Raw genomic sequence first — 57,671 nt, forward strand, 5'->3', positions numbered from 1 at the left:
CTACCTTAATCAATACTACTGAACACTAAAAACGTGAACACTGATCACTTTTTTACTCTTTCCTCATTTTGTTTCACAAAAGCATCCCACCCAGTATAACTTTTTTCACCAATTACTTTCCCCGAATTGAAAAAATGACAAACCGCAGCGGCCAATCCATCAGTTGAATCTAGGTTTTTAGGTAGTTCTTTCAGCCCTAAAAGTTGCTGTAGCATTTTGGCAACCTGCTCTTTTGTAGCATTTCCGTTTCCGGTAATCGCCATTTTTATTTTCTTGGGTTCGTATTCTGTAATTGGTATGTCTCGAGAAAGTCCAGCCGCCATGGCCACACCTTGCGCGCGGCCTAACTTCAGCATCGATTGCACGTTCTTGCCAAAGAAAGGAGCTTCAATTGCAATTTCATCCGGATGGTGTGTATCGATTAATTCAATGGTTCGTTCAAAAATGATTTTTAGTTTTTGATAATGATTGTCGTATTTGGACAATTGCAACTCATTTAATTGCAAAAATTCCATTTTTTTATTGACAATTTTTATCAATCCAAAACCCATAATTGTGGTTCCAGGATCAATTCCTAATATGATGCGTTCGTTTGACAAAAGATTTGTTTAAAGTTTAAAGTTCGAAGTTCAAAGTTTTCGTTTCTTTGTAACAATGATTTCAATTCCACACAAAACTAAACAATTACTCGTAGTTCTAATCAAACTTTTGATCGTTGGCGGTGCGTTTTATTTTATTTACAATCAACTTGCCAATAATGATAAATTAGATTGGCAAAAATTCATTGTTCTTTTCCAAAAAAATCAATCCATTGGTGGGATCGCCTTTATTTTGCTATTGAGTGTTTTAAATCGGTTTTTTGAAATATTGAAATGGCAAAACCTAGTAGCATTTATCCATAAAATATCTTTGGGCGAAGCAACTAAACAGGTTCTTGGCGCATTAACGGCCGGACTTTTTACACCAAATGGAATAGGCGAATATGCTGGAAAAGCATTGTTTTTCGAAAAATCAAATACAAAAAAAGTAATTTTCTTAAACCTGATTTGCAACGGAATACAAATGATACTGACCGTTATTTTTGGTTTTATTGGGCTGCTTGTTTTTAATGCGCAATACCATGTGATTACGACAAAAACGGCAGTGCTGCTTCTTGCAGTGCTACTACTGCTTTTCCTAGTTTTATTTTTAGTCAAAAAAATTACAATTAAAGGGTATTCTATCGAAAAACTGATTCATAAGATTAATGAAATCCCGAAACCCATTCATCAAAAAAACATCTTTTTGGGTATTTGTCGTTATTTGGTTTTCTCGCATCAGTACTTCTTTTTATTTTTGGCTTTTGATGTTGATTTGCCATACCTCACGATGATTGCTACGATTTCATCTGTTTATTTTCTGGCGTCTTCGCTGCCTACTTTTCAATTTTTGGACTTTGCCGTTAAAGGAAGTGTTGCTGTTTATTTCTTCGGGATTTTAGGCGTCAACGAATGGATTGTAATATTTATTTCTACTTTGATGTGGTTTCTCAATGTGGTATTACCAGTTGTAATTGGTAGTTATTTTGTCTTGAATTTTAAAACCCTCTCCCCTCCCGAAGCTTCGGGACTTTCCAAAGGAGAGGAAGACGAAACTATATAAAATAATTATGATTCCAATTGTTTTATTCCTTATAATCCTCATCTATTGCTTGGCGATACTAGTCCTGATTTATGGTTTTACCAAGGTGAATACAACCGAAAATAACGGCTTAACGCCAAAAACAAAATTCTCCATTATCATTCCATTTCGGGATGAAAATGAAAACTTGCCGCTTCTATTAGACAGTTTTTCGAGTTTGAATTATCCAATAGATTTATTCAAAGTGATTCTAGTTGATGACGATTCTAAGGAAAAGTTTAAAATACAACGGTTAAAGTTTAAGGTTTCAATCGTAGCTAATAATCGGGTTTCAAATTCACCTAAAAAAGATGCCATTGTAACCGCAATGCAAATTATAAATACGGACTGGATAATTACCACCGATGCCGATTGTGTAGTTAATAAAAACTGGTTATTGACCTTGGATAATTACATTCAGCTTCATGATGTTGCCATGATTGCCGGAGCGGTAACGTATACTTGTGGCAATTCATTTTTACATCATTTCCAGCAATTGGATATAGCAAGTTTACAAGGCGCTACCATTGGGAGTTTTGGTATTAATAAAGGATTTATGTGCAATGGCGCTAACTTTACGTATACCAAATCCTTTTTCCAGGAATTGAATGGCTTTCATGGAAACGATACAATTGCCAGTGGCGATGATGTTTTCCTTTTGCAAAAAGCGATTGCTAAATTCCCTGAAAAAGTAAGTTATCTAAAATCTATAAATAACATTGTCATTACAAAACCATTAGATAATTGGAAATCATTATGCTATCAGCGCGTTCGATGGGCCTCAAAAACAAGTTCGTATCAGAGTGCTTTCGGGAAAGGATTGGGACTGCTCGTATTTGCAGGGAATTTGTGTTGGGTTTTGAGTATTGGGCTTTGTTTCTTTGATGTAGTACCTACTCCGATTGTCTTTATGATAATCGCATCAAAGTTTACTGTAGACACCATTTTGATTTATAAAACCAATCGTTTTTTAACCAATAACAAAATCCGGTATTTGATTTTGAGCACTTTGTTCTATCCTTTTTTTAGTACGAGCGTGGCTCTGTATTCTTTGTTTGGAAAATACGAATGGAAGGGGAGAAGATTCTGATTTGCACTACAACCATAGCCCAGATGGTAACGGCATCCTTTTTCTTTTTTCTTTAAAAAGAAAAAGATACAGTGAACAGCTGGAAATAGCTCCTCATTAAACTTCGCTAAGAACAATAAAACTACTCTACTTTTAAAATTACCGGCAGTATAAATTGCGTTTTCACGGGGATTCCACGTTTGATGGCTGGATTAATTTTGGGAAAATTAACTAAACGGACTTTAAGAATACTATCGATTTTAGTTTTGTCATAGGCAACCGAATCTTTAGGAAATTGAGGCTCGAATTGCATTGTAGCATTAGGAAAAATAGTCACCTTTACCTCTATCGTGTCCAGTTCAGGATAAAGAACCGAAAGAGTATCAACACTTAACTTTTCTTGAATCAGCTGCGTTAAAACTTCGAAAAAACACTGTTGACGTTGCTTTTTATCTTCTATTTTTTCACAATCTACTACCGATGGGTATTCATCGACTTCTTTCCAGTTAATGGATTTCAGTTCCTTTTGTAACAATTCCTTTTCCGAAGGGATTTGCTTGTCAAAGTATTGACAGGAATTAAAAATGAGAAATACGAAAAAGAGATAATACTGCTTCAAGGTTTTGTTTTTGAATGGAACTAATAGGATCTAAAATTACACTTATTTTTTTTGAGATGCTTTCAAAACTAAATAATCTTCATAGGCTTCTGCAAACCATTTCTTTTTGTTTGTAGCAGCAATTTCTTTTTGATCTGGATACAATGCCGCCAATCGATCTGAAAAAATAGCGATTTGTATGGTATAGGTATAGAATTCCTGTTTTGTCAACAGTAGCGATGGATTTGATTTTTTATCAAAAAATTCAAAAAAAAGCGCATCAAACTCTTTCAAAGAATAATTTAATACTTTTACTCTATTTTCATTGTAAATAATTTCTTTTACAGACATATCCTTGTCCGTAACTTTTATTTCTTGGGCATGTATAGTCCAATACGAACAAGTAAAAAAGACGATAATCGATAATGCTATATTAAATTGGAACTGTTTCATGAGTTAAATACAATGCTGATTTTGTATTTTCAAAATTACTAAAAATAAATGTATGGATGTACTGCTTTTTGCTCTTGGTTTTATTTGTATAATTTTAGGGGTTTTGGGTAGTTTTTTACCCGTTTTACCTGGACCAACATTAAGTTGGGTTGGATTACTGCTCTTGTACTTTACAGTTGCTGTACCAGCCAATTATTGGGTTTTAGGAACTACATTGTTAATTACAATAATTATTTCCGTTTTAGATTTTGTAATCCCAGCCAAAGGCACTAAAAAATTTGGCGGTAGCTCTTATGGGGTATGGGGAACTACTATTGGATTAATCGTTGGAATTCTTGCTCCAGTCCCCTTTGGATTCCTTATTGGACCTTTTATTGGTGCTTTAATAGGTGAGCTTATATTTGATCTCAATGATCACAAACGCGCTTTGAAAGCAGCCGTAGGTTCATTCATAGGCTTTCTAGCATCAAGCTTTATAAAATTTGTCCTTTGCGTACTGTATTTGGGATTGTTTTTGTGGATTGTTTGGCAACACAAATCCGAGCTATTTTAAAGGAGTTTTTGATTCTTTGCTCAGCAAACGAACCTACTTTAAAATCAAAAAAGCTATCCACCAAGGTGGAAAGCTTTTCATTGGTCTAACTACTAAACCCGCTACGAGTTACAAATTCGTAGCAAACAACACAACTAACGTTAAAAACCTTAATGGGGCAAAAAAGCCTTTCTGTTACGAAAGGCTTTCCCCAATATTGCGGTCTGGACGGGACTCGAACCCGCGACCCCATGCGTGACAGGCATGTATTCTAACCAACTGAACTACCAAACCTCTGCGTTATTGCGGTGGCAAAGATACAATAGATTTCCGTTTACACAAGCGTTTTTTTAAAAAATATTTGATAAAATTTAGATCTCTTAGCCAAAGTTTTGTTTTTCAACTAAGTATGTCATTAAAATTTTTTCAAAATTTTCACCAACGCTTACTGGAATGTACTTTATTCGGTTTTGCGAGCAGGTTAACGCTAACTTTTTAAAGTAACTTTCCACCTGTTTTTCATATTCTTCTTTGACTGTATCGGCAAAAACAGCTACCTCTTCTCCTGTTTCTACATCAATAAACTTCCTTGGAGCATTATCAAAATCAAAATTCAACTCTGTTTTGTTATCGACAACGTGAAATAAAACTACTTTATGCTTGTTGTGCTTTAAGTGCTGCAAAGCATTAAACAAGGCTTCTTCTGATCCATCAGCACTAGACTGAAACATATCTGTAAACAAGATAATCATGGAACGTCGGTGAATTTTTTCAGCAATTTGATGCAAAAAGGTAACCGTATCAGTACTTTTTTTAGCAACTGGCTTTGTCAACAATCCTTCTAGCGCATTCAAAATCATCCTATGATGGCGATCACTACCTTTTTCAGGCGCATAGTACTCATAAGTATCTGAATACACACTTAATCCAATAGCATCCCGCTGTTTCTTCAACAAATTCATTAAAACTGCTGAGGCCAAAACTGAAAAACCAATTTTATTCTCAAAAAACTGCTGGTTCTCTTTCAATTTAGGATAATGCATCGATGACGAATTATCGATAATAATATGGCAGCGAAGGTTGGTTTCTTCCTCGAATCGTTTGGCGTACAAACGATCGGTCTTGGCATATAATTTCCAATCAATATGCTTGGTACTTTCGCCTACATTGTAGACTTTGTGCTCTGCAAACTCTGCCGAAAAGCCATGAAACGGACTTTTATGCATTCCTGAAATAAAACCTTCTACGACCTGATTGGCCAGCAACTCTAGGTGCTGAAAACTGGAAATTTTCTCTATTTGCGATTCTATCTTCATATCTCAAATGTATTTAAAAAGAATGAAAAATTTAATACTTTAAGGATTGAAAGATTGAAATAATTAATGGAGCAGCTGAATTAAATTTAGCTAAAACAAAAAAAGGCTTGACTTGCGCCAAACCTTTTAATTAAATCTCAGTAGATTTTATATCAATCCTACTCTATTTTACAACAAAGCATCTAAACTATCAGCATACGTTTGCTTTGGAGCAACTCCTACTTGTTTTCCTACTACTTCACCATTATGAAAAACCAAAACTGTTGGGATATTTCTAACACCGTATTTAGCAGCAAATTCTTGGTTTGCGTCAACATCAACTTTTCCTATAACAACTTTTCCTTCGTACTCGTTGCTTAATTCATCAATGATTGGACCTACCATTCTACAAGGTCCGCACCATGCTGCCCAAAAATCAACCATCACCGGTTTATCTGATTTCAAAACTACTTCTTCAAAAGTAGCATCCGTTATTGCTAATGCCATAATATTTTATTTAAAGTTTATGGTTTGACTATTTTGATGTTTCAAACCCAACTACAAATTTAGAAATTAAAAACAAATCAAACACTATTCGTAAATTAGTTTTGACTATTAATCTATTATCAATCCCTATTTGCTTTATAAATTAATGCTTTTTCTGGAGCAATTTCCTGCTGTTCGCTATATCTTTTCCTTTTTAAAGAAAAAAGGAAAAGGATGCCGCTACCATCAGGGCTAAAAATCTGTGTTCTCCAATCTTATTTTTTTTTAAAATAAAAAAGGGATGCTTTCACAAACATCCCTTCACGTATAAAAAGCTATATTACAAGCTATATTTTAGTCCAAGTGTTAAACCTAGACCACTAATACCAACATAAGAACTTATATCATCAGAAGCTTTCGTACTATCAAAACCGGCCGAGTTAGTAGCTTTGTTATTTGAAGTACTATTAATTTGATCTACATAATTAACGTGGTTTACAGAATAAGATGCATCGGGACGAAACGATGTAGGCGTATTTAAATTATCTACTCCATTTTCTGTATAAACTTCTGTTTCTTTAGACTTTCCATGTACTGTGAAATTACGGTATTCTAATTCTCCATATACTGAAATATTTTTTCCTAGCTTATAAGAAGTACCTACAACTGCCATAAAACCTACAGTTGGGTTTGGCAATACTTTTTCTTTAGAGTATGTATTTACATTTCCACTAGGAGTAGTATACGTTCTGTTTGTTTCAATGGTTAAATTTCCAGAAACCGGCACAATTACCCCCACTTTTGTATACGGTTCAAAACCTTTAGACTCCCCTAAAAATAGAACAATTGCTGGAGCCAAATCAAATGCGGTAATTGTTCCCTGTGCTTTCCCGGAAGCGAAAACAGGACCAGGAGCCACTAACCTATTAACGGTTTCAACCATAGTTTTACTGTTGCTTTTAAAATGATTAAATCCCATCTCAAAACCCAACCTTGAAGAAACACGGTAACCTCCTGTTACACCTACTCTAAATCCTTCACCAAAGGATCCGTGATTTGTTTCTCTTGAAAGTAAAGTTGTTCCGTTAGAAGCATAAACATCCGTGTTAGGCAACTGACCTGAAACCACTGGAAATTCTGTTGCAGCCGTTTGCATAAAATACGATCCTCCCAATTTAAAATACCAACTTTCTTTTTTCTCTGTTTGTCCAATCATCGCGATTGAAAAAACCATAAATCCCACTACAAATAACATCTTTTTCATAACATCTTTTTTTAACATTTTTGCAAAAATAGGTCATTTAGACTAAAGATTATTCATTAAATCACTTTGGAAATATGTTAAAACTAATGATTATTTAATAATCAATAAGTTGCAAAATCCAAAAAGCTATATTCATTTAGAAGGAAAAAATTTCGCTATCATTTACAATAGAAAAAAGAGACGAAAAAGAACTTATTTAATTCAATTTAAAATTTACTTGCATTTTTTCGAGCTCCATTAGTAATTCATTCGAAATTTTAATTTTTAATTTTCTACTCGGCATTGTTAGCTTTGTAATTACTTTTATTTCTTCAACCTCCTCTACTTTTGCTAATACTGTTGTCTCTAAAATCTCGTTACCTTCCATTTCAGTATCGTCATTTACTTCTACAAAGGCTTCTTCGTCATTATCTATATTTGTTGCTGCATTTTCAACAATCCGCTTGATTTTTTCTAATTCCATGATTTCAAATGAAACCGTATTATCTCCTTTATTGTCTTGAAAAAGATGACTCAATTTATGAATAAAATCCGCCTCTAAATCGGCAATATTCAAAAGCACAACTAGTTTTCTAGCAAAAGTTTCCAGTACATCCTGTAATTGTTTGACCTCAACAAATTGCAACCTTGGCTCTCCTTTTTTACCTGTATCGCGATCTGTCCAACCTTCTTTTACCAACACTTTCATATAAGTAAAATTATTTTGAATAAAAAAATGACGAAACTTCAAATACTCTTCTCCAAAAATTCGAAACTCATAACTTTCATCATACCCTTCGAGTGTAAACATGCCCCACCCCTTGCCATTCTTAGCTATTCGATGCTGCACATTATTGATAATTCCTCCAAAAGTCAAATTTTTACTCAAGTAAAGATCCATATTTCTCAACGCTTCTAACTTAGCGTTACAAAAATATTTCATCTCAAATTTATAATCGTCTAGCGGATGTCCCGAGATGTAAATCCCAACAACCTCTTTTTCTTTTGCTAATTTCTCCATCGTACTCCAATCCTCACACGGTGGCACGATAGGCTCGGCAATTTGCACGTCACTAGCATCTCCAAATAAACTTACTTGTGCAGAATTCTCATTTTCTTGAAATTTCACACCATACCGAATCGCTTTTTCGTAGAACGTAATTCCATCACCATCATCATGAAAATATTGTGCCCGTGTCGTCCCTAAAAAAGAATCAAATCCTCCTGCCAAAGCCAGATTTTCAATCGCTTTTTTGTTGGCAGCACGCAAATCTATTCGCTTTGCTAAATCAAAAATCGATTTGTACTTTCCATCTTTTCTGTTTTCAACAATCGTTGCAACTGCCCCAGAACCCACTCCTTTTATAGCACCCATTCCAAAACGAACGGCGTAATTATCATTTACAGTGAATTTGTAAAACGATTCATTCACATCTGGCCCTAAAACTTGTAATCCCATACGCTTGCATTCTTCCATAAAAAAGGAAACCTGCTTGATATCACTCATATTATTAGAGAGTACCGCAGCCATATACTCTGCAGGATAATTTGCTTTTAAGTAAGCCGTTTGATAAGCAATCCAAGCATAACAGGTAGAGTGTGATTTATTAAAGGCATATTCCGCAAAAGCTTCCCAGTCTTTCCAGATCTTCTCTAACTTATCTTCGGCATGTCCTTTGGCGGCAGCCTGACTGATAAATTTCGGTTTCATTTTATCTAAAACATCCTTTTGCTTTTTTCCCATCGCTTTACGCAAAACGTCGGCATCACCCTTAGAGAAATCTGCCAGTTTTTGGGACAAAAGCATTACTTGCTCCTGATAAACCGTTATTCCGTAGGTATCTTTTAGTAATTCTTCGCAGGCATCAAGATCATAAATAATCTCTTCTTCACCGTTTTTTCGCTTGACGAAACTCGGTATATATGCAATAGGTCCCGGACGATACAAGGCATTCATGGCAATCAAGTCGGGAAAAACCGTTGGTTTCAATTCCTTCATGTATTTTTGCATTCCTGCGCTCTCGTATTGAAAAATCCCTACGGTTTCTCCACGTTGAAAAAGCTCATACGTCTTAACATCATCAATAGGAAATGTATCTGGATCGAGATCAATATTACTTCTATATTTTACTAATTTGACCGTATCTTTTATCAAAGTCAATGTTTTCAAACCCAAGAAATCCATCTTCAATAAACCAGCACTTTCCACGACCGAGTTATCAAATTGAGTTACATACAAATCCGAATCTTTGGCTGTAGCCACTGGAACAAAATTTGTAATATCACTTGGAGTAATGATAACTCCACAAGCGTGAATACCAGTATTCCTTAGGTTTCCTTCTAAAACTTTAGCTTGCTGAATGGTTTCTCCACCCAAATCATCTTCATTAGCAAGACCTATTAATTCTTTTATTTTATCGTATTCCTCTGGACGAACCGCTTTTTTTATAATGTCTTCTTTTTCATTTAAAAAACGAGCCAAATTCCACTTAGAAGGCATCATGCCCGGAATTAATTTGGCAATTTTATCAGCTTCGAATAATGGTAAATCAAGTACACGAGCCGTATCACGAATTGCCGATTTGGTTGCCATTTTACCATAGGTAATAATTTGCGCCACTTGTTTCGAACCGTATTTTCGAATCACATAATCCATTACGCTACTGCGTCCTTCGTCATCAAAATCGATATCAATATCGGGTAGTGACACACGATCGGGATTCAGGAAACGCTCAAAAAGCAGGTTGTACATTAGCGGATCTATATTCGTAATTTTCAAACAATACGCCACCACCGATCCCGCCGCAGAACCACGACCTGGACCTACCGAAACGCCCATACTTCTGGCTTCGGCAATTAAATCCTGTACAATCAAGAAATATCCAGGATAACCAGAATTAGAAATGGTCAATAATTCAAAATCCAATCGTTCCTGAATTTCTTCAGTAATTACGGGATAACGCTTTTTAGCACCCTCAAAAGTAAGGTGCCTCAAATACGCATTTTCACCACGTACTCCGCCATCAGCTGCGTCTTCAGGATTATTAAATTCAAATGGAATTTCAAATTTTGGAAGCAATACTTCTCGTGCCAAATCGAAAATTTCAATCTTATCAACAATCTCCGAAATATTCGAAATCGCCTCAGGCAAATTGGCAAAAAGCTGTTTCATTTCGTCTCCCGACTTGAAATAGTATTCCTGATTGGGCAGTCCGTAACGATAGCCGCGGCCACGACCAATAGGAGTAGTTTGCTTTTCGCCATCACGCACACACAGTAAAATATCGTGAGCATTCGAATTTTCTTTGTCTACATAAAAGGTATTGTTTGTCGCAATAATTTTAACATCATGTTTCCTTGCCAATGAAATCAAAGACGCATTCACCCTATTTTCATCTTCTTGATTGTGACGCATAACCTCAATATAGAAATCGTCTTTGAACTCGTTTTTCCACCAGATCAAGGCTTCTTCAGCTTGGTTTTCACCAATGTTGAGGATCTTATTTGGAATTTCGCCATACAAGTTTCCAGACAAAACAATAATATCTTCTTTGAATTCCTGAATTACTTTTCGATCAATTCTAGGAACATAATAAAATCCTTCCGTATACGCAATCGAAGACATTTTAGCCAAATTATGATACCCTTTTTTGGTCTTCGCCAAAAGTACTATTTGGTATCCGTTGTCCTTAACCGATTTGTTTTTATGGTCTTCACATACAAAAAATTCGCAACCTACAATTGGTTTCATCGGAACTTCGGTAGGTTCTTCACCATTTTCAACAGCCGCTTTATTTTTGGCTTCAGCCGCCTTATTATGATATAAAATATCGCGGACAAAATGAAAAGCACCCATTAAATTGGCATGATCCGTCATAGCAACCGCAGGCATTTTTTGCTGTGCTGCCGCTTTTACCAATGCCGCAATACTAATGGTAGACTGCAATACCGAAAACTGCGTGTGATTGTGCAAATGCACGAAAGGCGTATCAATAAGCCCCTTTTTATTCTCAGAAAGTTCTGCTCTAGAAACAGCTGGCGCTTGTTTTTCTCCAAACTGTTGACGAATTTTATCTGAAGCTTCCTTAAGATTAATATGTTTTAATCCAATGAGTTTAATCTCACTTGGATTCTTATTTTGAAAATCTTTAAAATAACTAGCTGGAACATCGAGTTCTTCCTTGGTAAAAATTTCGCGACGTATTAACTCCAAGAAACAACGCGTAGTTGCCTCGACATCGGCAGTCGCATTGTGCGCTTCACCGAAAGGTTTATTGAAAAGATACGAGTGCAGTTCCGTTAACGTAGGCAGTTTAAATTTACCACCACGGCCTCCTGGCAATTTCAATAAGGAAGCGGTAACTTCAGTACATGTATCTAGAATAGGCATCGAGCTCATTTGGCTTTCTACTCCCATTCTGTAAAACTCACAACCCATAATATTGATATCAAAACCTAAATTCTGACCCACAATAAATTTAGCTTTGCCTAATGCGATATTGAATTTTTCTAAAACTTCCGCCAACGAAATTCCATCGGCCTCAGCCAATTCTGTAGAAATACCGTGAATGCGTTCCGCGTCGTACGGAATATTAAAACCCTCGGGCTTCACCAAATAATCTTGATGCTCGATGACTTTTCCCATATCGTCGTGCAACTGCCATGCGATTTGAATACATCGTGGCCAGTTATCTGTGTCAGAAATGGGTGCGCCCCAACGCTTTGGTAATCCTGTAGTTTCAGTATCGAATATTAAGTACATATCTGGATTTGAAGTGTTTGAGATTTTAAAAAATCGCAAAAAATGAATTTCAAATTTAGTTTTTTTTGAGTAGAACTGAACCTAAGTTATCAACAAAAAATAAATTTATTTTACAAAAATATTCTCCTACTAAAACTACAATCACTTTGAACAAATCATCTCAATCGTACTTTGTTATAAAGATAAGATGACCACATATTAATTTTTGGATGTCGTAGTATTTCATCGAAAAAAATACCGAAATACAATTAAAAAAAAGTTGACTTATTACTTATGTCAAGTTTAAATACAGTTTAAACAAAAGTCAAAAAGTGAATTTAAAATTAAAAAAAATCCCATTTAATTAAATATTCACAATCATAACGGCTTTTAAGACCTGAATACTAACTATTTCTTAATTATCAAAAAATAAAAAAACTGTCGATACATTTTATAAAAATAAAAAACGCAGTACTAAAAAAGAAGTCTAAAAGACAAAATTTAATTAATAAATATCCGGATGAGATTTTGGGCATCGTAAAAAATGAAATACTCAAAAATGTAGATTTAATACTTTTTTTAGATTTGCTTTATTAGTTATAATCACAGTCAGTTTGACTAAGAAATATTAAAAACAGTACAAATGAGTTCTACATTATTTGATAAAGTATGGGATGCACACGTGGTGCGTAAAATTGAAGATGGACCTGATGTGTTTTTTATTGACCGCCATTTCATTCATGAAGTGACTAGCCCGGTGGCTTTTTTAGGTTTAAAAGAAAGAGGAATTTCAGTTTTATATCCGGAGCGCACTTTTGCAACTGCGGATCACAACACACCCACAATAAATCAACATTTGCCGGTTCAAGATGCTTTATCAGCGAATCAATTAAAAGCACTTGAAGATAATGCTGCTGAATATGGTATCTCACACTGGGGTTTAGGACATGCACAAAATGGAATTGTACACGTGGTAGGACCTGAAAACGGAATCACCTTGCCGGGAGCTACCATAGTTTGTGGCGATTCGCATACCTCAACTCACGGTGCTTTTGGTGCTATCGCCTTTGGCATCGGGACTTCTGAGGTCGAAATGGTTTTAGCAACCCAATGCATCATGCAATCCAAACCAAAAAAAATGCGTATTAACGTAAATGGTAAATTGAGCAGAGGTGTTGGGCCAAAAGATGTGGCGCTTTATATAATCTCTCAATTAACAACTTCAGGCGGTACCGGATATTTTGTCGAATATGCAGGAGATGTTTTCGAAGACATGTCTATGGAAGGTCGCATGACGGTTTGCAACTTGAGTATCGAAATGGGGGCTCGTGGCGGTATGATTGCTCCAGACCAAAAAACTTTTGATTTCTTAGAAGGACGTTTGTATGCGCCGAAAGGTGAAGCTTGGAACAAGGCAGTTGCATATTGGAAAACATTAAAAACCGATATGGACGCTGTTTTTGATTCAGAAGTAACTATAAATGCTGCAGACATTGAACCTATGATAACGTATGGTACAAATCCCGGGATGGGAATTGGCATTTCTGCAACTATTCCGACCGCTAGTCAAAAACAAGGTGGAGCCGAAACGTATAAAAAATCTTTAGCGTACATGGGTTTTGAAGAAAACGATGTGATGATTGGCAAACCTATTGATTTTGTTTTCTTAGGAAGTTGCACCAATGGTAGAATTGAAGATTTTAGAGCTTTTACAGAAATTGTAAAAGGAAGACAAAAAGCAGACAATGTAACCGCTTGGCTAGTACCTGGATCTCATGTTGTGGAAGCACAAATTAAAGAAGAAGGATTATTAGACATCCTTACCAAATCTGGATTTGTATTGCGCCAACCCGGTTGTTCCGCTTGTTTAGCTATGAATGACGATAAAGTTCCTGCAGGAAAATATGCAGTAAGTACTTCCAACCGAAATTTTGAAGGACGTCAAGGTCCTGGTTCCAGAACCTTACTTGCTAGTCCAATTATGGCAGCAGCAGCAGCGGTCACAGGAGTTTTAACAGATCCAAGAGAGTTGTTCTAATTGAATGTCAATTTCAATGGCAATAACAATATCAAACGAGAATTAAAAATAAAAAGGTTTTAGTTTTTTAAAAGTCAATTTTTCAAAAGGAAAGTCTGAAATCTAAAATAATCAATCACAATGGCATACGATAAATTTAATATTCTTACGAGTAGTGCAGTACCACTACCAATAGAAAATGTGGATACCGATCAAATTATCCCAGCTCGCTTCCTGAAAGCAACAGAACGCAAGGGTTTTGGCGACAACCTTTTTAGAGACTGGCGATACAATTCAGATGATACGCCAAAAGCAGATTTTGTCTTGAATGACACCACTTACTCTGGTAAGATTCTAGTGGGTGGAAAAAACTTTGGCTCTGGTTCCTCGCGTGAGCACGCCGCTTGGGCAGTTTATGATTACGGTTTTCGTGCCGTAATTTCTAGCTTTTTTGCAGATATTTTTAAAGGAAACTGTTTAAATATTGGCATTTTACCGGTGCAAGTAAGCCCTGAATTTGCTGAAACTATTTTCAAAGCTATCGAAGCGGATCCCAAAACAGAATTGGAGATTAATTTACCTGAACAAACGATTACTTTATTAGCAACTGGCACTAAGGAGTCTTTTGATATTAATGGTTACAAAAAAAATAATATGTTGAATGGTTTTGATGATATTGACTATTTGCAAAACATAAAAAAGGAAATTGTTGCATTTGCCAATGCCTATCCTTACTAAAAACATACAAGTATAATTTATCAATATTACGCTTGATACAGTTGTAAAGCTAGATTGCTGCTTTTAAATTTTTAGAAAATAAAAAAGCAAAGCTTCTAATTACGAGAATCACAGCCGCTTTTAGCAGTACATATATAATGGAAAAAAGAAAAATTGAAATAATGGACACCACACTTCGCGATGGAGAACAAACATCAGGAGTGTCATTTTCTGCTGCAGAAAAATTAACCATTGCGCAATTATTACTGGAAGAATTACAAGTTGATAGAATCGAAATTGCCTCAGCGCGTGTGAGTGAAGGTGAATTTCAAGGTGTAAAAGGGATAATGACTTGGGCCAAAGAAAAAGGATACGCCCACCAAATCGAAGTATTGACTTTTGTTGATAATGGACTCTCTATCGAATGGATGAAAAATACGGGCGCAATTATTCAAAATTTATTAACCAAAGGATCTTTGAATCATTTAACTCATCAGTTAAAAAAAACGCCCGAACAACATTTTACTGAAATAGCACATACTATTGCTTTGTCGACAGCAAACAATATAGAGACCAATGTTTATTTAGAAGATTGGAGTAACGGAATGCGCAATTCTCCTGAATACGTGTTTGAATATTTAGACTTTCTAACCCAACAACCCGTCAAAAGAATCTTACTACCAGATACTTTGGGCGTTTTAATTCCCTCAGAAACTTTTGAATTTATTTCTAAAATTATAACTCGATATCCAAATTCACATTTTGATTTTCATGCACACAACGACTACGATCTAAGTATTGCTAATGTTATGGAAGCAGTAAAAGCAGGTATTCATGGGCTCCACGTGACCGTAAACGGAATGGGAGAGCGAGCAGGAAACGCACCTCTAGAAAGTACAGTTGCCGTAATTAATGATTTTTTACCACATGTAGCAATTAACGTCAAAGAATCTTCTTTGTATTCTGTAAGTAAGTTAGTCGAGACGTTTACGGGTTACCGAATTCCAGCAAATAAGCCAATTGTAGGTGACAATGTATTTACGCAAACAGCTGGAATTCATGCCGATGGAGATAATAAAAATAACTTGTATTTTAATGATTTACTTCCGGAACGTTTTGGCAGAAGGCGAAAATACGCATTGGGAAAAACATCAGGTAAGGCCAATATTGAAAAAAATTTACAAGAACTAGGCTTGCAACTTAATCCCGAAGATCTTAAACTTGTCACACAACGAATTATTGAATTAGGTGATAAAAAAGAGACGGTTACTAAGGAAGATTTACCCTATATCATTTCAGATGTTTTAGACAGCCAGTCCTACCAAGAAAGAATCGTAGTAGAATCGTATATCTTATCGCATGCCAAAGGACTGCGTCCATCAACTACTTTGTCTTTAAAAATTGATGGAGAAATTATTGAAGAACACGCGCAAGGTGACGGACAATTTGATGCATTTATGAATGCTTTGGCAAAAATATATAAGAGTAAAAATTTAGAACTACCAAGACTGATTGATTATGCTGTCCGGATTCCGCCAGGAAGTAGTTCTGATGCCTTATGTGAAACCATCATAACTTGGACCAACGGAGGAAAAGAGTTTAAAACGCGAGGATTAGATTCTGACCAAACAGTAGCCGCAATAATTGCAACACAAAAAATGCTGAATGTAATCCCCTCCAATCCCCAATCTTCGGAACTCACCGAAAGGGAGGGAGCCAAACCGAAATTGGAGCTTGAAAATTTGAAATAAAATTAAAGAAACACAACACAAACGACAAACCCAATCCTTCAAAACCCGGTCTACGCATCCTTCGGAGGGGGCTGAAGAGAGGAAAACACAATTAATATGAAATTAAAAATAGCACTTTTAGCTGGAGACGGAATAGGACCCGAAGTAATCAATGAAGCCGTGAAAGTTTCTGACGCCATTGCTAAAAAATTCAACCACGAAATCACTTGGACACCGGCACTTACTGGAGCTTGCGCCATAGATGCAGTAGGCGTTCCTTATCCTGATGCAACCCACGAAATCTGCTTAGCTGCTGATGCTGTTTTGTTTGGCGCTGTGGGACATCCCAAATACGATAATGACCCCACTGCTCCGGTACGGCCTGAACAAGGATTGTTATTGATGCGTAAAAAGTTGGGCTTGTTTGCTAATGTACGTCCCACTTTTACATTCCCGTCTTTAATTGACCATTCTCCTTTGAAAAGAGAACGCATCGAAGGAACGGATTTAATTTTTTTACGAGAACTGACAGGCGGAATATACTTTGGAGAAAAAGGAAGAAAAGACAATGGTGAAACAGCTTTTGACACCTGTACTTACACCAGATCTGAAGTGAAACGTTTAGCTAAAAAAGGATTCGAGCTAGCGATGACTCGTACTAAAAAACTATGCTGTGTTGATAAAGCTAACGTTCTAGAAACCTCGCGCCTGTGGCGAGAAACAGTACAAGCAATGGAAAAAGAGTATCCAGAAGTTACAGTAAGTTATGAATTTGTTGATGCCGTTGCAATGCGATTAGTGCAATGGCCCAATTCTTATGATGTTTTAATAACGGAGAATTTATTTGGCGATATTTTAACCGATGAAGCGTCGGTTATTTCAGGTTCCATGGGATTAATGCCTTCTGCATCTGTTGGAGAACATACTTCATTGTACGAACCTATCCATGGTTCGTATCCACAAGCAACTGGTTTGAATATTGCAAATCCATTAGCGACAGTATTATCCGCAGCGATGATGTTTGAAGATGCTTTTGGATTAAAAGACGAAGCAAATGCCATTCGATCAGTAGTTAACAAATCCTTAGAACAAGGAATTTTAACTGAAGATTTATCTGCTAAGGATTCAAAGGCTTATAAAACTAGTGAGGTAGGAGATTGGTTGGTTGCTAATCTATAAAAAATGTAGGTGGTAGAGACGCACTGCAGTGCATCTCTACCGTATCCAAACAAAAAAGGTGTCAATTTTCATTGACACCTTTTTTTATAGCTAGAAAAAAATATTAATATCCTCCTCTGTTTCCACCACCACGGTTATCTCCACCACGGCTGTTTCCACCACCATAACCACCGCGTGAATCTCCACCACGACTGTTATTGTTAAAACTTCTTCTTTCACCTTCTGGTTTAGGCTCAGATTTGTTTACTACTATTGCACGTCCTTGAACAGTAGCTCCGTTCAATTCGTCAATTGCTTTTTGAGCTTCGTCATCGTTTGGCATCTCAACAAAACCAAAACCTTTACTTCTTCCTGTAAATTTATCTGAGATAATTTTAACTGAATCTACTGCTCCGTAAGCCTCGAAAGACTCTCTTAAATCTGCTTCCTCAATACTGAATGGAAGGCTTCCAACAAAAATATTCATATGTACTTATTTAAATAATAGAACAAATGTACTGCTATTTTTCTCTAATCTACTACATATTAGCTTATTTATGTTTTATTTCACTTTTAAAAAAAATAGGAGCTGCAATAGTGAAACTATGTAATGATTAGTATTTATAAGAAAACAGCCCCAAAATTAGGGAATTAAAGATTTTTCTACTGGAATTTTATAAAAAACACCTTGTTGAAAATTGACAGTTGCATTCGCCTGAGAACTGCTATCGGTGTTTTCAGCACTAAATTTAAAGGTCCCAGTAACAGTCTTGTTGATTGCATCATATTCGGTGATTATAATTTGGCCTTGACCAACACCAAAACCAGTTGTATACGTAGTTAGACCAGTAGCCGGATTAGTAATGGTACAAACTGCTTTACTTGCCTCACTTGTTCCAAGAAAATAAGTTTGAGGCTCAGCAGAAGCAGTTTTCAAGGATATCGTTTCGTTTACAATAAGGGATTCTATTAGCAAGGATCCATCTGAAGCAATAGTAGCTTTTGATCGCACGCCTCTCCAAAACACATTGTCTTTTAGACCCTGAAAAGAAGGATTGTTGAAACGAACGTCGTCCTCACAGGAAAGCAAGCCAAAAAAAACAAGGGTTATCAAAAAATATTTTTTCATAATAATTCACTTTTGTGAGGAACAAAAATAGGACATTAGACCTAAAATAAAAGACTATTGCTACAAAAAACAAAACTATTGCTTTGCTTAATACCCTAAAATTCATTAAAATAGTACAGCAGTTAGCATTTATCGATAAAAAATGTATCTTTGCACCCTTAATTAATCGAGGTCGAGTACCTCAAAATTTAATCACAAGATTATGTCAGTAAAAATTAGATTACAAAGACACGGTAAAAAACAAAAACCTTTTTACTGGGTTGTAGCAGCAGATGCTCGCTCAAAAAGAGATGGTAAATACCTAGAGAAAATCGGTACTTACAATCCAAACACAAACCCAGCAACTATCGAGTTAAACCTTGAAAGTGCAGTAAAATGGTTGCACAATGGTGCACAACCAACTGATACTGCTAAAGCTATTCTTTCTTACAAAGGAGCTTTATTGAAACACCACCTTGATGGAGGTATTCGTAAAGGTGCTTTGACACAAGAACAAGCTGATGCAAAATTAGCTGCTTGGTTAGAAGCTAAAGCTGGAAAAGTTGATGCTAAGAAAGAAGGTTTGACTAAAGCACAAGTTGCTGAAAAAGCTAAAGCTTTCAAAGCAGAGCAAGAAGTTAATGCTAAACGTTTAGCTGCTGCCGCACAAGCTGAGGCTGATGCTATCGCTGCTGCAACTCCTGCTGTTGAAGAGGAAGTTGCTGAAGTTGAAGCTGAAGAAGCTCCTGCTGCAGAAGAAAATAACGAAACAACTGAAGCATAATTTTAGAAGGCGACAATGCGTAAAGAAGATTGTTTCTACTTAGGTAAAATCGCTAAAAAATTTAGTTTCAAAGGGGAAGTTCTTGCCTATTTAGACACGGACGAACCTGAGTTATACGAAAACTTGGAATCAGTGTTTGTTGAATGCAACAAACACTTGGTTCCATTTTTTATTGAAAGCAGTTCGCTGCACAAAAGCGATTTCCTTCGAATTCGTTTTGAAGATATGAATACCGAAGAAGATGCCGATGCAGTAATTGGCAACGACTTATATCTTCCCTTAAATATGTTGCCAAAACTTACCGGCAATAAATTCTATTTCCACGAAGTAATTGGTTTTGAAGTTGAAGACAAACGTCTAGGCGTTGTTGGAAAAATAGAATCTATAAATGACACTACAGCTCAGCCTCTATTTGAAGTTTTAAACGGTGATGTAGAAATTCTTATTCCTATGATTGACCATTTCTTGGTTAAAATTGATCGTGAAAACAAAAAAGTAATCATGGATTTACCAGAAGGGTTAATTGAAATGTACCTTTAGTTTATTTTTTGAACCATTAAGAAATTAAGGTTCATTACGTTTTTTCTTAATTCCCTTAATTTCTTAATGGTTTAATTTTTTTGTCTTCATGTCTAAATTCCAATTTAAACAATTTTCTGTTGAACAAGATCGCTGCGCCATGAAAATTGGTACTGATGGCGTTTTGTTGGGTGCCTGGACGCCAATTGTTAACAATCCATTTAGCATTTTAGATATTGGAACTGGAACAGGTATAATTGGACTGATGTTGGCACAACGAAGCAACGCAGAACAAATTGACGCTTTAGAAATTGACGAAGACGCCTATGAGCAAGCTGTAGATAATTTTGAAAATTCTCCTTGGAGCGATCGGTTATTTTGTTATCATGCTGGCTTAGACGAATTTATAGAAGAGCCTGAAGACGAATACGATTTAATTGTTTCCAATCCTCCATTTTATACTGAAGATTACAAAACTGATAACGAACAGCGTGATTTAGCCCGTTTTGCTGATGCAATGCCTTTTGAAGAATTGATTGAGGCCGCCGATTTATTACTATCTGAAAACGGAATATTCGCCGTAATCATTCCATTTAAAGAAGAAGGTCGTTTTTTGGCGATAGCCAAAGAATATGAGCTATACCCTTTTAAAATTACGCACGTAAAAGGAACACCAACCACTGAAATCAAACGTAGTTTATTGGCTTTTAGCCGAAGTGAAACTCCTAATTTTCCAGTTGACAAATTAATTATCGAGACTGCTAGGCATAGTTACACTCCAGAATACATTGCCTTGACTAGGGATTTTTATTTGAAGATGTAAAACTTCTTTTAAACAAAACCTAAATTTTCGTAGTTGTCCGTTTAATTTAAACTTTAGTCGTACATTAGAAATTAATTTTACAAAACAACCAATTTTTAAAAAATATAACAATTGTTAATGCTTTTGTTATATTTCTTTATGTAAATTTGTGCTCTATAAAATTCATAAAACCATGAAACCAGACTTATTCCAATCTCCAGATTATTATAACTTAGATGATTTACTGAACGAAGAACACAAACTAGTGCGTGACTCTGCACGTGCTTGGGTAAAACGTGAAGTATCTCCTATTATAGAAGAATACGCTCAAAAGGCAGAATTCCCAAAACAAATCATAAAAGGTCTGGGAGAAATTGGTGGTTTTGGTCCTTATATACCGGAAGAGTATGGCGGTGCTGGTTTAGATCAAATCTCATACGGCTTAATCATGCAGGAAATTGAGCGCGGAGATTCTGGTGTTCGTTCTACATCATCTGTTCAATCATCGTTAGTAATGTATCCTATTTGGAAATACGGAAACGAAGAGCAACGCGTAAAATATTTACCAAAGTTGGCTACTGGTGAATACATGGGCTGTTTTGGATTAACGGAACCTAATTACGGTTCTGATCCAGGAAGTATGATTACAAACTTTAAAGATATGGGAGACCATTATTTATTGAATGGTGCCAAAATGTGGATTTCGAATGCACCTTTTGCTGATATCGCTATTGTTTGGGCTAAAAATGAGGAAGGACGAATTCACGGTTTAATCGTAGAACGCGGCATGGAAGGTTTTACTACTCCTGAAACTCATAATAAATGGTCGCTTCGTGCATCATCAACAGGAGAATTAATTTTTGACAACGTAAAGGTTCCAAAAGAAAACTTATTGCCTAATAAATCTGGTTTAGGCGCACCACTAGGTTGCCTTGACTCGGCTCGTTACGGTATTGCTTGGGGTGCTATTGGTGCTGCTATGGATTGCTATGATACCGCTTTGCGTTACGCTAAAGAAAGAATTCAGTTTGACAAACCAATTGCAGGAACACAATTACAACAAAAGAAATTGGCCGAAATGATTACCGAAATCACCAAAGCACAATTACTAACTTGGAGACTTGGTGTTCTACGAAATGAAGGACGCGCCACAACCGCTCAAATCTCTATGGCTAAAAGAAACAATGTAGATATGGCAATTCATATTGCTCGTGAAGCCAGACAAATGTTAGGCGGAATGGGAATTACAGGTGAATATTCTATCATGAGACATATGATGAACTTAGAATCTGTAATTACGTATGAAGGCACGCACGATATTCATTTATTGATTACAGGAATGGATATTACCGGAATTCCTGCATTTAAATAATATCGGATATATTTAATCGTTTTTGTTTTTTTTAAAAACCATAATTATAGAAAAATCGTAACTTAACATACGAGAGTTTATATTCTTTTAATACTAAACAGTTATAAAAGAATTAGTAAAATTGATTACAAAAGCTTCTTGGAAACAAGGAGCTTTTTTATATTTGTTAAAAAATACCACCTATGAATATTGACACAATCAACAATAGTATTCAGCCCCAAAAAGAACTATTGTTACAACATTCTTTGTACAACAAAGTTAAATCCATCGAGGATTTACATTGTTTTCTTGAAAATCACGTATACGCCGTTTGGGATTTTATGTCTTTATTGAAAGCCTTACAATCTAAATTAACGTGTACGACAACTCCGTGGTTCGCCACAACCAATCCACAAACTAGATATTTGATCAATGAGATTGTGGTTGCCGAAGAGTCTGATTTGACAATCGATGGCCAACGTTCTAGTCATTATGAAATGTACATCGAAGCGATGAAAGCGTGCGGAGCTAGCACGACGGGAATCGAACATTTTTTATCAGAAGTAAATTCGCTGAAAAATATTTTTGTAGCGATCAAAAAAAGCAATTTACATCCTAATATTAAAGCCTTTTTAGATTTTACTTTCCGAGTTATTGAGGAGGGAAAATCACATGAAATTGCTGCAGCGTTCACTTTTGGACGAGAAGATTTGATTCCGAGTATGTTTACTGCTATTTTGAAAAACTTTCAGGCTAATTTCCCTGATACCGATTTAAGCAAATTGATATACTATTTTGAAAGACATATCGAATTAGATGCTGATGACCACGGACCTATGGCCATGAAAATGATAACGGAACTTTGCGGAACTGATGCTCAAAAATGGTCTGATGTTGAAGAAGTATCGAAAATGGCCTTAGAAAAAAGAATTGGATTATGGGACGCCATAGAAGAGTCCCTTATTCTGAAAGTAGAACTGGCGTAAAACCAATAGTTTCTTATATACGTAACTATTATTTGGAAACGAATTGCCATTAATTTCAAAATAATGAAAAAGAATTTTCAAGTACTAGTTGCGTTATTTTCGTTGTATTTGTTTTCAAGTTGTAGTGTAGAAAATGATGTTTCACAACCGATACCAACTTCGACGCCAATACAAAATAAGACCTATACTTATCTCGCTCTAGGAGACAGCTATACCATTGGAGAAAGTGTTTGCGAAACCTGTCGTTTTCCAGCGCAACTATCAAAAAAACTAGGGGATTTACATCCAAAAAATACATATTCCCATCAAATCATTGCGCGAACAGGCTGGACTACAACTAACTTGCTTTCGGCTATTGCCACTCAAAATCCCTCTTCCAATTACGATTTAGTCACTTTACTTATTGGTGTAAACAACCAATATCAAAACAAGCCTTTTTCTTTATATGAAAAAGAATTCCCTGAACTTGTTAATAAAGCTATTGCTTTTGCAAAAGGTGATAAATCCAACGTAATTGTGGTCTCAATACCAGATTATGCTTTTACTCCTTTTGGGCAAGCATCAAGTAATCCAGCTGCTATTTCATCACAGATAGACCGCTACAATGAGTATGCGAAAAATTATTGTGAAGCTAATTCTATTTCTTTTATTTTCATCACTGATAGTACTAGACAGGGTTTGACTAATAAAAGTTTAGTAGCTTCAGATGGTTTACATCCTTCTGAGCTTGCCTACTCATTATTTGTAGAACGAATGTTCCCAACAGCGACTACTGCAATTCACAATTAAAAACATTAGAATTACGAAACCTCAAAGATACCCTAGCATTAAGGGCTATTTTGTTTATCTTTAGTTTTAAAATTAAAAAAATGGCTTCGCAAGAACGATTAACAAGAGCTTTTATCGAAGCGCAGAGAATTCCTTTTAACGATCAATCAAAGTTTATTCTCTTTAGTGATTGCCATCGCAGTGACAACAGCTTTGCCGATGACTTTGCCAGCAATCGAAATGTTTATTTTCATGCAATGACCCAGTATTACAATGATGGATTTACCTATTTTGAGCTCGGGGATGGTGATGAACTTTGGGAAAACATCTTTTTCAAAACTATTTTTGAAGCACACAAAAGCGTTTATTTATTACTTAAAAAATTTCATGATTCTAAAAGATATTACAAAATTTGGGGCAACCATGAAATGACTTTTAAAGATAACGCGCATGCACAAAAAACACTCTCTACTTATACCAATACGCAAAACGACAAAGAAGAACCTTTATTTACTGGTATTAAATGTCATGAAGCACTCGTTTTAGTTCATGAAGATACCAATCAAGAATTGTTTTTGACACACGGCCATCAGGCTGATTTCATGAATTACATCGGTTGGAAAATCAATCGGTTTATGGTACGAATATTATGGAAACCATTGCAAATATGGGGGATTTCAGATCCAACAAGTCCTGCTAAAAATTACATGGAGCGCATAAAAATTGAACTCCGCATCAAAAAATGGATTGAAAATAACGGTCGTAAAATAACAATAGTTGGACACACGCATCGTCCCAGTTTCTCCTATCCCAGCCTAAATTCGACACCCTATTTCAATGACGGAAGTTGCGTACATCCCAGAAGTATTACGGGTATAGAAATTGTAGCAGGAACGATCACCCTAATAAAATGGTTTATTGATACCAAAGAAGATGGCATTTTGCAAGTTGTTAGAGAAGTATTGGAAGGTCCAACACTGTTAAAAAACTATGTTTAAATCATAAAAATCGGATTGTTGTAAATAGCAATGAATGAAAATTTACTTCTTAAAAAAAGGAATCTTTACTTGGATTTCCAAATAAAACCATCCAGTAAATAATGAGTGAATTGAGGCACTGTGAGTAAGGGAACCAAAATAAATTGCCAGCTGGAAAAATCATAACTAGAAACGGCAAACTGATCGTTCCAAACCAGGATTTCCCAAAAATATTCTTCGAAAAACGCAATTAAAAGTACAAAAGCTACAAACAGCATTACGCCTCTTGAACCGCGTAAATAACCCAAAAAACGGTATGGATTGGTAGTGTTTTTTTGAATGTCGTTAAGATAAATCAAAGCCATATACGGAATACCGTGAGAAACCACATTGAGTAATGTAAAAACCAAATCATTATTAAAATACACTATTCCGAAATACCATGATAAAAAAGTTCCTGAAATAATGGCATTTTTTGGAATATTAAAATACTGATCCTTTACATATGTATACACCGTAGAAACTAAATAACTTACAAGAATTAGTGCGTAAACCCAACCTAAAATACTTAAAATTCCTTGATGTTCGAGTTTTACAAAATCGTGTGGCGTAAACCAGCTGAAGGCTCTAGGTGTTGAAAAAAACCAATACAACATAGGATATCCTGTAGCGGTATAAATAACTAAAGCATCGTAAAAAGTACTCCACTTAGTTTTCACTTCTTTGCGTGAATACAAGCGCATGAACCCATATTGTTGCCTTATAAAATGAAAAACAGCTACATACGCTAAGACTGACCAAAAGATAAGGCTACCAAAACTAAAGAGAATCATACCAATTACAAAACATAAAATCGGTAAAAAAATCAATAACGACTGTCTTTTTTGAAATGCCTCTGGAACAAAATACGTTTTAAACAAGGTAGCATACACATGAGCCACATCTATAAAAACAATCAGAAACAACCATGTGTAAAAAGAAAAATGCTCCTCCACATACTGTAACTTATCTTGAAATAAAAAAACGACAGCGACCACAAAAAAGGCAGGTGCTAGAATAAAAACCATGTCTGTTTTGGGCTTATCAATCCACGGTTGCTCCATCAAGAATTGTGTTTACAATGTTAATACCTTGATGAAATGCTTCTTCAAAAATTGAAATGCCCGCCAAATCAGAATGAGCAAAGAAAATCAGATTATCAATGCTAGCTGATGCTTCTTTTTTGGCTTGACCAAAAATAAAACCCGGAACAGGACTAATCATTCCGTGTCCCAATCGATGAATGTAAATGTCCTCTATAAAACTTTCAATGGTGGGATGCGCCATTTTTAAATCATCAAGAACTATTTGTTTCCAATAGTTCTCTTTTTGGGAGTACAACAGTCTACGGTTTTTCTTAATTTCAAGAGTTGAAAAACTGTAATAATAAGTAATCACTTTTTTGGATTGGATTTGCTGTAGCGTTTGGTGTTGATCGTAGATGTACCCCAACCCTTTTGAACCATAAATTACATTGTCCCAACACAAAGGAAAACTACCATTATCTGGAAGTTCTGAAACTACGAGAGTTGCCAAAAACCAAGGTGCGTAGTGAAAATCTTTGGTGATTTTTTTTCGATCCTTAAAAAAGTATTGATTGACAAACTGAGGTGTAGCCATAATAACCTTATCGGCAATTATCTCCAGTGAAGTTTGATTTTGCGCATCATATGTGGCTGCAATTACTTTCTTATTTTCAATTTTTATATCAAATACAATGTGGTTGGTAAGTGTTTTAGAATGAGTATGTTTTTTTAAATGTGATGCTAAACGGGCATTGCCTTCTGGCCAAGTAAGAACGGTATCATTTCCTTCTGGAGCCGTGTCTTGCTTCCGAGCTGCAAAGTAGTGAATACCAGCCCATGCCGAAACTTCTTTGATACCCAAACCAAAATCATCTCTACAGCAATAATCAATGTAATTCAAGAGTGGTTGCGCTGTATACCCTTCTTGCGTGCACCATTGCATCATTGTCATTTTGTCTAAAGCTCGTATGGATGGCTCCTGAGAAGATTTGGCTAACGGAATATCAAAATAATACACTCCATCTTTATCTTTACCCGTTCTAAAAGAGCTCATCTTCAAGAAAAAATCTTGAATTTGTGCATCCTCATCTGGTGTGTTTCCAGTTTTTGGCACCAACCCTTCCTGCCAATTGTTTCTATAAAATAATCTTTCATCTGGTGCAAATGTGAGTTGTTGCACATCAAATATTGGAAAACCCTCATGGTCATATCCTTGAATGATGGCTTCCTCTTCAAGAAAATCAAGCAATTCTTGATCGGCTTTATTAGGCAATGGTAAGTAATGTGCTCCTAGCGGATATTTGGAATACTTATTTTCTCCACTTGATGAATTTCCGCCCAAATGGTTTTCTAATTCCACGACTAAAAAATCATGAATTCCTTTTTTTGAAAATTGCCTAGCAGCACTTAGCCCTGCTATTCCGCCTCCCACAATTAAAAAAGGAATATGAATTTGCTTGGTTGGTTTTGGAAAGTTTTTGGTACGCAATCGGTGCCCCAAGATATGATTGGTGCCAGAAAAACGAATAAGAACCTGAATTGCCTTTTCCTGACAAGCTTGTAAAAACGGCACGGCAAGTAAAGCTAATCCAACAGTTTTTACAAAAAAGCGTCTCGAGATATTATAATTTTCCCCACTCTTCATCAAAATAGCGCACTAAAATTTGGTTATCTAATCGGTTGATTTCAATGTCTTTTGAAATCATATCTTTGGCGAAATAATTGAATTTATCAAACTGATAATTATAAAAACGCAACCCTTCTACTTGCCTGTTTACGGTGTTAAAATTAGTCATGAAACCATTCATAGCAATGGAAAATCCCCATTCTCCAAAAGAAGGAACATAGGCGTGATACGCATCCACCTGAGGAAAAACTTCCATCATGGTTTTGTTGATACACCAAAACGATTTGGGAGCAAAATAAGGAGAAGTAGTTTGCACCACCACCACGGCATCAGAAGTTAAAATTTGTTTGAGGGTGCTGTAGAAACTCCAAGAATACAACTTTCCTAAACTGTAATTTGAAGGATCTGGAAAGTCCACCACTACCACATCATATTGTTTTTTGGCATTCTTAGCCCATACAAAAGCATCTTTGTTGAGCACTTCTACTTTGGAATTATTCAAGGAATTTGCATTGAATTTAGTCAAAACAGAATTGGTTTGAAACATCTTGGTCATGCCTTCATCAAGATCTACAAGAGTAACATGCTTTACATCTTTATATTTCAAAATTTCTCGAACTGCTAATCCGTCTCCACCGCCTAAAACCAGAACGTTATCTACTTTTTTGGCCATAGACATAGCAGGATGCACCAGCGCTTCATGATATCGGTATTCATCTGTTGAGCTGAATTGCAAATTATTATTCAAGTACAAGCGGTAATCGCTCTTGTTATGAGTAAGCACAATGCGTTGGTAGGGTGTTGCATTAGAGTAAATAATGTTTTCACCGTACAGTTTTCCTTCAGAATACGACAAAATAGAATTTGAAAACAAGTACACTACAAACAAGATTAAGAAAGCTCCAATGGCTTTGGTTCTTAATAGATATACGCTCTTCAATTCAGCTTTTAAAAGAAAGCACAAGGCAATAGCGATACTCACGTTTATCATCCCAAAAAACAAGGAAGTTCCCATGATTCCAAGTTTAGGAACCAATACTAACGGAAATAATATGGATGCCAATAATGCTCCTATATAATCAAAAGTAAACACATTAGAAACTAAGTCTCTAAACTGTACTTTGTCTTTTAAAATGTTCATTAACAATGGAATTTCAAGTCCTACAAGACAGCCCGTTACGAACACTAAAAGGTATAAAATAAATTGAAAAGAATATACGCTTTCAAACAACAAGAACAACACAACAGAACTTAAACCACCTATAAGCCCTACCAAGATTTCAATTTCAACAAAAGTGTTGAGCATGTTCTTTGTTAGGAATTTAGAAAAATATGAACCCACTCCCATGGAGAAAAGATAAACCCCTATGATAAACGAAAACTGTTTTACCGAATCGCCTAATAAATAACTGGCCAGAGTTCCTGCAACCAATTCATATACCAAACCGCAAGTTGCAATTGTAAAAACAGCAAAAAGAAGGAGGTATTCGAATTTTAAAAATTTTTTACCCATGTATTGCGGCACTAATAATCATTGAAAAACCAATAATAAGTGCACCAAAGACAATAGCTACAGCGGTATTATTTTTTTCTGTAATTTGTTTCCAAGTATTCTCGGGAGTTAGTTTTTCAATAATAAAGTAGGCTATCAGTAAAATGATAATTCCTAAAAGTGAAAAAACAATCGAGTTTAAAATAGGTTTTGAAGCGATAAAATCCATATTTGATAGTTTAAAATTAATTTATTTATGATAAAAACGGTTTACTGCACCGCGAGAATTTGAAGAGGAAGGTCTATAATTTTCGGTAGATTCGCAATCACACAACTGACTTCCAGTGGCATTGTAATAAACAAACAAAGCGTAAAAAAGAGCTCCTATCACAAGTGAAAGAGCATTACTGCGCATAAAATCTAAAATCTTATCCATACTTAAGAATTAAAAAAAGACTCGTTAGTTTCTCCCCATCTTTTAGCTTCGAAATTTTTCTCTACATAATATAAGACAAGTACAAAAACAACCATAATTATTAAAATGAGCCAAATATTTCTAGATGAAGGCTCACTCCATACCACTTTTACATTCATAAAATCACTGGTAACATCCTCAGGAGCTTTCATTGGGATGATGTTTAAATGATAGGTGCCCGCTGGGACACCACATAAATTGAACTCCTCTGAGTTTGAACCTTCGGACCATGACTCCCCATCTGTGTAGCCTGAATAATGCTCAATATCTTTACTCGCATAGACTTCTTCGCCTGTTTTTTCGTTGATAAGCGCTACTTGAACATTGACCCATGAATTGCTCACGGGTGCATACAACTTTACCTTTAATGGCGCAGGGCTACCGCTGAGAGTAAAACTAGGACTTACAAAATCTTTAGTAGTAAAGTTCGCTAACGCTAATTGGGTATCCAGCACTTCTGTCCGAACACGATCTTTATTTAAAAACCAATTAGAGACTAAAATTAATGCCAAAACACAGCATAAAGTAATGGCTAAATTACGCAAGTTATACAGAAAAGGCTGAACCATTCCTACTCCAACTTTAGTGGGTAAATAAGATGCGCTGAAGGCTTTTTTTACAGCAGCTTTGGAAATGTGTTTCCCCAAAAAAGCATTTTGTTCGCTTCCATTTCGTTCAAAAGAAAGTACTTGAGGTGGATTTATATATTCAATGAGCTCCGCTTTTTCAAAAATATCAAAGTCAAAAAAACCACAAGCCGCTCTTAATTTGGGATAAAAATAATCGTATCTGTCAAAAGTTAGTCCTTCATAATCAACCGTTATTGGATGATTCCCTACTTTTAAAGCAAATTCTATTTTTTCAAGAATGATCCAGTGCCCATCGGCCTCGGATAGATACAAAAAATTTTCTTTGCCTTGCAGGATGTATTCAGTCCATTCAAATCCTTCATTTTCTTTGATCAAAATCCCCGTAATGGTATAATCGGTATTGTTAAAAACACCTACTTGACCCACTTTTAATTGATCTGAAAATGTAAAAGGTCTTAGTTGATCTTTAAATCGTAAACCATCTCGTTCTTGATAAACATAAACGCAATTGGTACACGCATAGATCTTTACATCAAAGTTTACATCTAATTGTGTGGTATGATTGCAATTTGTACAGGTAACTTCCATGCGTATTATCTGTTAATTTCGAAATCTTTTATTAGCACCCCATCAAAATATGAAACATAGGCAGCCATTACATCTTTTACTTTTTGTGAATTGTCTTGTAAATAATTGCACAAATACACATCTAGAGTCAGCTGGTTGTACTCTGGCCAAGTGTGAATGCAAATGTGGGATTCTTTGAGGCAAAATGAAATGGTGAAACTCCTATTTTCGAAATCATGAACTACGACACCTACTTTTTCTAGCGAAAATTGTGTCAAAATTTCTTCTGTAACCTTAGTGAAACCGGCACTATCCGTTAATTTTTGAGAGTCCTGAACTTGCAAGGTAACTAGTTTATGCAATCCAGGAGAATAGGTCGTAAGGTCCATGTATTCGTAATGAAGAAATTGAGATATAATTTTATAATGTACGAATATATCTATTTTATTTGAATAAAAAAAACCTCAAATAATTTCACATCATTTGAGGTTCTATGTTGTAGATAACAATCGCTTAATTTTCAGGAGCCAACTCTAGTTCTAATCCTTCAAGGCTTTCGGTTATTGGAATTTGACAACCCAAACGGCTATTTGATTTTACATAAAATGCTTCTGATAACATGGCCTCTTCATCATCATTCATTTCTGGCAACGGCACATCATTCAAAACATAACATTGGCAAGAAGCGCACATAGCCATTCCGCCACAAGTTCCTTCAACTGGAAGTTCATACGCTTTACAAAGTTCCATAATATTCATAGCCATATCGGTGGGAGCCTGTAATTCATGCACTACTCCTTCTCTATCTTTTATCTTTATTAATACATCCATAAATCAGTTGTGGGTTGAGAGTTTCATTGAGACAATAGCAAGACCTATGCTTTTAATAGAAAAACATAGGTCTTTTTTATCTTTTCTATTTAAAAGGAACGCTTAATACCGTTTATAGGATATTAACAACAGTTTCTATTTGTGGAGCAAATTTTTTAATGGTGGTTTCTACCCCGGCACGCAAAGTCATCTGGTTGACACTGCAACTGGTACAAGCTCCCTCGAGACGCACTTTTACATGCTTATCATCTTCGATGGAAATTAGTGTGATGTCACCGCCATCTGAGTTCAAAAAAGGTCTAATTTCTTCTAGTGCTTTTTGAACTTCTATTGTTAATTCTTCTGTTGTCATTTTCTTTATTTAAAGATTGAAAGATTAGAAAATTGAAAGATTATAAATCATTGTCAAAAGATTCTAATTTCTATTTTTTATTTACTGCGGAACAACCTGCCATAGTTGTAATTTTTACAGCCTCAGTCGCTGGTAAATTTTCATTTCTACTAACAACTTCCTGTACTACATTTCTAGTGATTTCTTCAAAAACAGTTTGGATAACAGAACCCTCTTGCATCGCTGCTGGACGGCCATAATCTCCTGCTTCACGAATAGATTGTACTATCGGCACTTCTCCAAGAAAGGCAACATCAAGATCTTCTGAAAGATTTCTTGCGCCTTCTTTTCCAAAAATGTAATATTTATTTTCTGGTAATTCTTCCGGTGTAAAATAGGCCATGTTTTCTATAATTCCTAAGACAGGAACATTTATAGCTTCAGACATAAACATCGAAACTCCTTTTTTTGCATCGGCCAAAGCCACGGCTTGCGGCGTACTTACAATTACAACACCCGTGATAGGCAAGGATTGTACAATAGAAAGGTGAATATCTCCTGTTCCTGGTGGCAAATCGACTAACATAAAGTCTAATTCTCCCCAATCTGCATCAAAAATCATCTGGTTCAACGCTTTAGAAGCCATTGGTCCCCTCCAGATTACGGCTTGACTTGGTGCTGTAAAAAATCCAATCGAAAGTATTTTTACTTCATAACTTTCTACGGGTTTCATTTTAGATTTGCCATCTACTGTAACTGAAATTGGTTTTTCGTTCTCGACATCAAACATGATTGGCATCGAAGGCCCATAAATATCAGCATCTAATATACCTACTGAAAAACCCATTTTAGCTAGTGTTACCGCTAAGTTTGCTGTTACTGTTGATTTCCCAACTCCGCCTTTACCGGAAGCAACACCAATAATATTTTTTATTCCAGGTATAGCTTTTCCTTTGATTTCTGGCTTGTCTGGAACGTCAACCTTGCTGTTTATTTTTATTTTAGCCTCTGATGATACTAATTCTAAAATTGCTTTTTTGATATCGTCTTCTGCGCGCTTCTTAATGTGCATTGCCGGTGTGTGCAACACTAAATCTACTACCACTTCATCCCCAAAAGTAATCACATTTGCAATAGCGCCACTTTCTACCATATTTTTACCTTCTCCAGCTATAGTAATAGTTTCTAATGCTTTAAGAATGTCTTTTCTTTCTAATTTCATTTTTATTCCACTTTTTTCTATTGGCATTTGCATACCAGAATATTATCTTTATTTAAACTGAGTTCAGATTACAAAGATAGCAGTTTAAGTTCTTATTTTAAAGGATTTGTATTGCATTTATTGATTTGCAAATTGCCACTACTTATAGCCCTGCTTTTCTATTCATCAACCAATTCAACACTTTTATAATCAAAGAAAAGTTTGCTACTCCATTCGGATTTCGGGAACCCAAAAAACCGAATCAAGATCTACAATCTGATTATTAACAACAACAATGCCCTCGTTTTCTAACAACTGTTGCATCAAATTTGTTCCATCAAAATGTAGTTTTCCAGTTAGTAATCCATTTCTATTGACCACGCGATGTGCTGGAACATCACCTAAAGCATGAGACGCATTCATGGCCCAACCCACCATTCTAGCGGATCGAGCTGTGCCTAAAGCTTTTGCAATAGCGCCGTAAGAGGTCACTTTGCCGTATGGAATTTGCCTTACTACAGCGTAAACCCTTTCAAAAAAGTTATCGTCGGACATGGCTTTATGTTTGATAAAAAGAAAGTTTGCTTTTTTGAAGATTAAAAATCTACTACCAATAATACCGGATAATATTTATTAGTGTGATCAAAGATACCAAACCCGTTATACCCCCTATAATGCTATTCATATTGCGCATTAAATAATCGGTCTTATTTTGTATTTTTTGAAAAAAAGTTATGTAAAAATAAAATACCAAAAAAGAACCTAATACTACTCCCGATACAAAAATAAAGACATAGGTGGTATCAAAATAAAACAAATTGTATGAGGCTAATGTTACACTCACAAAAACATAATATGGAATTGGAAAAAAATTGAGCGCTGAAAGGAGCATCCCTAGAAAAAAACGAGTCGAAGTGCTCCTTTTTTTAATTATTTCTTTTTTCTTCTTTGGCTTTTTGGCAATCAATAAAAAATAGACTGTCAATACAGCAAATATCACAAAACCAAATTCGCGCAACAGTACAATAACTTCGGGACGTTCTTTTATAAATTGTGCAAAGAGTATTGCAATAGCTGCCTGAAAGAAAATGATAATTACCGCACCAAGAACGAACCAATAGGCACTTTTTTTACCTTCCTTTAGATTCACTTTAGCTGCTGTCATATTAATCAAACCCGGAGGCGTAATCCCTACAAAAGCAGTAACAAAACCCAGAAACAAGGAAGTAATTAAATTCATAGGTAAAATACAAATATCAAAAAAGCACTACTATTCTTTAATTTTAAATCGAATATAAGTAATTGCTTTGTTAATTTCCAAATATTGTTTTTCATAAAAAGTTTGAAATGCAGTCACTTCCTCTGGACTTCCCTCGTTTACATACACATTATGATTGGCATATAAAACTTCGTGACCTTCGCCATGAAGTAAACCAAGTGTGTAGCCGTGCATAAACTCACTATCGGTTTTTAAGTTAACAACTCCGTCTTTTTTGAGGATTTTTTTATACAACTGCAAAAACTCTGAATTTGTCATTCGGTGTTTCGTGCGTTTATATTTTATTTGCGGATCTGGAAAAGTGATCCAGATTTCATCTACTTCATTTTCAGCAAAAATATGATTGATTAATTCAATTTGGGTTCTAATAAAAGCAACATTATGCAAGCCAGTTTCTACAGCAGTCTTGGCACCACGCCAAAAACGAGCTCCTTTAATATCGATTCCTACGAAATTTTTATTCGGATATCGTTCTGCAAGTCCAACAGAATATTCCCCTTTTCCACAACCTAGCTCCAACACTAATGGATTGTCATTTTTGAAGAATTCTGTATTCCACTTGCCTTTCAAAGGAAATAAATCACCTACTACCTCTTCTCTCGTTGGTTGAAAAACATTAACAAATGTCTCATTTTCCTTGAACCTCTTTAATTTATTTTTGCTTCCCACTTTTTTTGAATATTTCGGCAAAATTAAGGAAATATATAAGACCGAATGTCAAAGTAGCAAAAAAATGAAAAATCAGCAGGCAACTTTCGATAACGAAATCTATTATTTACTTAAAACAGAACCAGCTCTTAGTTTTTTATTCCTTGAGCCTTAAGCTTATCGATAATAACCGACTCGCTTGCTGATTTCAATTCAATCACTTTGTTGGAATTGTCATTTGGGATTGTCATAGACAAAACGTATTGTTTTATTTTCCACTCTTGTCCTATTTTGACTAACACACCTGAGCCGCGACAAATTTTCATTTGAGTATTTAGCAATTCGTCAAACCAAGCGGTTTTTCCTGTTTTGTCAAAAAAAATATGGCGTTCTACAACTGTAAAACTCCACGCTTTCCCTTTATCAAAATGTGGTTTTGCATAGGCCTGAAATGCTGTTTTATTCCAATTTTCTGTTGCATCAGTACCAATAAAAATTGCATCATCAGTCATCAAGTTAAAGTACGTATTATAATTAGCATCTGCTGCAGCTTTATGCCAAGTATCTAATGTAACATTGATTTCATTTGTAGAATCGGTTTGATTTACCATCACACTTTTACAACCCAATACGGTTATTACAGTCAAAACAGCTAGTAGTTTTTTCATTTTATTGGGTATTATATTTATTTCTCCATCAAAAGCTAGTAGTATGCGCGTACTCCTTTTTTGTGTCGAATAAAGGTAGCATAAAAACACACAATATTGAAATGAATCGCACAATACCTATTTATACAACCAACTAACTGTAATTTGAGGTCAAACCCACAAGACCCAAAATACGTAAAGCAATAGCGCTATTTTTTGAGACATTACCGTGTTGTCTTTTACTGCGCATTCACAAGACAGAGTTACATCTTTACTACAGCGTTTTTTGAGCGAAGCGGAAAGAATTGATTTGATAAAATAGTTTCGACAACATAACACATGAATAGACCTTAAGCCTTTTGGAATAAAAAACTTTAAAGATTTCCTTAATTCCTTTCATAATTTTTGGATTTTCACGGTTCGATTTAATTTATAATTTTGTTAAAAAATAAAAAACCAAATACAATCGTTTCATTTGCAATGTTTTATATTTGAATTATTTTTAATAATCTGTCTCAAAAAAAAATATGCATCCAGACCAGTCCTACTAATGCAAAATTACATATCAAGTTTTGACGTACTTTTGTATTGCTTTAAACAGAAAAATTTAAGATTTAAAGTTCCAATTATGAGAAAGTTATGTTCCCCAATACTTATTATTGTTTTTACAATGCTGTTGACAATTGTTTCTTGTAAAAAGAAAAATAATCCCAATGATGCTACAAGTGCACCAAGTTTAAATACCGTTGAAGTTGCTTTTGACAGCACTCAAATCAATACTTTTTTTGAAAAATATCCAAAACTAAAAAATTACCAAAGCGAGGTAGAACAATTATACCGCAAACATCAGTTTCATTACATTTGGTTTGATAAAGATGGTCTCAATGAATTTGCTGGCTTACTGTACAACAAAGTGAATAACATGAGTCAGGAAGGACTAGAAACTGAAATTCCGTATAAGGAAAAATTAGATGATATTTATGACAATCCAGAAGACAATCAGAAAGCAAGTATTAACACTGAATTGTTGAGTTCTGCGCTGTACTTTTTTTATGCAGATAAAGTCTACGATGGCATCAGTACTCAAAAAACACAAGATTTAGGTTGGTTTTTGCCTCGAAAAAGACAATCCTATGTCAATTATTTAGATTCGCTGTTAATCAATCCTTCATTAATAAATAAAGAAGAAAAAGGTGTTTTAAAACAATATTTTCTACTAAAAAAAGTATTGCAAGAATACCGAGCGATACAAAAAAAAGGAGGATGGAAAGCCATCGCACTAGACTCAACCGTAAAGTCTTATAAAGTTGGAGATAGTGCCACTGCAATTGCACAAATCAGAACACGTCTTTTTATTACCAATGATATATCGCGAGATTCTAAAAGTGCCGTTTATGACGCTGAATTAGCAGAAGGAATATTGAAATTTAAAAAGAGAAGTGGTAATCTACTCAACAAAAAGATATTACCAGAACACATCAAATACATGAATGTTCCCGTTGCTGCACGCATTAAAAACATCATGATCAACATGGAACGTTGCCGATGGATCTCGAATGATATCACGAAATCTAAGGAATTGATTGTAGTGAATATACCTGCCTATGAACTAACTTTTTTCCGAGACGGGAAACCAGAATTAGTATCCAAGGTTGTGGTGGGAAAAGCCATGAATAAAACCGTAATTTTTAGTGCTCCAATGAAATATATCGTGTTCAGACCGTATTGGAATGTACCGACAAGTATCCTTAAGAAAGAAATTCTTCCTGCCATTGAAAAGAATCCGAATTACTTGGCCGAACACAACATGGAATGGAAGGATAGTTTTGTAAGACAAAAACCAGGACCTGAAAACTCATTGGGATTAGTGAAGTTTTTATTCCCCAATTCGAATGCGATTTATTTGCATGATACACCATCCAAAAGTTTATTTGGCAGGGAGGATCGCGCTTTTAGCCATGGCTGCATTCGTGTCGCCAAGCCAAAAGAACTTGCTGCCATGATTATGAAGAACGATAAAAAATGGAATCCAGCAAAGATAGAAACGGCTATGAACAGCGGAGAAGAATATTGGTACACGCTCAAAAACAAAATTCCGGTGTACATTGGTTATTTCACTGCTTGGGTAGATGCTGACGGCGTGGTTCATTTCTATGAAGATGTCTATAAAAGAGACGAAGCATTAGCATCCTTGTTGTTTGATAAGTAACCCATCCAAAATTCAAATCGTTTGTATAGTTCCGAAAAAAATCGGAGATGCATTACAGGGATTTGCGCTGATTTTTTGACTATCTATCATTAATAAGCAATAGGCAAATTTGTTGGTTTATAAAAACAAAGTAGCTTTTTTCTTGAACCATTAAGAAATTAAGGTCCATTAAGTATAAAACTTAATTGTCTTAATTTCTTAATGGTTTATATAAAAATTCCTAGCCTGCTAATCGGCCTTCCCTATTTAAGTTTAAAAGAGATACAACTACAAACATTAGTATCTCAACCAAAAAAAAATGACAGTATCTCCATAAGACAGTGTCATTTTTTTGGCGTGCCAAAAGGCAACTATTTAATACGCTTTCTGTTTTTCGAAAGCCGTGTCCAACACTTTTTTTATTTTGTCTAAGGCACCATGAAAGGCTTTCTCTGTAGTATCGGCATGATTGGTAACTGCAACGGGTTGCATATTTACTGGTCTGGCTTCGATCAGGCATCGTTTGTCGTTGATTCCGAATTTATCACTGTTTTCGTCTGCAAGATGCACTTCTAAACGGGTTACTTTATCTTCAAAACGCGCCAAAGCGGTTCCTAATTCCTCCGCTATATACGCTTTCAAACGTGCGTGTCCTTCTACATTGTTGTCTGTGTTGATTTGTACTGTCATATTTTTATTTATTTAATGTTCTATTCTCAAATTTATCGATTGCAGTATGAAAAACCGAACCAATTAATAAAACATTGTGAAAATAAAAGAGCATTTGTAACTTGATTTTTAAGTACAAATTAAAAGCAAGTATTAGTTCTTCTTTTGACCAGAGATTTTTTTGAGCCATAAAAAATTAATTAGCCCATCTTCTTAACCATTCAGATTCATCTAGACCAACTCGAGATAATTCGGACGCATATTCCACTACAACTCTCTGAGAATGAAGGTCTTTTAAATCTAAAATCCATTCAAAATGCTCGTCAGTAACTTCTTTGTAATTTTGTTCGAAAATATATTTACCAGTTCCATCATTTCTACCTTTCACAATTCCTTCTACATTATCTCCAACGAACTTTATTGTTCTTATTGAAAATGATTTTTTATTTAATTTTAATTTAATACCGGCAGGAGATATGATTTCAAATTTGTCATTACCGTTTATTATTGACATTGGTAGAAAAAGAAATTTCCGCTCAACCCCGTAGATTCTGACACTATCACATTTTTGCTGTATACAAATAAAATAATTGTCATTTTTAGTACTTTTAATTATTGTGCCAAGAGTTAATTTAGGTTCAATATTTTGAGGCAAAAATAAACTTTTATGGTGTGTTAGTTTGGCGAAATTCTTGTTTATTTCTTCTTCTTTTGTTAAGTTACTTAAATTTAAAAAAAGTTTCGTGTTGTTATTTGACAAATATTTTAAAAATTCGCCTCTTTGGTCTTTATTTTGTATCAACGCTTTAAAAACTGTCTCAAATTTCTTTTCAACTCTAGTTTCAGAAGAAAATAATAAATCAGTAAGCATTGATTTATTACGAATAAAATCTATGCCAGGATTTAATTTAATTCCTTTATTATTTAATACTGAATGAGTTTCTTCTAGAATATTAAGATCTATCCAATCCAAAATTAAATCTTTATTTACAACCTTATGTATCCCATTATAACTTAACAAATCAGCTATAGAATCTTTCAAAATATCTAATAGTAAATCCTCAGCATCCTCTGAATTAGGTATAAATGATTTATGACTTAAATATGCACAATCCAACTCCTTCGAAAAGAGGCTTAAAATTTTATGAGAGTTAAACCGAATAGTAGTTAAACTTTGTAATGCGAAATTTGATAATAAGCCACTCGTCATTTCTGTAAACTCATTTAACACAAATGATGGTAAATCTTTGTATTTAACGATTTTATCTTTCAAACCTATAAGGTGATTAAATTTAGTATCTTCCTCCTCATCCCCAACCGAAGATTTTGCTCTAATAAGTACCTTTATATTGTCAGAGTAAACTTTGCAATCCTCATGTTTTAAATCGGAACATTCTGCAAATAATGTATCATAAACTTCTTGGGTAATTTCTACCAAATTTGTTTCACCAGTATAAATTATTATCAACTTTAAACTTCCTTTACCAACAATTGGATCCGTCAAGATTTCATTAATAATTTCTAAGGTAAACTGCCCACGTGTATCATCTGCTGGTGCATCTGCTTCGAGGTTTACATCTACATTGGTATTTAATAAATTTATTTGCCAATCAAGAATTACCACATCAGCTTTTTTGGCAATTCCCTTAAAACTATCAATATCTTTTTGATTTTGAGGTTGATATATGCCGCATATTTTTTTTTCAGAAGCAAATACGTTAGAAACTTTTCGAGCATCAAAATCATGGTTTGGACTATCAGCTGATCTAGCTAAATACGCTTTATCGTCTATAAAAACAATACTTTGCAAAAAATCATTTGCTATTACTTTTGACTTTTCAAAAAAAGGATTACTCATTATTTTCTGATTTAATTCGTTCGATTTTGAAGGTAACTGTACTTCCTTCTTTAGAAATGATATTATATATGTTATAATTTTCTGCATTTAGTACTTCTTTACTGATATTTAATCCCATACCTCTGCCATGGGCTTTTCTAGAAAATCCTAAGTCAAATATTCGCTCTCTGTCTTGAATTGGAATTTCCAACCCATTATTTGAAATGTAAATTCCAGATTCATCCGCATGTAAGCGAATTATTTTTTGATTCACATCACTATGGTTTAGCCAATAGATAGCATTGTCAATTAAATTTACAAAAACAGGATAAAATGTAGATCTAAATCCAAATAGTTTTTCATTTGCAAATCCATTTGTATGTTTAAACTGAATATTGTGTCTTTCCATTCTTGATTTGAACAAATCAATTAAAAACGCCTTAATTTCCATCAAAGAAATGTCTTCTCTCTTTCTGTTCAGTCTTCTATTTAATGGAGTGAATAGATTAAGATAACCATCTAAATGTTCAAAATTCACTTTGATGTTTTTATAAACCCCATCAAGCTTATCATTCACGTCAGACCATGCTTTCAAATCTTTAAGGCTTCCCCTTATTGAACGTATTGTACTCCCAAATTCATGATGTAAAACTCCAACTGCCAAGCCCAATTGACTTAACTCTATATCAGCTTGAACCCTTTCCCTTAACTCATCTAATTCTTCGGCTAGCGCATCCGAAATTTGATCATTTGTAATAATCTCACCTTCATTACTTTTCTCAATGTAGAAACTTTCAAATTGTCTAATAATTCTATCCATAACAAATGTATTACGGTTACTTATTAGTTCTATTTCTTCTTCCATTGATTTTCTTTGCTCTACCAAATCAAAATCATCTACATTGTTTGTTCCTAAATTCTTGAACTTATCCTTAACCGTTCGAATCTGATTATCCAAATCCAACATCAATTCAGAAGTTAGCTCTTTTATCTTCTTAGAAACATCATTAACTATTTCGTTTGTTTCGTTTTTCTTTTTAATATTCGTTTTTTTTGCTTCAACAGATATAAAATCTACAGCTTGCTCTAACCTTTTTCTTTTACTTATTTCAATGTTTAATTTTGACGTAAACTCATCAACCAAAGTGTCTAATGAATTACTTGCCATTTTAAACAATCCATTTTCTAACAATTGAAATTCACTCAAATAAGTATCAAAATCTATCCTATTTCCTTTTGATATAGAAAATCCTTTAGGATTAGAAACACTTATCTTTTTCTTATAGTCACTCAATTTTTTTCTTGAATCGAATTCGTAATCTAATATTTTTTGGCTCGACTCATCAATATTTTTAATATAAATGATTGAATTAAAATTTTGCCTAGTTTCTCCAATTATATTATTTACTTCATTTTCTATTTTCTTTGAAGTAAGATTTTTGAAAAAATTATCAAGATCTTCTAAAAATTTTTCTTTTTTGCCTTTTGCAAGCTTATCCCTTCTTTCTAAAGCAGAATAAACAGAGTTTATTTCTTGTTTTTTTTGATTATAAAACTCTGAATGTGGGTTTTTGTTTTTTTCATCAAAAAAATCTGTTGCTAATTGAACCATGAAGTTCCTAAGTATATCTTGAAATTGACGATAAGCTTTATTCTCAATAAAACCTTCTCTTCCTGCCTTCTCGGTTAACTTAAAATTTTCTTTATTGTTAATTTCAATCACACCAAACATTCTCCTATGAGAAAAAAAGTATGTACTAGCTCTTTTTGTCCTGTTTTTCTCTATATTTAAAAAATCATAATCAATATCTCCATAAGGTAATATTCTAATATTATCCTTATAAATATATAAGCCTCCAAATTTATTTGTTTTAGCGCTTAAAACAGCCCAATTTTCCGAATCAACTTTAGAATCTCTTAAATTTCCTTGAATAAATACAAAATTTATATCAAATGAACCACAATCTGTTTCCCTGAAATGATTACCATTCCAACTAATTATATGATTTTCATATTTCTGTACCCCATAGATATTAACAGAGCCTTTAAATTGTCCAAACTTATCAAAATTCCCTTCAAAATGATGGTCTGCTATTTCAAATTCTTGTGGTGTAAAAAACTCTTCTCTATTAATTAAATCAAAATACAAATCATTATCACTTCTATAATCTCTAAATGAAATATCTATAATTGGCTCAGGATGATTTGGGGTCATTGTATTATGAAAACCAATTAACATTTTTTCAATTTTTGTTGCTTCTTGACCTTTTTCTCCTTCAATGTCAAAAATTAATGTTTCATTTACAGGTGTTATATAAAAAAAAGTTCCCCCTTTTTTATTTAAAAGTTCAAAATCTCCAACTTGTTTGTTATTTAATTCTCTTGGATTTACTTTAAAACTATCTATAGAAGAACTGATTTTTAAAAAGTCATCCTCTGATATAATATCATTCTTTAAAAGATTTTCAAGAGACAATGAAATTTCAGATTTCATATTGTTTATATCATCTTCATCTGGGAAATTATCAAATTCCAAAATAGGAATTGTTATGTCTTCTAAATTAATACCTGGTAATTCAAATAGCTCCCAATTAATAAAAACGCCAACAATTTTATGGTCTTCTTCTCTTTTATTTGCTTTTGTTAATATTAAAACTTGTTTGCCTATTGATGCAATTGCTAGCCTTCCGATTCCTTTCTCACCCATTACAGGTCTTCTAAGTTTAGCACTATCCGTAGGAGGAAGAAGGGTTTTTCTATTTGCAAATTTACTTTCGGTTCCTATAGTCAACCATCTTGTTTCAAATTCTTCTCTAGTCATTCCTAGACCATCATCTCTTAGAACAAGTAAATTATCTTTTCTAAAAAAATCAATATCAAATTTATCAGCATAAGCATCATGAGCATTTTTAATAAGTTCATTAATTGCTGTTGGAATTCCAGCAATTTGTTGACGACCTAATAAATCTAATGCTCTTGCTCTTGTTTTAAATTGCGCCATTAAAATGATTATTTATTATTGCCTCTCCTATACATTTTGCATATTGAGGTGGAACTGCATTACCTATTAATCTAGCAATAGATGAAGTGCTTGTTCCATGAAATTTATATTCTTTTGGGAAAGATTGCAAGGTTGCGCCTTCTCGTAAAGACAATGCTCTGTCTTCGTCAGGGTGAACAAAGCGACCATTTGAAATACTAAAAAATTTTGTGGTGATGGTTGGTGATGGCTTATCCCACCACAAACGACCAAAAGTATCCTTAAAAGAACTGTCTTTACCCTCAAAACAAGCTAATTGTAGTTCTGGATCATTGGCAAAACCTAATCGGTTTCCACCATCTTTTGCGACTTTCTTTAATCTTTTTTTATTCACTGCCGAGATAGACGCAACGGTATGTAAAAATTCTGTATTGTCTTTATGTCCATCCTTAATTTCTGGAAAACCGTTATCTAGTCCCAAAACATCTCTAACGGTAACTTTTCGACCTTCATTTTTCATCAAATCAATCCGTTCCTCAGTTACACGATTTGCTATTAAAGTAAATCTTTTTCGACTTTGAGGAACACCATATTCTGCAACATTATGAACTTCAAAATGCACTTTATAATTGTTTTGTTCAAGCCAAATTATAAAATCTTCAAGTCCGCTTTCTCTTTTCTTTCTTAACACTCCAGGAACATTTTCTACAACTACATAACCAGGGTTAAAGTATTTTACAAAACGAGTAAATTCTATTAATAAATTTGCTGATTTTGTTGATTTGGTTTTATCTGTATTGATTATACTCCAAAATTGACAAGGGCTACAGCCTATTAGAATTAAATCATTATCATCACGATTAAGATTTAATCTTGTTTCTAATTCTTCTTCTTTTAATTCAAAAACATCAGCTTGTATAAATTGCGCGCCTCTTATATTCTCTTCATAAGTTGCTCTACAATTTGGCTCATAGTCAATTCCTGCTAAAACATTTATACCTGCTTCTAGCATCCCATAACTCATGCCGCCACCGCCACAAAAAAAGTCAACTGCATGTAAATTGTTAGCTTCATCCTCCATAATTAAATAATTCTTGAATATTTACTTCGAGAGCTTTTGCGAGTTTTTCAATAATAAGTAGCGAAACATTTCTTTTTCCTTTTTCAATATCAGAAATATAGGTTCGATCAATGTTTGCAATATTCGCCAGATACTCAATAGAGTACCCTTTTTGCTCTCTTAGCTGTTTAATTTTATGTCCAAATTTTTCTTTCAGATTCATAACCTATAAAAGTAGTTTTGTGTGGACAATTGACCTGCTTACAATTGACCTCATTTTTTTATGATTTTGAAATAATTTTCTTAAAAAAAATAATCATTAAAAATTTATTAGAAACAAAAAAAACGCTACTCTTTCGAATAGCGTTTTTTGAAATTGGTATCAATTTGTGATGTGATTGCTTCGTTCCTCGCAATGACAATCGTTTGTAGAAACGAATGCCCTAGCCCTGATGGGAACGGCATCCTTTTCCTTCCGCCACTTTCGGCGGAGGAAAAGATACAGTGTACAGCAGGATTAAGCTCATAGAAAAGAGTAACCACGCCGTACCTTCTGTCCCTATTATTTACTTGCAGGGATGGTCATAATCCCCATGTTGTAGAGCGTAAAGGCCTGTATGTCTACGTTTTCCTGAATGGTTGCTGCCACGGATTTTCCGACGCCGTGTCCTGCATTGATGTCAATTCTAATTAAAGTTGGGTTGGTTCCTGTTTGTTTTTCTTGTAATTCGGCAGCAAATTTAAAGCTGTGTGCCGGCACTACTCTATCATCATGATCGCCCGTTGTGACCATTGTTGCCGGATATTGAACTCCTGCTTTTACATTGTGTACGGGAGAATAGCCTTTGATGTAACTAAACATTTCCTTGCTGTCCTGCGCCGTTCCGTAATCATACGCCCAACCTGCTCCTGCGGTAAAGGTGTGGTAACGCAACATGTCCATCACGCCCACTGCTGGCAAAGCGACTTTCATTAGCTCTGGTCGTTGCGTCATGGTAGCACCTACTAACAAACCTCCGTTTGACCCACCACGAATGGCTAGGTATTGTGAAGAGGTGTATTTCTGAGCAATCAGGTATTCGGCTGCTGCGATGAAATCATCAAACACATTTTGTTTTTGCATTTTGGTTCCCGCATCGTGCCATTTTTTCCCGTATTCGCCGCCGCCACGTAAGTTGGGTACAGCATAAACGCCTCCGTTTTCCATCCAGATGGCATTGGCTATGCTAAAACTTGGTGTTAAACTCACGTTGAATCCGCCATATCCGTAAAGCATGGTTGGGTTGGTTCCTTCTAGTTTTAATCCTTTTTTGTGGGTGATAATCATTGGGATTTTAGTACCGTCTTTTGAGGTATAAAATACTTGTTTGGACTCATACAGATCCGTATTGAAATCTACTTTTGGTTTTTCATACACAACAGAGGTTCCTGTTTTTGTATCTAAACTAAAAATAGAACCCGGTGTGATGTAATTTGTAAACGAGAAATAAAGGTTTTTCTCTTTTTTCTTTCCGCCAAAACCGCCCGCTGTTCCTACTCCTGGTAGTTTGATTTCGCGAATCAATTTTCCGGAATAATCATATTGTTTTACTAATGAAACGGCATCTTTCATGTAATTTGCAAAGAAATAACCGCCTCCTGTTGATGGAGATAAAACATTCTCTGTTTCGGCAATAAAGTCCTTCCAGTTTTCTGGTTTTGGATTGTTGACATCCACGGTAACGATGCGTTTGTTGGGCGCATTTAAGTCGGTTTCTATGAATAATTTACCGCCTTCGTTTTCGATGATGTTGTTGTCGCTCTTAAAATTATCTACAATAGTCACAATAGGACTGTTGGGTTTGGTTAAATCTTTGATGTACAACTCGTTTCCATAGGTAGAATTTGCCGCCGTAATTACAAGGTAACGATCATCCTCGGTCACGCCACCGCCTACATAACGGCGTTTTTGGTCAGCACCAAAAATTACTTTATCGTCTTTTTGTGCGGTTCCTAATTTGTGGAAATAGAGTTTGTGTTGGTCGGTTTTTGCCGATAATTCGCTTCCTTTTGGTTTTTCATAACTGGAATAGTAGAAACCTTCGTTTGCTTTCCAAGACACACCGCTGAATTTTACGTCGACAATCGTGTCTTCGATTATTTTATTAGTAATGGCATCCATGATAATGACTTTTCGCCAGTCGCTTCCGCCTTCTGAAATAGCGTAGGCTACTTTTGAACCGTCTTTAGAAAAATCCAATCCGCCAAGCGAAGTGGTTCCGTCTTTAGAAAACGTGTTGGGATCTAAGAAAACGGTTTCGGTACCTTTGGCATCTTTTCTGTACAACACCGATTGGTTTTGTAAACCGTTATTTTTGTAGTAGTATGTGAAATTCCCTTCTTTGAAAGGCGCTCCTATTTTTTCGTAATTCCACAGTTTTTCCATTCGGGATTTTAACGCATCACGAAACGGAATTTGATTGAGATATCCGTAAGTTACTTCGTTTTGGGCTTTGACCCAAGCACCTGTCTCGGCTGATTTATCGTCTTCTAGCCAACGGTATGGATCTGGAAGTTTCGTATCAAAATACGCATCAACAGTTGCCCCTTTACTGGTAGTGGGATAGGTTATTTTTTCGTTTTTATTTTGGCCAAAAGTTGCCATTGCAGAGGTTATAGCCATTATTAAAAAGGATTTCTTCATTAGTTATTTTTTTTAGGTTGTTACAAAAATAAGGAAATAGTTAGTGTTGTAAAGGTGGGAAAGTCTTAAATAAAACTAAAAAACGCTACTCTTTCGAGTAGCGTTTTTTTGATATGTGGATGAAACAATTGAGCTACAAGTTGAAATTTACCCCAAAAACGATGTTTCTTCCTATGTTTGGAATGCCATCCGTTTTTAAACGAGAAAGATGCGCAATGTATCCTTTATCGAATAAATTATTCCCGTTGATATTAACATCAAATACAGTTTTGCCCAGTTTCACGGTGCCGCCAAAGCCTAAATTTACTAGGTTGTACCCTTTCGATTCGGTTTCAAATCCACTTATATTTTTTTGACTAAATGTACTAGCAACATTCAACGTTGCAAAACCATCTTTCAACCAGTTTTTAATTTTGAATTCGGTTCTAATAGTGTTGTTCCAATTGTTAGCGGGAATTAAAGGCAAGTAATCTCCATTTTGTTTTTTGCCTGTAACTGTTTCAAAACTCGTTTCGAAATGCAACCAATCCAATGGATGCGGATGAAAATGCAGTCCTAATTCGCCTCCGTACAACTTTGCATTATCTTGAATATAATCAAATACCGCATTTTGGTCGATTATTTCTCCTGTTGGCGAGGTATAGATGTAATTGTTGATGTGATTGTAAAATCCGTTAACAAAAAACTCAACATGATCCGTTTTGTATTCTAAATTTAAATCTGTTTGTACGTTTTGCTCGGTTTCTAAATCGCTGTTTCCTATTTCATATCGATTGGTACCTTCGTGCACTCCATTTGAAGTTAATTCAGCAAGATTTGGCGCTCTAAATCCAGAAGCAACGTTCAAACGCAACGTTACATCATCGGCTAGATTGGTTTTATAACCTAAAGAAGCATTAAAACTGTCGTATGATTTATCAATCGCTTCAAAAGAACCTTCTTCGCCTGCAATTCCTTGTGCCTCTGTAGTAACATTTCTATTATCGAAACGCAATCCGGCTTGCAACACATTAGATTTCCACTCATAATTTGCGGTTCCAAAAACCCCAAAATCATTCGTAATGGCATCCGGAATCAAATATTCTTCTCCAGAATTTGCATTGGTTTGGTGCATTCCCTGAACGCCTACAATGGTTTCTATTTTTCCCATTTTTGGCAAATGGTATTTTGCGTTGTAATTGAATGTCTTTAATTTCATGTGTAAAACCGCCACATTACTATCTTCGAACTCACTTCGATCATTGGCAACATAGCCTAAATCAAGATCTAGTTTTGATTTTTCGAAAAAGAAAACATTGTTTAAACTCCATAAATGATTGAAAACCCCTTGTTTTGGAAAACCCGTTTTCTTACTCGTCGTTTGCTCTCCTATTCCATCTTCTGGGATTCCTAAATCCAATTCATTGTAATTGTAACGCAATACACTCGAAAATTTAGTATTGCTGTACCCTATTCCAGTTTTGAAATCGGTTTCATTGTAACGCGTATTTGTCACTCGGTCGCCATCGGCAACTTTATAATCAGAATGAGTATTGTAACTTCCTCGAGCCATAAATTTCCAGTTATCTGTAGATGTTTTCAAACCCAAAGAAGAACTGCTACCAGAGGTATTCGAGAAATATCTTTGACTGAAGTTTGTCTTAAAGGTATTTGCATCAGCAAATTTTTCTGGGTTAAAATATAAAACACCACCCAAAGCATCGGAACCATATAACAATGAAGCTGGTCCTTTTATAACCTCAACGCTTTCAACTCCAGAATCGTTTAATCCCAAACCATGTTCGTCGCCAAATTGTTGATTTTCTATTCGAACGCCTTGTGAATATACCAAAACACGATTGCCGCTCAAACCACGAATTACCGGTTTCCCAATAGAGGTTCCTGTAGAAACTTGAGAAACTCCGGGAATAGTAGCCAATCCTTCGATTAAAGTGGCCGTTCCTTTTCGTTGTAAATTTTTGATGCTTTCGTGCTCGACTTTCATGACGTTTTGCGATTGCATTTTATTGAAAGCGGTTGAAACAATAACTTCGTCCATTTCGAAAATTGCTTCTTCGAGCATAACATCAAGTGTGTTCTCTATTTGAAGACTGTTTATGGTTTTGTTTTGGGTTGCAAATCCTACGAACGTAAAGCTGATCTTTAAGTTTCTATTGGGCAAATTAAAAAAAGAATATTTTCCGTTTTCATCTGTTGTAGTCCCTTTATGCAACTCTGATGCATAGACTGAAACGCCTTTTATGGGTTGGTTTTTTAAATCGGTTACAGTTCCCGATAGTGTATTTTGCGCTTGAAGCATTGCCGAAAACCCCAAGAATAGGGCTAAAATAAATTTTTTCATTGAAAATTAGTGTAGTTTTCCTCTCCCCAGCCCTCTCCAAAGGAGCGGGAGCCGACGCTGGAATTATTTAGTAAATAAAAATTATTCCAACAAAATCAAATTAATGAAGTTGCATGGAAAATAAATTCAACTGAAACTGAAATGAGTTCAGCAGAAGCTGAAATAAATTCAGCTTAAATTATTTACAGGTGGTCCGCGGTGGGAATACAAACTACCGGAAAACGAAATAACCGTTTCTGTTCCAATAAAAAAATAAGGGATTTCTTCACTACTAGAATACAATTGATAGGAGAAATCTTTTGGAGTAATGTAACTGCCAAAAGCGAATTCACATACATAACAGTGGTCAACTTTTTTGTGTTGGTGTGTTATCTCCTTACCGGTAACGTTGTATTTATGGTGGCATTGCTTTTGGGAAAGCTGTTTTTCCAAATGCTCATAGGTATGCAACGACTGGAACAGTATGGAGAACAATACTGTAACAATCAGAGAAAGACTTACTATGAGTTTATTCTTTTTCATTCGAGCCAAAGGTAACAAAAACAAGAAAAAAGAAAACCATTTGTTTCACAAAAATATTTTTTCGTGAAACAAATGGTTTTCTTAAAATACAAAAACTGGTTTACACCAATTTATTTGCTATCAAATATTCAGCAATTTGAACGGTATTTGTAGCCGCTCCTTTTCGCAAGTTATCTGCAACAATCCACATATTCAAGGTGTTTTCCTGACTTAAGTCCCTACGAATTCTACCTACAAAAACGGCATCCTTTCCTTCTGTGTACAAAGGCATTGGATACGTATACGTGTCTGTATTGTCTTGAACTACTACTCCATCGGTATGATGCAAAATATTTCTCACGTCATTTACATCAAAGTCATTTGTAAACTCAACATTTACGGCTTCGCTGTGTCCGCCTACTACTGGTACTCTAACCGCAGTAGCCGTTACAGCAATAGTTTTGTCATCTAATATTTTTTGTGTTTCACGAACCAATTTCATCTCTTCTTTAGTATAACCGTTGTCCTCGAAAGAATCGCATTGTGGAATAGCGTTGCGGTGAATAGGGTACTTATAGGCCATTTCACCTTGAACACCTGCGTATTCATTTTCGAGTTGTTGTACCGCTTTTACGCCTGTACCAGTGATGGATTGGTACGTAGAAACAATAACACGTTTGATGTTGTATTTTCTATGCAAAGGAGCAAGAACCAAGACCATTTGAATGGTAGAGCAGTTTGGATTAGCGATGATTTTATCTGCTGCTGTTAATTCGCTTGCATTTATTTCTGGAACAATAAGTTTTTTTGTTGGATCCATTCTCCAAGCCGATGAATTATCGATAACAGTTGTTCCTGCTGCCGCAAATTTTGGAGCCCACTCTAATGAAGTATCACCACCTGCGGAGAACAAAGCTATATCCGCTTTCATGTCAACAGCAGTTTGCAAGCCCACAACGGTATATTTTTGACCTTTAAAATCAATCTCTTTCCCAACAGAACGTTCTGATGCTACTGGAATTAATTCTGTTACTGGGAAGTTTCTTTCGGCTAAAACTTTCAACATGATCTCGCCTACCATTCCTGTGGCTCCTACAACTGCTATTTTCATAGTATATTTTTAGTATTACTTCGTCCGTTCGCTTTTCAGGCTCGGGTGAATATTAAATTTGAAGTACAAAAGTAAGTAATATTGAAATCAAAACAAGTGGGTTCACAAAAAATAACAAAATGTTTAATTTATAACATTCCGATAAAAGTGTGAAAATATAAATTAAAATTATTTCCCACAATTGTTACTTTTTGAATGGCAAAACTTGTGTAATAACATTCTATATAACTTTTGAACCATTAAAAAAATCAAGTATTAAAGTACTTCTTAATGTATCTTAATTTCTTAATGGTAACAAAGTCGCTACTGTTTTAGACTTATTTTTAAAGAAAAACCGCCTCTGTTACGAAGCGGTTTAGTTAGAATATATAATGTAGCGGAAATTACTTTTTTAACAAATCTCTAATTTGCGTTAATAGCTCTTCTTGCGTAGGTCCAGCTGGAGCCGCAACAACAACCACTTCTTTTTTCTTTGCTTTTTCAGCAGCTCGTAGCACCACAAAAATAAAGAAAGCAATAATTACAAAGTTAATAATAGCTTGCACTAAATTTCCATAAGTTATTACCGCAGCACCAGCCGCTTTTGCAGCCGCTAAATCAGCATAACTATTACCGTCTAGTGTTACGAACTTTTTTGTGAAATCGATTCCACCAGTAAGTAACCCTACGATTGGCATAATGACATCATCAACAGCTGAACCAACTATTTTACCAAAAGCACCACCAATAACAACTGCCGTTGCTAAGCTTAAAACGTCTCCTTTCATTAAAGAAGCCTTAAAATCACCAAAAAATCCCATAGCATAAAGTTTAAGTTTATAATTATTTGAAGATGCTAACGTACTTAAATTTTAACACATTAGCAAAGAAACTACTACAGCGACATTTATTCCCTGAAAAATATTCGTTTCACACGCTGAGAAATATTGGTTAAAATTTCATAGGAAATAGTATTTAATTTTTCAGCAATGTAATTCACTGTAAGGTTTTTACCAAAAACTACAACAACATCGCCTTCATGGCAATTGATTCCCGTAACATCAATCATTAGCATATCCATACAAACGCTACCAACAATTTGTGCTTTATTATTTTTAACCATAACATGTCCCACACCATTGCCCCAACTTCTCGAGATTCCATCTGCATACCCAATAGGAATTGTAGCAATTGTAGTTGGTTTAATAGCCATAAAACGGCGCCCATATCCTACACTTTCTCCCGCCGAGATCGTTCTTATTTGTGAAATGATCGATTTTAATGTACCCACATTTTCGAGTTGTTTTTGTTCTTCGGCATCATTTGAAACGCCGTACAATCCAATTCCCAATCGAACCATATCATATTGTGCGTTTTCAAAATTGCTAATTCCTGACGTATTTAGAATGTGCCGCAATGGTTTTATTTGCAATTCTAAAAGCAACTTTGAGGATAATTTCTCGAATAATGCAATCTGAGTATTTGCAAAATCCATATGTTCGAGATCATCGCTGGTCGCGAGATGGGATAAGATACTTTTTACGTGCACTGTTTCATTTCCTTGTAGCGCAGCAATCAACTCATTGATGGTATTTTCCTCAAAACCCAATCGATGCATACCAGTATCTATTTTTATATGAATAGGAAAATGATATAAGTTTTTTTGTTTGGCTAGTTTAAGAAAAGCATACAATCCTTTGAGACTGTATATTTCTGGTTCTAATTGGTGTTGAATTATAGCTGAAAAACTAGTGCTTTCTGGATTAAGTACCATAATAGGCAACGTAATTCCACCATTTTTTAGCGCAATTCCCTCATCGGCAAAAGCCACACCCAAGTAATCTACTTTGTGATGCTCGAGTAATTTTGCGATTTCAAGTCCGCCATTGCCGTAACCAAACGCTTTTACCATCACCATCATTTTCACTTTTGGCTTTAGCTTCGACTTATAAAAATTTAAATTATGACTTATCGCATTCAAATTGATTTCTAACACTGTTTCGTGTGTTTTCTCTTCCAGCAAATAAACAATTTCTTCAAATTGAAAAGTCCTAGCACCTTTGATCAAAATGGTTTCGTTATTGAAATCCAGTGTGTCAAAATCGGTTATAAACTCAGCTGTATTTTCATAAGTAACTGCATTCGCAAATTTAGTTTTGAATGCCGAAATGGTTTCCCCAATTCCGATGACACGATCAATTTTATGAGCAATAATCAAATCTGCCACTTTATCATACAACTCGTCCTTTGGCAAACCACTTTGAAAAATGTCAGACAAAATCACGGTTTTCTTCTTATATTGTTTTTGACTTTCTAGAAAATCCAATGCTATTTTTAAGGATTGAAAATCAGAACTATAACTGTCATCGATGATGCTGCAATTATTGATTCCGTTTTTTACTTTCAAGCGCATTTCTACGGGATATAACAATTCCATTCGGTTTTGAATAGTCGCTTCATCGTATTCAAAGTACAACAAAACCATCAAACAAGAGATGGCATTCTCGATTGATGCCTCATCTAGAAAAGGAATTTTAACATCGAACTGCTTTTTGCCCAATTGAATTTTCAAAATAACATTCTCTAAAACAACTTTCTTGGAAACCAAAACTGAGGCGCTAGCATCATTCCAACTCCATGTCAATGTTTTTATGTTGGGCTTGACATGCGCATCAATACTTTCGTTTTTATGGTACATTAAAACCTGAACGTGTTCAAAAAGTTTTAATTTTTCTTTTATTTTTTCTTGGCTGTTGGCAAAACCTTCATCGTGTGCTGTGCCTATATTTGTTAGAATTCCAATGGATGGCTTGATAATCTGCTCTAATTTTTCCATTTCGGAAACCGTTGAAATTCCGGCTTCAAAAATACCCAGATTGTGTTGCTCGTTGATTGCAATAACAGACAGCGGAACACCAATTTGTGAGTTGTAACTCTTTGGACTTCGGATGATGTTATAATCCGGGCTCAATAAAAAATTCAACCATTCCTTTACAATCGTTTTGCCATTACTACCCGTTATCCCGATGATAGGAAAATTAAAAAAGCTGCGATAATTGGCTGCAAATTCTTGCAAAGCACGCGTAGTATTTTCGACAACAAAGAAATTAGCATTTCCTTTACATCCCTCTGGAATATGGGTAACCACAAAATTCTGCACTCCTACTGCAATCAACTCCCTAATGTATGCATGCGCATCATTATTGGGTCCTACCAATGCAAAAAACAAGGTTTGCAAGCCGTTTTGTAGCGAGCGGCTGTCTATAGAAATGTTGTCTAACTTTACAGCAGCAGCATTACCCACAAAAGATGAAGTGCTGTTTTGTATACTATTTAGAATTTTATTGCTCATGAAAATAGAAAGAGATTGAAATAAGTTCTTGATGTATGAGGTATTGTTTATACCACTGGATAACGCAAAAGATTATCAAAAATACCATTTCTTTTCAAAATGAAGCGCTACACGTACTGGCTAAATGTAAAAAAGAGATCGCGTTTTTTTATATTAAACGTTTTTTTGCGTGAGGGATTGTAGTGGAGCTCTTTTACAATCCCGTTTTTAGGGGATTGTAAAAAGCGGGAACAGAAAGCCCGACGCTTTGTAGCGGCTTTTTGCCGAGACAACGCGACACGCCCAAATGAATATTACCGAATGGATTGTACCGCGCGATATTTTATATTTCTATCACGAAACAGTAGCAATTGTTTTACTATTTTTACAGATTACTTATATTTGTTTGTAGCTAAAAATAGATGTTTTGAAAAAAATTCTTCCTTTGTTTTCTTATGTTTTCCATCCGATATTCATTCCGGCAATGGCCGCATTGTTTTACTTGTTCTTTACCGATACTGAGTTTACAAGTCAGGAAAAATTATTTGTGTTTTTTCAAGTTGTGGTGGTAACGGTGCTATTGCCTTTGTTGGTTTTTTTATTACTAAAAACAGCTGGTACCATAGACTCTATAATGCTTGCCAAGGCATCCCAACGAAAAATCCCGTTACTGATTCATTGTTTTTTACTGATTATTTTGGTAAAAAAAAGCATTACTATTGACCGGTATCCCGAGTTGCATTTTTTCCTTTTAGCGGCACTTTTGAGTACATTATTGGCCCTTATTCTTTTATTTGCCAATATAAAAGCGAGTCTTCACATGATCTCCATCAGTTCGTTAACAGTCTTTATAATTGGATTGAGTTTGCATTTTCAAAATCCAAATACTGTTTTAATCACTGTGCTCCTCCTCCTGAATGGATTTGTGGCTTCCTCCCGTTTAGAAATGAAAGCTCATACCAATACTGAGCTCATACTTGGGTTTGTTTTAGGCGTGGTACCACAGTTGCTTTTACTTGTTCTTTGGTTATAAAATATAGAATATGATTCCAATATTTAGGGCCTTCACGTTTACTGGCTCACCATTTACTTGAGCTGATTTAAACAATGAATTCAAACCATAATATGCATATAAATTAATGGTGTTGTATCCCGCAGAGATATACGTTCCGTATTGCATTTTGTTGAAATCGGTATTGCCAGTAACAGTCACTTTGCCACCAGAACCATCAAAAATAGCGTTGTCGTAGAGCAAATAACTCAGTTTTAATCCGCCGTAAATGCGCCAAAATTTATGACTCGCATAAGTCGATGTTCGCCAACGAAACTCCAATGGGACATCTATGGATAGTTGCGAAAATTTATTTTTGTTGTACGTTGTTTCGGCATCAATGTAGCTATACACCTGCTTGTCTCCCACAGTGGCAATAGCTAGATTTTGATTGAAATTGTTGTAGGTAAAACCCACACCAGAGGCAACAGCAACCGTTCTAGACTTATTAATGGGCATGTCTCTTAAAAACCCTACCGAGAATCCTGATGAGAACTTAGCTTGAGACAAACTGGCTGGTTTGTCCCTCAAAATATTATACGTAATGCTAAAATAAAACTGATCTTCGCGGTATAAAGAATCTACCTTAACAACTGCCTTTTCCGCAGGAGTTTCATTCTCTTGACCAAAAGCAGACATACTAATAAAAATAAACCCTACAAGAAAACTGTTTCTATATTTTTTTAGAACTTTTATCATTCTATCCTACTTAATTTTATGGATTACACGGCTTGCATTACTCTATTGACTTAGTAACAAAGATAGCATTTCCTTAGTATGCAGCGCACATTTATTGCTGTATTAAAATAATCCACTTCATAACCTAGAGACTACTCTTTAGCATGTAAATAAACACCTAAGTTTACATTTGAAACTGTAAATTTAAATAGTGTACCTCTACTATGTTGATTGGTAAATACCTGATCGCCGATGTAGTAAGCCGTGTTGAAAACGCTACGGTTTTTTTATAAGGTAAGTAGGTACGCATTGCAAACGAGCGCCCATTGTCATTAAGTTAAGTGTTTATTTGTCATTCCGACGAAGGAGGAATCTCTGTTTGTTGCGCACTTTTGTTGCCATTCCTCCTTGGTAGGAATGACACAAGCAAAGGGATTATTCCTTAACTTAACGACATTGAACCAGCGCAAGTAAGTAAGTAAGTCAAAACCCTACTCCCGTTTTGTATTTGTACCACAATTTCTCTTTTGTTGATAAGATATTATGAAATTCAACTCCGAATTTCTTACATTTAGCCTTCAAACGCTACAGTAAAGCATCATTACATATCAGTTCCTAAAAAAATTGATACCAGCATTTAAAATACCACGATTTTAAAACTGTTATTAAAGGGATTACTGCATGTAAATAATCAAACAAGAAAAATTCGCTAGATGACCATTGAACAATACATTACTAAAATAAATACTCTATTTCAAACGGGTAACGCACGAGAACACTCCTATCGTGGGGATTTGCAGAATCTTTTAATGGCTATTTTGCCAGACGTTTTAGTTACAAATGAGCCCGCAAGAGTGGCTTGTGGCGCACCTGATTATGTATTAACACGCAAGGACATTCCTGTTGGGTATGTAGAAGCTAAAGATATTGGCGTAGATCTAAAGGATAAAAAACTCAAAGAACAGTTTGATCGATACAAAGCGGGTTTAAGTAATTTGATATTTACAGATTACATGGATTTCCATTTTTATAAAGATGGTGAATTTGTTATTAAAATAGCCATTGCAGAACTTAAAGCAACCACCCCGCCCGATGGACACCCCTCCAAAGGAGGGGAATTTAAGACGCAAATTGTTGCCATTCCCGGAAACTTCGACCAGTTTAAAAACTTGATTAAAAACTTTGCCGAAACCATATCGCAAACCATTAAAAGCCCAACAAAACTGGCGCAAATGATGGCAGGTAAAGCAAAGTTAATGGCCGATGTTATTGAAAAATCTCTAATCAGTGATGATGAACACAACAACCGCTCGCAACTAAAATCGCAAATGTTGTCGTTTCAGCAAATGCTAATTCATGATATCGATAATAAAGCTTTCGCCGATATTTATGCACAAACCATTGCCTACGGAATGTTTGCCGCTCGTTATCACGACCCAACATTAGAAAATTTTTCACGAGAAGAAGCTGCCACACTCATACCTAAAAGCAATCCGTTTTTGCGAAAATTATTTCAA

The 57,671-nt window shown here is 35.2% G+C and carries 52 protein-coding genes and 1 tRNA gene (1 of these 53 running past the window's edge); 17 read left to right on the top strand and 36 right to left on the bottom strand.

All coding sequences use genetic code 11. From position 1 onward, the window contains the following. Positions 1-44 precede the first annotated feature (44 nt). Positions 45-599, bottom strand: a complete 555-nt coding sequence (ruvC, locus tag AC061C_RS06760) for a crossover junction endodeoxyribonuclease RuvC (protein ID WP_478290541.1) — start codon at positions 597-599, stop codon at positions 45-47. A 55-nt stretch (positions 600-654) separates the two neighbouring features. Here ruvC and AC061C_RS06765 point away from each other — a divergent pair, with 55 nt between their 5' ends. Together AC061C_RS06765 and AC061C_RS06770 are read left to right on the top strand one after the other, a co-directional pair. Continuing rightward, positions 655-1,641: a hypothetical protein gene (locus tag AC061C_RS06765; RefSeq protein WP_478290542.1), complete on the top strand. Its 987-nt coding sequence runs from the start codon at positions 655-657 to the stop codon at positions 1,639-1,641. A gap of 7 nt (positions 1,642-1,648) precedes the next feature. Continuing rightward, positions 1,649-2,749, top strand: a complete 1,101-nt coding sequence (locus tag AC061C_RS06770) for a glycosyltransferase family 2 protein (protein WP_478290543.1) — start codon at positions 1,649-1,651, stop codon at positions 2,747-2,749. Between the two features lie 121 nt (positions 2,750-2,870). Here the strand turns inward: AC061C_RS06770 and AC061C_RS06775 are convergent, their stop codons facing one another. Together AC061C_RS06775 and AC061C_RS06780 are read right to left on the bottom strand one after the other, a co-directional pair. After that, positions 2,871-3,347, bottom strand: a complete 477-nt coding sequence (locus tag AC061C_RS06775) for a hypothetical protein (RefSeq protein ID WP_478290544.1) — start codon at positions 3,345-3,347, stop codon at positions 2,871-2,873. Positions 3,348-3,389: 42 nt separating this feature from the next. Then, complete coding sequence (locus AC061C_RS06780) at positions 3,390-3,779, bottom strand: hypothetical protein (RefSeq protein WP_478290545.1); 390 nt, start codon at positions 3,777-3,779, stop codon at positions 3,390-3,392. Positions 3,780-3,831: 52 nt separating this feature from the next. Between AC061C_RS06780 and AC061C_RS06785 the strand changes: the two genes are divergently transcribed. Then, on the top strand, positions 3,832-4,332 hold the full coding sequence (locus AC061C_RS06785) for a DUF456 domain-containing protein (RefSeq protein ID WP_478290546.1): 501 nt from the start codon (positions 3,832-3,834) through the stop codon (positions 4,330-4,332). Positions 4,333-4,531: 199 nt separating this feature from the next. On the opposite strand, the gene AC061C_RS06790 is transcribed toward AC061C_RS06785, so the two are convergent. The 5 genes from AC061C_RS06790 to dnaE all read right to left on the bottom strand — a co-directional run bounded on the left by AC061C_RS06790 (position 4,532) and on the right by dnaE (position 12,097). After that, positions 4,532-4,605, bottom strand: a tRNA-Asp gene (locus AC061C_RS06790). A gap of 86 nt (positions 4,606-4,691) precedes the next feature. Continuing rightward, positions 4,692-5,627 (bottom strand): DUF58 domain-containing protein, encoded by a 936-nt coding sequence (locus tag AC061C_RS06795; RefSeq protein ID WP_417946469.1) that lies wholly within the window; start codon positions 5,625-5,627, stop codon positions 4,692-4,694. 168 nt (positions 5,628-5,795) lie between these two features. Then, positions 5,796-6,113: a thioredoxin gene (trxA, locus tag AC061C_RS06800; RefSeq protein WP_066083169.1), complete on the bottom strand. Its 318-nt coding sequence runs from the start codon at positions 6,111-6,113 to the stop codon at positions 5,796-5,798. Between the two features lie 319 nt (positions 6,114-6,432). Next, the gene (locus AC061C_RS06805; RefSeq protein WP_478290547.1) at positions 6,433-7,356 is read right to left on the bottom strand and encodes an outer membrane beta-barrel protein; all 924 of its coding nucleotides are present in this window, start codon (positions 7,354-7,356) and stop codon (positions 6,433-6,435) included. A gap of 196 nt (positions 7,357-7,552) precedes the next feature. Continuing rightward, the gene (gene dnaE / locus AC061C_RS06810; RefSeq protein WP_478290548.1) at positions 7,553-12,097 is read right to left on the bottom strand and encodes a DNA polymerase III subunit alpha; all 4,545 of its coding nucleotides are present in this window, start codon (positions 12,095-12,097) and stop codon (positions 7,553-7,555) included. Positions 12,098-12,719: 622 nt separating this feature from the next. On the opposite strand from dnaE, the gene leuC reads away from it, so the two are divergent. The 4 genes from leuC to leuB all read left to right on the top strand — a co-directional run bounded on the left by leuC (position 12,720) and on the right by leuB (position 17,719). Further along, positions 12,720-14,114: a 3-isopropylmalate dehydratase large subunit gene (gene leuC / locus AC061C_RS06815; RefSeq protein ID WP_478290549.1), complete on the top strand. Its 1,395-nt coding sequence runs from the start codon at positions 12,720-12,722 to the stop codon at positions 14,112-14,114. Positions 14,115-14,234: 120 nt separating this feature from the next. Beyond that, complete coding sequence (leuD, locus tag AC061C_RS06820) at positions 14,235-14,831, top strand: 3-isopropylmalate dehydratase small subunit (protein ID WP_478290550.1); 597 nt, start codon at positions 14,235-14,237, stop codon at positions 14,829-14,831. A gap of 137 nt (positions 14,832-14,968) precedes the next feature. Further along, complete coding sequence (locus AC061C_RS06825) at positions 14,969-16,561, top strand: hydroxymethylglutaryl-CoA lyase-like TIM-barrel protein (RefSeq protein WP_478290551.1); 1,593 nt, start codon at positions 14,969-14,971, stop codon at positions 16,559-16,561. A 96-nt stretch (positions 16,562-16,657) separates the two neighbouring features. After that, positions 16,658-17,719 (top strand): 3-isopropylmalate dehydrogenase, encoded by a 1,062-nt coding sequence (leuB, locus tag AC061C_RS06830; RefSeq protein ID WP_478290552.1) that lies wholly within the window; start codon positions 16,658-16,660, stop codon positions 17,717-17,719. 103 nt (positions 17,720-17,822) lie between these two features. Here the strand turns inward: leuB and rbp are convergent, their stop codons facing one another. Together rbp and AC061C_RS06840 are read right to left on the bottom strand one after the other, a co-directional pair. Further along, positions 17,823-18,185 (bottom strand): RNA-binding regulator, encoded by a 363-nt coding sequence (gene rbp, locus AC061C_RS06835; RefSeq protein ID WP_309758564.1) that lies wholly within the window; start codon positions 18,183-18,185, stop codon positions 17,823-17,825. 156 nt (positions 18,186-18,341) lie between these two features. Then, positions 18,342-18,827 carry a DUF6252 domain-containing protein gene (locus tag AC061C_RS06840; RefSeq protein ID WP_478290553.1) on the bottom strand — a complete coding sequence of 162 codons (486 nt, stop codon included), beginning with the start codon at positions 18,825-18,827 and terminating at the stop codon, positions 18,342-18,344. Positions 18,828-19,029: 202 nt separating this feature from the next. Between AC061C_RS06840 and AC061C_RS06845 the strand changes: the two genes are divergently transcribed. From AC061C_RS06845 to AC061C_RS06875, 7 genes are all read left to right on the top strand, one after another. Continuing rightward, positions 19,030-19,590 (top strand): 30S ribosomal protein S16, encoded by a 561-nt coding sequence (locus tag AC061C_RS06845; protein ID WP_417946481.1) that lies wholly within the window; start codon positions 19,030-19,032, stop codon positions 19,588-19,590. 15 nt (positions 19,591-19,605) lie between these two features. Further along, positions 19,606-20,130: a ribosome maturation factor RimM gene (gene rimM, locus AC061C_RS06850; protein WP_478290554.1), complete on the top strand. Its 525-nt coding sequence runs from the start codon at positions 19,606-19,608 to the stop codon at positions 20,128-20,130. 88 nt (positions 20,131-20,218) lie between these two features. Then, positions 20,219-20,932 (top strand): tRNA1(Val) (adenine(37)-N6)-methyltransferase, encoded by a 714-nt coding sequence (locus AC061C_RS06855; RefSeq protein WP_478290555.1) that lies wholly within the window; start codon positions 20,219-20,221, stop codon positions 20,930-20,932. A 172-nt stretch (positions 20,933-21,104) separates the two neighbouring features. Beyond that, positions 21,105-22,283 carry an acyl-CoA dehydrogenase family protein gene (locus tag AC061C_RS06860; protein WP_478290556.1) on the top strand — a complete coding sequence of 393 codons (1,179 nt, stop codon included), beginning with the start codon at positions 21,105-21,107 and terminating at the stop codon, positions 22,281-22,283. Positions 22,284-22,465: 182 nt separating this feature from the next. Continuing rightward, entirely contained in the window at positions 22,466-23,248 is a 783-nt protein-coding gene (locus AC061C_RS06865) for a DUF3050 domain-containing protein (protein ID WP_478290557.1), read from the top strand. A 63-nt stretch (positions 23,249-23,311) separates the two neighbouring features. Next, on the top strand, positions 23,312-24,037 hold the full coding sequence (locus AC061C_RS06870; protein WP_478290558.1) for an SGNH/GDSL hydrolase family protein: 726 nt from the start codon (positions 23,312-23,314) through the stop codon (positions 24,035-24,037). A gap of 80 nt (positions 24,038-24,117) precedes the next feature. Beyond that, positions 24,118-25,014 carry a serine/threonine protein phosphatase gene (locus AC061C_RS06875; protein ID WP_478290559.1) on the top strand — a complete coding sequence of 299 codons (897 nt, stop codon included), beginning with the start codon at positions 24,118-24,120 and terminating at the stop codon, positions 25,012-25,014. Positions 25,015-25,079: 65 nt separating this feature from the next. On the opposite strand, the gene AC061C_RS06880 is transcribed toward AC061C_RS06875, so the two are convergent. From AC061C_RS06880 to AC061C_RS06945, 14 genes are all read right to left on the bottom strand, one after another. Continuing rightward, a complete protein-coding gene (locus AC061C_RS06880) occupies positions 25,080-26,096 on the bottom strand; it encodes a hypothetical protein (RefSeq protein WP_478290560.1) in 1,017 nt (338 codons plus the stop codon). After that, positions 26,077-27,702, bottom strand: a complete 1,626-nt coding sequence (locus tag AC061C_RS06885; protein WP_478290561.1) for a flavin monoamine oxidase family protein — start codon at positions 27,700-27,702, stop codon at positions 26,077-26,079. The genes AC061C_RS06880 and AC061C_RS06885 overlap by 20 nt, the downstream gene beginning before the upstream one ends. Continuing rightward, entirely contained in the window at positions 27,680-29,197 is a 1,518-nt protein-coding gene (locus AC061C_RS06890) for a polyamine aminopropyltransferase (protein WP_478290562.1), read from the bottom strand. The genes AC061C_RS06885 and AC061C_RS06890 overlap by 23 nt, the downstream gene beginning before the upstream one ends. Continuing rightward, positions 29,190-29,405 carry a DUF350 domain-containing protein gene (locus tag AC061C_RS06895; protein WP_309756641.1) on the bottom strand — a complete coding sequence of 72 codons (216 nt, stop codon included), beginning with the start codon at positions 29,403-29,405 and terminating at the stop codon, positions 29,190-29,192. Before AC061C_RS06895 ends, AC061C_RS06890 begins: the two co-directional genes overlap by 8 nt. 21 nt (positions 29,406-29,426) lie before the next feature. Further along, a complete protein-coding gene (locus AC061C_RS06900; protein ID WP_309756643.1) occupies positions 29,427-29,612 on the bottom strand; it encodes a hypothetical protein in 186 nt (61 codons plus the stop codon). Between the two features lie 2 nt (positions 29,613-29,614). Beyond that, a complete protein-coding gene (locus tag AC061C_RS06905; protein ID WP_478290563.1) occupies positions 29,615-30,829 on the bottom strand; it encodes a DUF4178 domain-containing protein in 1,215 nt (404 codons plus the stop codon). A gap of 5 nt (positions 30,830-30,834) precedes the next feature. Beyond that, positions 30,835-31,197, bottom strand: coding sequence for an S-adenosylmethionine decarboxylase family protein (locus AC061C_RS06910; RefSeq protein WP_158728591.1), 363 nt, complete (start codon positions 31,195-31,197; stop codon positions 30,835-30,837). Positions 31,198-31,321: 124 nt separating this feature from the next. Beyond that, positions 31,322-31,639 carry a 2Fe-2S iron-sulfur cluster-binding protein gene (locus AC061C_RS06915; RefSeq protein WP_309756649.1) on the bottom strand — a complete coding sequence of 106 codons (318 nt, stop codon included), beginning with the start codon at positions 31,637-31,639 and terminating at the stop codon, positions 31,322-31,324. 112 nt (positions 31,640-31,751) lie between these two features. After that, positions 31,752-31,991, bottom strand: coding sequence for a NifU family protein (locus AC061C_RS06920; protein ID WP_073205171.1), 240 nt, complete (start codon positions 31,989-31,991; stop codon positions 31,752-31,754). Between the two features lie 70 nt (positions 31,992-32,061). Further along, the gene (locus AC061C_RS06925; RefSeq protein ID WP_417985190.1) at positions 32,062-33,192 is read right to left on the bottom strand and encodes an Mrp/NBP35 family ATP-binding protein; all 1,131 of its coding nucleotides are present in this window, start codon (positions 33,190-33,192) and stop codon (positions 32,062-32,064) included. A 204-nt stretch (positions 33,193-33,396) separates the two neighbouring features. Beyond that, positions 33,397-33,726 carry an MGMT family protein gene (locus AC061C_RS06930; protein ID WP_478290564.1) on the bottom strand — a complete coding sequence of 110 codons (330 nt, stop codon included), beginning with the start codon at positions 33,724-33,726 and terminating at the stop codon, positions 33,397-33,399. 52 nt (positions 33,727-33,778) lie between these two features. After that, positions 33,779-34,411, bottom strand: a complete 633-nt coding sequence (locus AC061C_RS06935; RefSeq protein WP_478290565.1) for a LysE family transporter — start codon at positions 34,409-34,411, stop codon at positions 33,779-33,781. A 30-nt stretch (positions 34,412-34,441) separates the two neighbouring features. Beyond that, complete coding sequence (gene trmB, locus AC061C_RS06940; protein WP_478290566.1) at positions 34,442-35,119, bottom strand: tRNA (guanosine(46)-N7)-methyltransferase TrmB; 678 nt, start codon at positions 35,117-35,119, stop codon at positions 34,442-34,444. A gap of 128 nt (positions 35,120-35,247) precedes the next feature. Beyond that, positions 35,248-35,766 (bottom strand): nuclear transport factor 2 family protein, encoded by a 519-nt coding sequence (locus tag AC061C_RS06945; protein ID WP_478290567.1) that lies wholly within the window; start codon positions 35,764-35,766, stop codon positions 35,248-35,250. Positions 35,767-36,373: 607 nt separating this feature from the next. On the opposite strand from AC061C_RS06945, the gene AC061C_RS06950 reads away from it, so the two are divergent. Continuing rightward, a complete protein-coding gene (locus AC061C_RS06950) occupies positions 36,374-37,954 on the top strand; it encodes a L,D-transpeptidase family protein (protein ID WP_478290568.1) in 1,581 nt (526 codons plus the stop codon). A 354-nt stretch (positions 37,955-38,308) separates the two neighbouring features. Here AC061C_RS06950 and AC061C_RS06955 read toward each other — a convergent pair whose 3' ends face one another. From AC061C_RS06955 to AC061C_RS07005, 11 genes are all read right to left on the bottom strand, one after another. Further along, the gene (locus AC061C_RS06955) at positions 38,309-38,623 is read right to left on the bottom strand and encodes an HPF/RaiA family ribosome-associated protein (protein WP_099713737.1); all 315 of its coding nucleotides are present in this window, start codon (positions 38,621-38,623) and stop codon (positions 38,309-38,311) included. A gap of 175 nt (positions 38,624-38,798) precedes the next feature. Continuing rightward, positions 38,799-40,460, bottom strand: coding sequence for a response regulator receiver domain (locus AC061C_RS06960; protein ID WP_478290569.1), 1,662 nt, complete (start codon positions 40,458-40,460; stop codon positions 38,799-38,801). Next, positions 40,453-43,440, bottom strand: coding sequence for an ATP-binding protein (locus tag AC061C_RS06965; protein ID WP_478290570.1), 2,988 nt, complete (start codon positions 43,438-43,440; stop codon positions 40,453-40,455). Before AC061C_RS06965 ends, AC061C_RS06960 begins: the two co-directional genes overlap by 8 nt. Continuing rightward, the gene (locus AC061C_RS06970; RefSeq protein WP_478290571.1) at positions 43,427-44,500 is read right to left on the bottom strand and encodes a DNA cytosine methyltransferase; all 1,074 of its coding nucleotides are present in this window, start codon (positions 44,498-44,500) and stop codon (positions 43,427-43,429) included. Before AC061C_RS06970 ends, AC061C_RS06965 begins: the two co-directional genes overlap by 14 nt. Next, positions 44,490-44,702, bottom strand: coding sequence for a helix-turn-helix domain-containing protein (locus AC061C_RS06975; protein ID WP_478290572.1), 213 nt, complete (start codon positions 44,700-44,702; stop codon positions 44,490-44,492). The genes AC061C_RS06970 and AC061C_RS06975 overlap by 11 nt, the downstream gene beginning before the upstream one ends. 339 nt (positions 44,703-45,041) lie before the next feature. Continuing rightward, on the bottom strand, positions 45,042-47,141 hold the full coding sequence (locus AC061C_RS06980) for a prolyl oligopeptidase family serine peptidase (protein WP_478290605.1): 2,100 nt from the start codon (positions 47,139-47,141) through the stop codon (positions 45,042-45,044). A 154-nt stretch (positions 47,142-47,295) separates the two neighbouring features. Beyond that, complete coding sequence (locus tag AC061C_RS06985) at positions 47,296-49,503, bottom strand: TonB-dependent receptor (protein WP_478290573.1); 2,208 nt, start codon at positions 49,501-49,503, stop codon at positions 47,296-47,298. Between the two features lie 168 nt (positions 49,504-49,671). Further along, positions 49,672-50,025 (bottom strand): hypothetical protein, encoded by a 354-nt coding sequence (locus tag AC061C_RS06990; protein WP_478290574.1) that lies wholly within the window; start codon positions 50,023-50,025, stop codon positions 49,672-49,674. Between the two features lie 100 nt (positions 50,026-50,125). Next, positions 50,126-51,115, bottom strand: a complete 990-nt coding sequence (locus AC061C_RS06995) for an aspartate-semialdehyde dehydrogenase (RefSeq protein ID WP_478290575.1) — start codon at positions 51,113-51,115, stop codon at positions 50,126-50,128. A gap of 383 nt (positions 51,116-51,498) precedes the next feature. Further along, a complete protein-coding gene (mscL, locus tag AC061C_RS07000; protein ID WP_309756941.1) occupies positions 51,499-51,915 on the bottom strand; it encodes a large conductance mechanosensitive channel protein MscL in 417 nt (138 codons plus the stop codon). An 86-nt stretch (positions 51,916-52,001) separates the two neighbouring features. Beyond that, positions 52,002-54,446 (bottom strand): bifunctional UDP-N-acetylmuramoyl-tripeptide:D-alanyl-D-alanine ligase/alanine racemase, encoded by a 2,445-nt coding sequence (locus AC061C_RS07005; protein WP_478290576.1) that lies wholly within the window; start codon positions 54,444-54,446, stop codon positions 52,002-52,004. Between the two features lie 406 nt (positions 54,447-54,852). Here AC061C_RS07005 and AC061C_RS07010 point away from each other — a divergent pair, with 406 nt between their 5' ends. Next, positions 54,853-55,458, top strand: a complete 606-nt coding sequence (locus AC061C_RS07010) for a hypothetical protein (RefSeq protein WP_478290577.1) — start codon at positions 54,853-54,855, stop codon at positions 55,456-55,458. On the opposite strand, the gene AC061C_RS07015 is transcribed toward AC061C_RS07010, so the two are convergent. Next, positions 55,453-56,175 carry a porin family protein gene (locus AC061C_RS07015; protein ID WP_478290578.1) on the bottom strand — a complete coding sequence of 241 codons (723 nt, stop codon included), beginning with the start codon at positions 56,173-56,175 and terminating at the stop codon, positions 55,453-55,455. The two genes, AC061C_RS07010 and AC061C_RS07015, sit on opposite strands and share 6 nt — an antisense overlap. A gap of 692 nt (positions 56,176-56,867) precedes the next feature. On the opposite strand from AC061C_RS07015, the gene AC061C_RS07020 reads away from it, so the two are divergent. Then, positions 56,868-57,671 carry the 5' portion of an N-6 DNA methylase gene (locus tag AC061C_RS07020; RefSeq protein WP_478290579.1) on the top strand. 507 nt of this gene lie beyond the right edge of the window, so the window shows 804 of its 1,311 coding nt (coding positions 1-804); the start codon lies at positions 56,868-56,870; its stop codon lies off the right edge, out of view.

The sequence above is a fragment of the Flavobacterium sp. GNP010 genome (assembly GCF_056428945.1).

Coding starts and splice junctions, on each gene's coding strand:
- AC061C_RS06765 (WP_478290542.1), top strand. CDS start 655: ATGATTTCAATTCCACACAAAACTAAACAATTACTCGTAGTTCTAATC.
- AC061C_RS06770 (WP_478290543.1), top strand. CDS start 1,649: ATGATTCCAATTGTTTTATTCCTTATAATCCTCATCTATTGCTTGGCG.
- AC061C_RS06780 (WP_478290545.1), bottom strand. CDS start 3,779: ATGAAACAGTTCCAATTTAATATAGCATTATCGATTATCGTCTTTTTT.
- AC061C_RS06785 (WP_478290546.1), top strand. CDS start 3,832: ATGGATGTACTGCTTTTTGCTCTTGGTTTTATTTGTATAATTTTAGGG.
- AC061C_RS06795 (WP_417946469.1), bottom strand. CDS start 5,627: ATGAAGATAGAATCGCAAATAGAGAAAATTTCCAGTTTTCAGCACCTA.
- trxA (WP_066083169.1), bottom strand. CDS start 6,113: ATGGCATTAGCAATAACGGATGCTACTTTTGAAGAAGTAGTTTTGAAA.
- AC061C_RS06805 (WP_478290547.1), bottom strand. CDS start 7,356: ATGAAAAAGATGTTATTTGTAGTGGGATTTATGGTTTTTTCAATCGCG.
- dnaE (WP_478290548.1), bottom strand. CDS start 12,097: ATGTACTTAATATTCGATACTGAAACTACAGGATTACCAAAGCGTTGG.
- leuC (WP_478290549.1), top strand. CDS start 12,720: ATGAGTTCTACATTATTTGATAAAGTATGGGATGCACACGTGGTGCGT.
- leuD (WP_478290550.1), top strand. CDS start 14,235: ATGGCATACGATAAATTTAATATTCTTACGAGTAGTGCAGTACCACTA.
- AC061C_RS06825 (WP_478290551.1), top strand. CDS start 14,969: ATGGAAAAAAGAAAAATTGAAATAATGGACACCACACTTCGCGATGGA.
- leuB (WP_478290552.1), top strand. CDS start 16,658: ATGAAATTAAAAATAGCACTTTTAGCTGGAGACGGAATAGGACCCGAA.
- rbp (WP_309758564.1), bottom strand. CDS start 18,185: ATGAATATTTTTGTTGGAAGCCTTCCATTCAGTATTGAGGAAGCAGAT.
- AC061C_RS06840 (WP_478290553.1), bottom strand. CDS start 18,827: ATGAAAAAATATTTTTTGATAACCCTTGTTTTTTTTGGCTTGCTTTCC.
- AC061C_RS06845 (WP_417946481.1), top strand. CDS start 19,030: ATGTCAGTAAAAATTAGATTACAAAGACACGGTAAAAAACAAAAACCT.
- rimM (WP_478290554.1), top strand. CDS start 19,606: ATGCGTAAAGAAGATTGTTTCTACTTAGGTAAAATCGCTAAAAAATTT.
- AC061C_RS06855 (WP_478290555.1), top strand. CDS start 20,219: ATGTCTAAATTCCAATTTAAACAATTTTCTGTTGAACAAGATCGCTGC.
- AC061C_RS06860 (WP_478290556.1), top strand. CDS start 21,105: ATGAAACCAGACTTATTCCAATCTCCAGATTATTATAACTTAGATGAT.
- AC061C_RS06865 (WP_478290557.1), top strand. CDS start 22,466: ATGAATATTGACACAATCAACAATAGTATTCAGCCCCAAAAAGAACTA.
- AC061C_RS06870 (WP_478290558.1), top strand. CDS start 23,312: ATGAAAAAGAATTTTCAAGTACTAGTTGCGTTATTTTCGTTGTATTTG.
- AC061C_RS06875 (WP_478290559.1), top strand. CDS start 24,118: ATGGCTTCGCAAGAACGATTAACAAGAGCTTTTATCGAAGCGCAGAGA.
- AC061C_RS06880 (WP_478290560.1), bottom strand. CDS start 26,096: ATGGAGCAACCGTGGATTGATAAGCCCAAAACAGACATGGTTTTTATT.
- AC061C_RS06885 (WP_478290561.1), bottom strand. CDS start 27,702: ATGAAGAGTGGGGAAAATTATAATATCTCGAGACGCTTTTTTGTAAAA.
- AC061C_RS06890 (WP_478290562.1), bottom strand. CDS start 29,197: ATGGGTAAAAAATTTTTAAAATTCGAATACCTCCTTCTTTTTGCTGTT.
- AC061C_RS06895 (WP_309756641.1), bottom strand. CDS start 29,405: ATGGATTTTATCGCTTCAAAACCTATTTTAAACTCGATTGTTTTTTCA.
- AC061C_RS06900 (WP_309756643.1), bottom strand. CDS start 29,612: ATGGATAAGATTTTAGATTTTATGCGCAGTAATGCTCTTTCACTTGTG.
- AC061C_RS06905 (WP_478290563.1), bottom strand. CDS start 30,829: ATGGAAGTTACCTGTACAAATTGCAATCATACCACACAATTAGATGTA.
- AC061C_RS06910 (WP_158728591.1), bottom strand. CDS start 31,197: ATGGACCTTACGACCTATTCTCCTGGATTGCATAAACTAGTTACCTTG.
- AC061C_RS06915 (WP_309756649.1), bottom strand. CDS start 31,639: ATGGATGTATTAATAAAGATAAAAGATAGAGAAGGAGTAGTGCATGAA.
- AC061C_RS06920 (WP_073205171.1), bottom strand. CDS start 31,991: ATGACAACAGAAGAATTAACAATAGAAGTTCAAAAAGCACTAGAAGAA.
- AC061C_RS06925 (WP_417985190.1), bottom strand. CDS start 33,192: ATGAAATTAGAAAGAAAAGACATTCTTAAAGCATTAGAAACTATTACT.
- AC061C_RS06930 (WP_478290564.1), bottom strand. CDS start 33,726: ATGTCCGACGATAACTTTTTTGAAAGGGTTTACGCTGTAGTAAGGCAA.
- AC061C_RS06935 (WP_478290565.1), bottom strand. CDS start 34,411: ATGAATTTAATTACTTCCTTGTTTCTGGGTTTTGTTACTGCTTTTGTA.
- AC061C_RS06945 (WP_478290567.1), bottom strand. CDS start 35,766: ATGAAAAAACTACTAGCTGTTTTGACTGTAATAACCGTATTGGGTTGT.
- AC061C_RS06950 (WP_478290568.1), top strand. CDS start 36,374: ATGAGAAAGTTATGTTCCCCAATACTTATTATTGTTTTTACAATGCTG.
- AC061C_RS06955 (WP_099713737.1), bottom strand. CDS start 38,623: ATGACAGTACAAATCAACACAGACAACAATGTAGAAGGACACGCACGT.
- AC061C_RS06960 (WP_478290569.1), bottom strand. CDS start 40,460: ATGAGTAATCCTTTTTTTGAAAAGTCAAAAGTAATAGCAAATGATTTT.
- AC061C_RS06965 (WP_478290570.1), bottom strand. CDS start 43,440: ATGGCGCAATTTAAAACAAGAGCAAGAGCATTAGATTTATTAGGTCGT.
- AC061C_RS06970 (WP_478290571.1), bottom strand. CDS start 44,500: ATGGAGGATGAAGCTAACAATTTACATGCAGTTGACTTTTTTTGTGGC.
- AC061C_RS06975 (WP_478290572.1), bottom strand. CDS start 44,702: ATGAATCTGAAAGAAAAATTTGGACATAAAATTAAACAGCTAAGAGAG.
- AC061C_RS06980 (WP_478290605.1), bottom strand. CDS start 47,141: ATGGCTATAACCTCTGCAATGGCAACTTTTGGCCAAAATAAAAACGAA.
- AC061C_RS06985 (WP_478290573.1), bottom strand. CDS start 49,503: ATGAAAAAATTTATTTTAGCCCTATTCTTGGGGTTTTCGGCAATGCTT.
- AC061C_RS06990 (WP_478290574.1), bottom strand. CDS start 50,025: ATGAAAAAGAATAAACTCATAGTAAGTCTTTCTCTGATTGTTACAGTA.
- AC061C_RS06995 (WP_478290575.1), bottom strand. CDS start 51,115: ATGAAAATAGCAGTTGTAGGAGCCACAGGAATGGTAGGCGAGATCATG.
- mscL (WP_309756941.1), bottom strand. CDS start 51,915: ATGGGATTTTTTGGTGATTTTAAGGCTTCTTTAATGAAAGGAGACGTT.
- AC061C_RS07005 (WP_478290576.1), bottom strand. CDS start 54,446: ATGAGCAATAAAATTCTAAATAGTATACAAAACAGCACTTCATCTTTT.
- AC061C_RS07015 (WP_478290578.1), bottom strand. CDS start 56,175: ATGATAAAAGTTCTAAAAAAATATAGAAACAGTTTTCTTGTAGGGTTT.